Origin of the sequence: Vibrio sp. ZF57 (assembly GCF_001691235.1) — a bacterium.
GTDB lineage: Bacteria > Pseudomonadota > Gammaproteobacteria > Enterobacterales > Vibrionaceae > Vibrio > Vibrio crassostreae_C.
Genome location: NZ_MAKD01000085.1, coordinates 1 through 57,671 on the forward strand (window position 1 = coordinate 1; position 57,671 = coordinate 57,671).

Genomic DNA, 57,671 nt, shown 5'->3' on the forward strand with positions numbered 1-57,671 from the left:
CTGATCAGATCGTAGGTTCTTGATTTAGTTCCATTGAATTACGCAACAAAGCCTATCATCTCCATCATCTTCGTAGATTGAACCTTGAGTATACCAAACTGAATCTAAGACAAGATTACCGCGCTCTCAATTCGAACACTCTCTTTGATAAATAACATAAAACGAATAACAGGCTCTAGGATGACTCTAATTCGCTTGATAGTTACGCCACCAATACCTGTACGCAAACGGTCTCTTAACAGAACACTCAATAAATGAGTTCTTAAGTCAAAAAACAAAAATTCGAATAATATTTGACTTAGCATTCCAAAGAATACGGAATATTATGATGTTCATTTTGAAAGTTAAAATTCAATAAAAGATCAATAAACTGCTGTTATTTAACTGGTTTAATACTAATTCGACTTAGATCATATTTACAACCAATTGTAACCAATTGTTATTTACAAAATACTCACTAAGAAAATAGAATAAAACCACTAATTTTATACTGGTGTTGAAAATGCGTTACCTTTGGGCTTCATTCTGTCATAAAAATCCAATTCCGGGTCGAATTGTTCATATCCTTGTTATGTTGATAGCGCTAGCTTCTATCACCATTCCATTGATTTCAAAAGACGCCACAACCATCTTAACTTCACTGTGTGCTGCTCTAGTCTGTTTCGTCGTTTTTGTCTTCTTTGCGCTCGCCGACAAAATGCGCTCAGGCATGCATTAATCAACCAATCAGTTCTCTATCACCAAGCATTCTCTTTTTAAAAATTCATTATAAAATGCTGGTTACCAAATACGGAAAAGCCCAAAGTTATTAGCTTTGGGCTTTTCTTCTATAGCGAATTCTTACATATTCCAAATAGCCTGTAGTTAGAAATTACAGCTATCAATCAGGCATCACCACAATACCCATGCTTTCAAGCAGTTGTTCTTGTTGCCACGCGACAATTTTGATTCCTGTTGTATCTACTTTGCGAGGATCTAACCCTTCTAATTCAGCATGGCATAAATTCGCCCCTTGCATACTAAATTGCCCCCATACATCTTCCGAGAACACACCTCGGCTAAGATCAGACTCTTTCAGTGACGCGCCGCCAAGGTAAGTGCCTATCCAACGGTTCTCAAACAGCTCGCACTTCTCTAAACAAGCTTGTTCAAAATTGGCGTATGACAGATTACAGCCCGTAATATACGCAGAGCAAAAATACATGCGATTGCTCACCTGATTGGCAAAATTAGCACGAGTAAAGTTCGCCCCTTTCAAGTCGCATTCACGTAGCTCAATCCCATAGCAATTCGCGTTACTAAAGTTCGCCATCGCCAACTGACAATTCTGAAAACTTGCATCTCGTAAGTCGGCAACATCAAAGTGGCATCCCTCAATATCGCCTTGTTCAATAAACTTACAGTTAATAAACGTTGCATCACGTAAGTTCGAACGTCTGAAATCACAACGGATAAACGTACAGGCTGTAAATGTAAGCTCTGATAAGTCTTGCTGAGCAAAACTGTGGTGATGATAAGTGCTGTTATTGGTGTCCATTTAGCCCCCTAAAGAAATTAAGCTAAGACTATCATTGCGATCTCAAGAAAACACCAAATTAAAAACCAACAAAAACAGCAACTTAAAACACCCCGATTTGGCCATTTTAAGGCACCAAACAAGCTCTTTAAGGTTATTATTTTCGTTTTATAGCATGCGCTTATCTTGAAAAAAGTTTTGTCGCTTAGAAGTGCCAATAAGAGAAAAAGTTACTTTGACGAAACGAGTCAATTATTGACCGCGTCCTAACGCGCTAGACTGGACGGTTGGTATGTTGCTCGTTACACTATTCCTCATTCTCAGCATAAAGAGTAAGAACAATGAAAGACATGCGACAAGCTATGCTCGATGCAGGATTTAGCCTTATTAATGAACACGGGTTTGCTGGTGTTGGCCTGATGAAGATCATCAACCAAGCGGAAGGCACGAAGGGTTCTTTTTACCACTACTTTAAATCCAAAGAGCACTTTGGTGAGATCCTTCTTACTAACTACTTTGATGAGCATCTCGCTAAGCTGGATGACTTTTTAAGTGATGAATCGCTTTCTCGTCGTGATCGCGTTAAAGCCTATTTCGAGTTTTGGTGTGCATCGAAACTGACTGAAGACTTCAATATCCAATGTCTTGTCGTAAAACTGGCGGGAGAAGTAGCTGGATCTGAAAACCCGTTGCAATCGACCATGGCTGAAGGCGCGGAAAAGATCATCCTGCGTATGGCGAAGCTGTTTGAAGAAGGCAATGAGGCCGGTGATTTCACTATCGCAGAGCCCGAATCGCTGTCTCGAATGCTTTATGGCCTATGGCTAGGCTCAACGCTCATGGCCGCCATGCAGCGTAACCGTTCGATTCTAAACAATGCCATGGAAGAGACTCTTCTCGCCATGAGCCCAGCCCAAGAATCGGCTGACTAGATATACCCGTTACCAAATACCAGAAACCAGAAACCAGAAACCAGAAACCAGAAACCAGAAACCAAAAGGCTCGCATAATTTAGCGAGCCTTCTATCTTACTGTAAATTTTGATTAAATCGATTCACGCTTACTCCGTTACCCCAGACGAGACGCAATATTATTGGCTTTGAGTAAGCCCTTAATAACCGGGTCGATATGCTTGAAGAAGCTCAGCCATCCTTCACAGAGATAATTTACCCCTGCCTCACCATCGCGGCTTTTGATGATGCGGTTTTTGGGGCACTCGCCATGGCATGCGAATTTAAACTCACAGGCTTGGCATTGTTTCGGCAGAGACTTCTGTTTGGCGAACCCAAAACTCTGCTGCTTTGGCGAAAAGGCTAAAGTTGAAAGTGCTTGTTCCTGAATATTACCTAACTGAAATTCAGGAAATACATAATGGTCACATGAGTACACATCGCCATTGGGCTCAACCGCTAACCCTTTGCCGCAGATCTCACTCAGCGTGCACATGGTGCTTTCTCTGCCCATCCATACACCGACAAAATTTTCAAAGTACGGCACTAACACTCGACCAAAATCGTGTTCAAACCACTCATCAAAAACGGTAGTGAGGAATTGTCCCCATTGCGCAGAGCCGACACTCCACGGTTCAACCTCGCCTGATACGGGAATGATCGCTTGTTGGTTACTCAACCATTTATTGTTGGTGTGAGCTTCGCGCTTATCGACCACAGGAATAAACTGCAACTGCTTCGAACCCACTTCATCGCGTAGAAAGCGATAGACCTCTAACGGATACTTTCCTGTCACATCATTCACGCAGGTTAGGGTCGCGAACTCGACGTTATGTTGCTTCAAGTAGCGAATGCCGCGCATTGTTTGAGAGAAAGTTCCTTTGCCTGCACGGTTGGTTCGGTAGTGATTGTGTAAGTGCTCTGGGCCGTCAATACTCACACCAATGATAAAGTCATTCTTCTTGAAGAACTCACACCACGCATCATTCAGTAACGTGCCGTTGGTTTGAAGGTCATTGCTGATCTTGCTGTAGCTAGGGCAATATTTTTTCTGCAGTGCGACCACCTTTTTAAAATATTCAATCCCCAATAAAGTAGGTTCTCCACCATGCCAAGAAAAGATGATTTCAGGTGTATTCTGCCCTTCTATATATTGCTTGATATAACGCTCTAACAGAGCTTCATCCATCGTATATTGAGAGCCTTTTGGGTATTCAAGCAGCTGTTGTTTTTCTAAGTAATAACAGTAGGTGCAACTGATATTACACACCGCCCCAATGGGTTTTGCTAACGCCTGAAGTTTGCTGTGTGCTTTGCCATTGAACTGCGGAACTGAACTCAAATTTGATAGCGATAATGTCGTCATGAAGAGTGCCTCGATGTAAAAGTTATTATATTAGCCAAAACAATTCGTAATTCCTTTACACGGTGTTCATCGGCCAACCAAGCTTGATGGCATTAGGTTGGCCGAGTGGTTTTTCCTCTATTTCACGTTTTCAAACGGGTTCCACGCTTCGTCAACCGGGACGATATTTTGCGCTTTTTCGTATTCTTGATATTCAGCGACCATTTCAAGGAACAGATCTGGCATTTCATTTCTCAAGTCATGTTGCTCAGCTGGATCTTTCTTGGTGTTGTATAAGTGCCACTCACTGTCACCGCCCATTCCCGTAGAAATTCGGATGATCTTATGATCACCTTTAAGCAGAATTCCGCTACCAAACAATTCAAATGGAATCGCATTGTTGGCACTGTGCACGTCTGCCGTTTCCCCTTTGAAGTAAGGCAACAAGCTCACACCACTCATCGGCGCCACTTCTCGACCTTGATATTCGGTTCCTGGATGATCGACCTCTGCAATCTCAAGAATCGTGGCTGCAATGTCCTTCACTTGGGATAAGTCGTTTGTCTGAGTTCCCGGTTGCAACGCATCTTCACCGCCTAAAAGCGCTTTGGCTGGCTTAACGATAAATGGCACACGGATACCGCCCTCTGCTGTGTAAGCTTTGTACCAAGATAGGCCACCGGTTGAAGCGCTTGCCCACTCAGGACCAAGTGACACACTGGAGTTCGCCTTACCCAAGTTTTCAGTCGAATTATCGAAATGATGAGCAGTCCACGTTCGGATCAAATCACTGATATTTTCACCGGTAATATCCGCCGCTTCTGGGCCGTTATCCGCTAGGTACATGATGTAGGTATTGTCGTATTCGCCGATTTCTTTCAGGTAATCGACTATCTGGCCGACTTGTTGGTCCTGCATCTCCATCATGCCCATCGCCACAGCCATGTTCTTGCCGTACCACTTTTGTTCTTTCTCAGAAAGCGAGTCCCAAGGGCGGCTTAATGAATTACGTCCTGAAATGTCAGCCTCTTTTGGAATCACGCCCATCTCTTTCATGCGTTCGAAACGATCTTCTCGAACCGAGTCCCAACCATGTTCAACGTAGTAATCGACTTTATCTTGATAGGCAGACTCAGGCGCTTGCAGTGGCAGGTGAATACCGGTGAATGGGACGTAAGCGAAGAAAGGCTTACCGTCGTCTTTTTTGCTGTCGATCATCTTGATGATCTCGTTGGTGTAAACTTGGTCTGAGTATTCGCCTTTGTATTTATCCTCAACCACTTCACCGTTGCGGTAAGTTGGCTCAACTTCGACGCCGGGAATATCGCCTTTTTGCAGCGCATCAGCTGTCGCAGCATTTTTGGCAGGGAACATCATATCTCGATTAAAATGATTCGAACCGCCAGCTAAAATGCCATAACTTTCAGAGAAACCCCGGTCATCAGGTAAAAAACCATCTTCATGACCTAAATGCCATTTACCCGATAAATAGGTGTTGTAGCCACTCTCTTTAAGTAACGTAGCTACCGTTACGCCCTTTTTGGTGAGATAACCTTCATAGCCTGGCTTACCAATAGCTCCCGGATAGACGGCATAGTCGAAGGTGCCTAGCCCAACCTCGTGGCTATTTGCTCCGGTTAACATCATAGAGCGCGTTACCGATGAGGTTGGTGACGCGTGAAAGTTAGTAAACTTAACCCCTCTTCAGCCAGCGCCATTAGGTTTGGGGTATCCGCTTCTGAGCCATAAGGCTGAGTATCGGCAAAGCCCACATCATCGCCAACAATAACAACAATATTCGGTTTTTCTGATTCAGCCGCAAGAGCAGCACTGCTTGCCGCGGCCATTGCAGTGAAGACTAACGATTTCTTGAATGTCTGCATAAGACGTTCTCCAATTTCTGCGAATAACTTTTTCTGAGGCTAACCTTTCTGTGATTAACCTGAGTTAGGATTTGAATTAGTGCGCGGCTTGCGACATCCAATGTAATAAGTCGAGCGCGGGGTCATACTCTTGAGTTGCTGCCATAGAACCACTCATAATCGTTGATACACACGTTGTATAAGAAGATGCCAACAAACATCGACTTCTCAAATGCGCTGTAAATCATGGTTGAGGTACGCAGCGATTTGTACTTCGCCGAGAACATCAACAACACACCAATACAGCCAACCACCACACCCCAGTGTTGATAAGTACCGAGCAAATACTCTTTGTTTTCCATCATGGTATCGTTGTACGAGAACAGCGTCTGCATACTCCAATCAGGCGCTAGGAAAGTGGAAAAAGCCGTCGCCGTTAAGAAACCTGTAATCATCAAATACGATTTGATCGTACGTTCAAAAAAACGTTCCAACATAAAAGTAACCTCTTAAAATAATTTCGTGAAAATAACTTTTTGAAAAATAAACAGTGTCATACCAACAGTGATTTACTGGCCAAGCATGCCCATCACTGCGGTTTTTAATTCGTTGTCTTCTTTTGAAAACAGATGCTTAACGCGGTGATCTAAACCTGTTTCCAACACAGTTTTAGCGTGAGAGAAAGTGATAAACCCTTCTTTACCGTGATAATTGCCCTGGCCTGATTCGCCAATGCCACCAAACGGCGCGTCATCAACCGCTAAATGGAAAACACAGTCATTAATACACATGCCACCGGAGTGAACTTGGTGCTTAACCTGAGCCTGTAAACTCAAATCAAAGCTCATCAGGTAGAGTGCTAACGGCCTTGGTTTGCTATTGATGACTTGGAACGCCTCTTCGACATTGCGATACGTAATCAAAGGTAATAATGGGCCGAAAATTTCTTCGTTCATCACCTTGGATGACAGGCTTGGTTCAACGATCAAATGTGTCACCAACCGATGAGTATTTAGGTCCATCGATTCGTCATGGCAAGCAACGATTCGTGTCCCAGCTTCCTGCTCTTCATTCAACAGACCAGCAATACGATCACATTGGCGAGGGTTAATGAGCGAGGTTAAACCCTCAGAGTAGATCCCTTCATCAAACAGCTGTTGGTATTGTTTTTTGTACTCCAGAATGAAGGCTTCGAGCTTATCTTCAGGGAGTAGCACGTAATCTGGAGCGACACATACTTGGCCGTTGTTTAAGCTTTTACCATAAATAATTCGCTCTACCGCAATATCGATCGGCATGTCTTCTGCCACGATAACCGGTGACTTACCGCCTAGCTCTAGCGTGACTGGAGTTAGCGTGTCAGCCGCTGACCTCATCACTTGGCGACCCACTTGGGTTGACCCCGTAAACAGAAGATGATCAAACGGCAACGCCGAAAATGCGGCTGCGATTTCTACCTCACCTTCAACCAAGCACACCTCATCGGCATGGAAAACTTCCGCCAATAGCGCTGTTAATACTTGGTTCGTCGCTGGGGTAAATTCGCTCATCTTGATCATGGCGCGATTTCCCGCAGCCAGCGCCGAAATAAGTGGGCCGACGGATAACATGATCGGGAAATTCCACGGAGCAATAATCCCGACGACGCCTTTGGGTTGATAAACCACTTCAACACGAGAGGTTGAAAGCAATGGGCCGGAATGACGAATCGAAGATGTCGACCAATGAGGTAAACACTCAATGCTGTGATCAATATTTCCGATACAAGGCAATATGTCAGCCATCAAAGTGTCTTGTCGGCTGCGTTGACCATAGTCCTTACTCACGGCTACACACAAACGATCTGTGTAATCGATTAGCGCAGATTTAAGTGCGAGCAGCTGCTCAATTCTCTCCGATATCGCTGGCATCGGTTTCTGTGCAAAAGCTCCCTGCATGCTGTTCAACGTCATGGTCATTTGTGTTGGCGTCAATTCGTGTTTCATACATCACCTCGTGGTTAAGATGAGCACACAACAATACACAACAGACCGGTCGGTCTAGTATTTTATTGTCAGAGAATCGTCAATGGAGTTTTGATGACAATCCAATGAGGCGGCTACAAACGGGGCAAAAAGTCAGGGGAATTTAAAATAAGAAGGCGTAACTAACACGCAGGGCAAATAGAGATTTTAAATGGCAGGATCAAAAATGGCCGCTTAGTGCGACCATTTGACAATTATTTAAGTTGTTGTTCTAAATAAACAATTTATAAATAAGGTTAGCTCTTGGCTACGTTTGCAATGCCTTCAAGTTGAAGTACTGGAGCGGCGTCGATGTCTTCTGCGTTCATCATTGATGATACTCGCTGCATCGAAGAAAGCAGTAAGCTTTGCTCCCACGTCTCTAGGTTTTGGAATTTTTTAACGAAGTTATCTTGCAGCGGCGGTGGCGCATTGTTTAGCAACTCTTGACCTTTTTCAGTCAGGTTCGCGTGTACTTTACGGCGGTCCGATGAACTGCGTACTCGTTGTACATAGCCATTTAACTCAAGACGGTCGATGATCGTCGTCGTCGTTGCTTGGCTTACATTGGTCTGATTAGACAATTCTTTGATCGTCACATTACCCATTTCTTGGATTGCTCTCATTAAGATTAATTGAGGGCCAGTCAAACCATACTCTTTACTCAGCTTCTTCGAGTGTAAATCGATAGCGCGAATAATTTGGCGAATAGCGACCAGGATTTCGTCATGTTTGTCCAAGATGCAGACCTTTGTACTAATATACTGTGAATGGTTTTACAGCGTCGAAGCGATGAAATGTCTCGAGTGATTACGTCACGCGCGCTCGAATTACACTGTAAATTGATAAATTACTTCATTGATTTTTCCGCATTGTACTGATGTTCATACTATTCTCAATCTTTTCTATACCACTAAACTTGCGTGGTACGGCACTTTTGCTTAATGAAGGGGGAATGAAAGCTTCAATGAAGACAAAAATAATGAACCAGAGAATACAAACTCAAAGAATAATATATTTTAATAATCATAGAGGTAGAGAGATTTAATCCTCTCCACCCAATAAAAAACCAGCCTCAATAGCTAAGCTGAAAAACGAAATTTTACGCAGCGGTATTCATCTGAAAGTTACCCGTTAGCGCGTTGTAAAACTCGCTGTTATCCAAAATCCCTACCAATTGATTATTTTCAACCAACAGAATTGGGTGGTTACTGATCTGCTTAAGCTTAATCGCATCACGCATACCAATCTCCGGGCTTGTCACTACCACACTAGACGCGTTAATCGCGGTTAGGTCGTCAGACTCGCTCCACTCAACAAGCGCCAAGGTAGGTTCACCTTTCACCGATAAAGCACCTTCATTCTGTTCAATCCAGAGATCTTTAGAATCGCAGATCTTCCAGCTTTCATTCTCTTGCGTCAGTGAATCAAGAGGCTGCATTAAAGAACGACCTTTAAGCACATTCAATGGATTGGTGTGAGCAACGAAGTCTTTTACGTATTCGGTTTTTGGCGTCAGTACGATCTCTTCAGGCTTACCGTGTTGAATCAGTTTGCCTGACTCCATGATCGCAATGTTATTACCAATCTTCAGCGCTTCGTCTAAATCATGACTCACGAACAAAATCGTTTTGTTAAGCTTGTTTTGCAATAAAATTAGCTCATCTTGCAACTGAGCACGAATCAGTGGATCAAGCGCCGAAAACGGTTCATCCATCAACAGAATGTCGGTGTCCATTGCAAACGCACGCGCCAAACCAACACGTTGCTGCATGCCGCCAGAAAGCTCATGTGGAAATTTGGTTTCCCACTCTGCCAAACCCACCATTTCAAGCTGTTCACGCGCTTTAGCACGACGAACATCTTTCGCTACACCCTGCATTTCAAGACCAAACGCCACGTTATCTAACACGTTTAACCAAGGCATTAGGGCAAATTTTTGGAACACCATAGAAACGCGGTGAGTACGAAGATGACGCAAGGTCGCTTCGTCGCACTGTTCACCTAAATCAACCTGCTTGTCTCCATCTTTGATCGCCAATGAGCCACGGCTGATCTCATTCAGGCCGTTAACTGCGCGAAGCAAAGATGATTTACCAGAACCAGACAACCCCATCAGCACACAAATCTCGCCTTCTTCAACGGTCAGCGACACATTATCTACGCCAACCACTTGGCCAGTCTCATCAATGATCTCTTGGCGAGTTTTACCTTGGTCGAGTAGCTCAAGCGCTTGTTTCGATTTATTACCAAACACAACATCGAGATTCTTAATGGTAATCGCGTCCATTGTCTTTTTTTCCTGAGAGTTAGACATGATTAAGCTTCCTTCTGGTTTGGTGTTTTGCACAAGCGGTCAAGGATGATTGCGACTAATACAATCGCTAATCCAGCTTCAAAACCTTGTGAGATGTTCACTGTGTTCAATGCTCGAACAACAGGTTTACCAAGTCCGTCAGCTCCGACAAGGGCGGCGATAACCACCATCGAAAGCGACAACATAATACATTGAGTTACACCCGCCATAATGCTTGGTAAAGCCGCCGGTAATTCCACTTTCATCAGCAATTTCATGCGGCTTGCACCAAACGCTTTACCCGCTTCAATCAACTCTTCAGGCACTTTGGTGACACCTAAGTAGGTCAAACGAATTGGCGCGGCAATGGCAAATATGATGGTCGAGATTAAGCCAGGAACGATGCCCAAACCGAATAAAACCAAAGTCGGAATCAGATACACAAACGTTGGAACCGTCTGCATTAAATCAAGAATGGGTCTAAGCACCGTATATAACCAAGGGCGATGCGCAGCCATGATGCCAACCGGTACGCCAATTAATACGGAAATCGTTGTCGCCGCAAAGACGAGAACAAAGGTTTCCAGCATTTCTTGCCAATAGCCGAGGTTAAGAATAGTCAGCAGTGCTGCGACCACAAAGATCACCAGCGAAGGTTTACGGTGTAAGTACCATGCAATCGCAGCAGTCATCACGATTGGCAGTGCAGGCGGCATCCACTTAAATACATCGACTAAAAACATAATGACGGTTTCTAGAAAAATCGAAATAGCGTCAAAGAATCCTGCTGCATTGATTGTTAGCCAATCAACACCCGCTTCCATCCATTGTCCGACAGGGATTTTGTTTTCCGTAATAAAATTCACAATATTGCCTTTTATTATGGGTGGGCTACTTCAAACCAATCGATAAATTGGCAAGCCCACCTTTATTATTTATGTAGCTGTTGAGATAGGTAGAACTAAGCTTTAACTTGCTTTAGGTATTCAGTAACGGCTTGAGTCGCTGATTCACCTTTATGCGTTTTTACGTTGTCTAACCAAGCTTCAACTTGTTGAGGGTTCTTGTTCAACCATTGTTGAGCCGCTTTTTCTGGCTTCACTTTTTGGTTAAGAATCTCTTCCATCAACTGGTTTTCCATCTCAAGAGTGAATTCTAGGTTTTGTAGAAGTTGACCGACGTTTGCACACTCAGACAGGTAGTTTGAACGAACGTTGGTGTAAACATTCGCGCCGCCGTAGTTAGGGCCGAAGAAGTCGTCACCGCCAGAAAGGTATTCCATTTCAACATTGCTGTTCATTGGGTGCGGAGCCCAACCAAGGTAAACAATCCACTGGCTACGACGAGCAGCGCGAGATACTTGCGATACCATGCCCGCTTCACTTGATTCCACTAGGCTGAAATCTTTCAAGCCAAACGCGTCAGAATCAATCATTGATTGGATTAAGCGGTTGCCATCGTTACCCGGCTCAATACCGTAGATGCGGTCTTTAAACTTGTCGGCATGTTTTGCTAGGTCTGCGAAGCTTTTTACGCCAGAGTCGTACACATATTTTGGTACAGCTAGTGTGTATTTTGCGCCTTCAAGGTTGGCACGAACGGTTTCAACCGTGCCCGCTTCACGGTACTTAGCAATATCGCCTTCCATAGTTGGCATCCAGTTACCTAGGAATACATCAATATCGCCGTTCGCCATTGAAGAGTAAGTCACCGGTACTGAAAGTAGGTCGGTTTTGGTTTTGTAACCAAGGCCTTTTAATAGTTCAGAAGTAACGGCGGTTGTTGCGGTAATGTCAGTCCAGCCTACATCAGCGAAGCGAACGTTTTCACATTGCTGCGGTTCTACTGAAGCGTTGGCGTAAGCACTGAACGCGAATGAACTGATTGCTAGCGTTGCGAGCGCCTTTTTTGTAGCGGTTTGTTTATGTTGAGTCGTCATAATGATTCCTTTTTATCTTTCCTTTTTCTGCCCTAACTCATACTCATCGGGGCTGTTTTGCTGACTTTTGACTAATTTTGCTATTTTTATCTCAATAACAGAGGCTTACGCATCTCTTGCTGGTTTATTTATTCTTTGCTTCTCTTCCCACTCAGGTGCAATCCACACTGGAACGTCTTGCGCTTTGAGCATTGGTTTACCCAAAATCAAATCGGATGCGCGCTCGGCAACCATAATGGTCGGGGCATTCAAGTTTCCGTTTGGAATGGTTGGGAAAACAGACGAATCAACGACACGCAGATTATCAATACCGCGAACGCGACACTCTTCATCAAGCACTGCCATTGGATCATCATCAGCGCCCATTTTGCAGCCACATGAAGGGTGGTACGCACTTTCCACGTTCTGTTTAACCCATTCGTCGATTGCTTCATCGGAAGTCACACTTAGACCCGGCTGAATCTCTTCACCTCGGTAAGCATCCATTGCTGGTTGAGACAAAATCTCACGCGTTAGACGAATACAATCGCGCCAATCTTGGCGGTCTTGCTCAGTCGAGATGTAGTTGAAAATGATCTCTGGCTTGGCATGCGGATCAGCAGAAGTGATCGCAACCGTACCGCGACTTTCTGGCTTATTAGGCCCAACGTGTACTTGGAAACCGTGACCATCAAAGGCCGCTTGTCCGTCGTAACGCATCGCTGCTGGCAGGAAGTGATATTGAATGTTTGGCCACTTCAATCCTTTACGAGAGCGAATGAACGCACACGATTCAAAGTGGTTAGTAGCACCCAGACCTTTGCGAGTCAGAATCCATTCCGCGCCAATCATGCCTTTGCTCACCAAGCCAAGCTTGCTGTTGAGTGTGATCGGTTCGTTGCAGTGATATTGGAAGTACACTTCTAGGTGATCTTGAAGGTTTTCACCGACACCGCTTAGTTCGTGTTTAACTTCAACGCCGGCCTTTTCAAGCACGGCTTTCGGGCCGATACCAGAAAGCTGCAGCAGTTGAACAGAACCGATAGAACCCGCAGAAGAGATCACTTCTTTGTTCGCCACAGCCACCTGGGTATTTCCTGACTTTTCAAACTCGACACCGACGGCTTTCAAGCCCGATTGACCATTTGAGTCTTGTGCTTCAAGTAAGAAACGACGCGCCACGATACCTTTCTTCAAGGTCAGGTTTGAACGCTTCAATGCTCGACGTAAATAAGCGTTAGAGGTTGAGGCTCTAACACCCTTGTCTACCGTCATATGCATAGTGCCGAAGCCTTCTTGCTGGTAGCCGTTGTAATCGTTGGTTTCTGGGTAACCAGCGTCTTTACCTGCATCGATGAATGCTTGGTAAAGCGGGTTAAGCTCCATATCGTTACCATTACAAGTGCCGACAGGGCCATTGTCACCACGGTATTCATCACCGCCTTTGTTCCATGATTCAGCGCGGCGGAAGTAAGGCAAGCATGCTTGATAGTTCCAACCCGCTGCACCCTCTTCTTCCCATTGGTCAAAATCACACGCGTGGCCACGAACATAAACCATGCCGTTGATCGATGAGCTGCCGCCTAACACTTTGCCACGTGGGCAGTGCAGTTCACGTCCATCAAGGCCCGGTTCTTTCTCTGTTTCAAATTGCCAAGCGTACTTTTCAGTATTCATTGGGTAAGAAAGCGCGGTTGGCATTTGGATAAAAATACTCTTATCCGTGCCACCAGCTTCCAGTAATAAAACGCTATGTTCACCGCTTTCCGTTAGCCTATCCGCTAACACACAGCCGGCCGAACCCGCGCCGACGATAATATAATCGTAGCGTTGTTCCATGTTTTGATTTCCCTGAGATGAGTCAGTAGGGCTAGCTCTGTTAAGCTAACCCATAAAATTGAGTGTTACGCGTTAGGCATAAGGGCTGGCGTAGTCGCCAAGTTCAATAAGAATGCTCTTAGTCTGCGTATAGTGAAGTAGAGTTTCTGGTCCATTTTCACGGCCAATACCCGAAAGCTTGTAACCGCCAACTGGCATTTCTGCTGGTGAGTCACCCCACGTATTAACCCAACAAATACCCGCCTGCATTTGGTGAATAACACGGTGCGCACGAGAAAGGTTTTGCGTGAACACACCAGCCGCAAGGCCGTATTTGGTGTCGTTTGCACGGCGAATCACATCGTCTTCGTCCGAAAACTTCAACACTGACATCACAGGCCCGAAGATCTCTTGTTGAACGTGAGGCATGTTGTCTTCGCAATCCACAAACACGGTTGGGATAACAAAATTACCGTTTTCGAGGCCGTTGTCTGTCACTTGATAGCCGCCCGTCAGCAGGGTTGCGCCCGACTGTTTAGCTAGCTCAATCGCTTCAAGGACTTTTGAAAGGTGTTCTTTAGAAATCAACGCGCCGATCTGAGTCTCCATGTCCATTGGGTTACCAATGATGAGCTTTTCAGTGCGTGTTTTAAGTTGGTCGATGAAATCGTTGTAGATATTTTCATGAACGTAAACGCGAGTACCGTTAGTACACACTTCGCCTTGGGTGTAGAAGTTAGCCACCATCGAAGCTGAAACTGCATCATCCAATTTCGCATCATCAAACACGATCATCGGTGACTTGCCGCCAAGTTCCATGGTGACTGATTTCAGCGTCTTAGCGCTGTCTGCCATTACCGCTTTACCGGTACCGGTTTCGCCCGTGAACGATACTTTCGCGATATCTGGGTGCGCCGTTAGCATCTGACCAACACGGTAATCGCCCTGAACCACGTTGAACACGCCATCAGGAAGACCAGCTTCGGTAAAGATCTCTGCAAGCTTGAGCGCCGTTAGCGGCGTTTCTTCTGAAGGTTTGAAAATCATCGCGTTACCCGCGGCCAATGCCGGAGCCGATTTCCACATCGCGATTTGAATTGGGTAGTTCCACGCGCCAATGCCCGCACAAATGCCTAGCGGCTCGCGGCGAGTGTAGAAAAATTGAGATTCGCTCAGCGGCTGTTGGTCGCCTTGTAGCGTTGGAGCCAAACCAGCAAAGTATTCAATAACATCAGCGCCAGACGCCACATCCACTTCAATCGCTTCTTGCAGAGGCTTGCCCGTATCAACAACCTCAAGATTTGCAAGGTCATTATTTCGAGCTCTAAGTATTTCCACTGCCTTCAAAAGAATGCGGCTGCGTTCCACAGCGGTCATTGCTGACCATACCGCAAATCCGCGTTTCGCAGATTCAATAGCACTGTCGACATCCGCAGAAGATGCTTGGCCTAACGTCGTGATAGGTTCACCGTTTGCAGGGTTAATGCTATCAAAGGTTTCACCAGAGGTTGCTTTAACCGCTGCGCCATCGATGTATAACGAGTTCATTTCCATTTGAGATTCTGACTTAATTATTGTTATTAGACTCTACTGGTCTATATGTGAGTATTAGGTGCGAATAGTGGTCGTTCTAGCTCTTGCTCTTGCTCTAGCTCAACGTCTAGCGCTACCACTGCGATCTATTTGCTGTGACACGAGTAGAACGTAAGTTGTTTATCTAGATAATCATTGATGATGGCACGCGCCTTTTGAGCATCGATACCATCTGGGTTTAATGTGCCTCTCAGCCACAAACCATCAATCAGAGACGCAATCCCGTGAGCAACGAGATCCGCTTGTTCATGATTCAAAATACCTTTCAACTCAAGACGTAAGTGTGAAATCAAACGTTTTTCATTCACACGTTGCAGTCTTTTCAGCTGCTCGTCATGCATTGAATATGACCAAAATGCCAACCACGCCTTCGCGACCTTATTTTCTGCTTGGTAACCTTCGAAGTTACCATCGATGATCGCGTTAATTCTCTGTTGGTGAGCATCAACAGGAAGTGCTTTTAGTGACGTGGTGATGGTATTGGAAAGTTGGCGAAGGATTTCACGCATGGTCTCTTCTAGCAGCCCATGCTTTCCACCAAAATAGTGATTAATAATGCCAGTGGAGACTCCCGCTTCTTTGCTGATCAACGCAATACTCGCGGCATGCAAACCCACTCGATCAATCACCGTCATGGTGGCTTGAACAAGCTGTGGTTTACGTATATCAGGCATCCCAACCTTCGGCATTTCTTAGTCCTTTTATTTTATATTGAACGTTCAGTTAAATATAAAATGACAGAAATTTAGTTAGGGTTCAAATGATTATTTAAGACAAACTCGTAACAATACAGCATTCAAAACAACAAAAATCACTATGGAACAACAGCTTAAATATCATTCAGAGCACTAACGAAAACAATTAAAGATTTGAGGTGTGATAGTTATTGGTCAAATGTTTTTGCTTAGAAAGTTCAAGAATCAATCAGTGAGAGTCCTTGTAGAAACTTTTTGGGGAGGGAGTGGAAAGGAAGTATCAAGGAATTTTCATACTGAAATTTAAGACAAGGAAATCCACAATCAACACAGGTAACGAATCAAAAAATGAACAAAAAAGGTTGGCGACAACAGCGTCATCACCAACCTTCTCAGTCGTTTCTAATGTTATTGCAAGCCTAAACTACTCAATGCGAGTGATGAAGTCGTATTTATCTGACTCAGCCTTAGTCACCCAGTGTTCGCCAGAAGCCGGAGCAGAATCCAACGTGAAGATATAGAAGTCGATTCCTTTGTCTCCCATTACCTTTTTAAAGTAGGTCGCTTGCTTGCGATGGCTTTCGTTCGTGTATGGGAAGTCTTTGGCTGTTTTATCATCCTCAGCCCAACTGTGCACACCAACCTGCTTATTAAGCTCAATGGCTTTAGTGGTATCTGCTCGTTGCAAAACTCGTGGGTTACCCGCAGCGAAAAGATCCGTGCCGCCAGAGAACACCGACCCCGTAGGCGTTACGATCGTCGTCATGTTGTTACTGTGGATCATGCGCCCGGTGTACATATTGATATCATCGTCAGCGCTGCCACCAATATGGTTGGTAAACTTCAACGTCATCTCACTGCCTTGATACAATTTCACGATATCAAAAAGCTGAGAATAGGTTGATGCGCCTAGAGTGGAAGTAATGCGATCAACAGCGCCAGTCTCGTTGAGCACATCACGGTAAAAAGCGTTGAAAGCAAACGAGGTGGTTATCGTTACCTTGTTCCCACTTTTAGTGTTACTCAGAATGGTAGACCCAAGGCTAGTCACGTATTGAACCAGTTCATTGTGATACTCAAGCTCGACGGGCTTATGAGTATTCGTCGTCGTGTTAATTAACGTGGTGTCATTGCCGATTGAGCGTTGAGCCGCACCACAATCAAACACGTCCAAACCCTTGCTCTCTGTGTAGATACCGCAGCTATCAAATCCTGCATCAGGGAGGTACAGATCCACACTTTGACCTAAACTATCCGCAAGCCTAACCACTTTTTGCTTATCACTAATATCTTCCGCAAACAGAACGATTTCATACTGCACACCGTTGTAATCAAGTTTTATGGATTCTTGGACCTCTTGTCGCTCTTTATACAACTCACCCAGTTTCGCTGATGAAAATACGTAATCCGCTTGAGGTTTTGCTTGCACTTTGGTGGCAGCTTTACCTGAGTTAGAGCTTGAATTACAGCCCGCTAACAGAATCAAAGGTAACGCCAGTAATGCATTTCTATAGTCGTTCATACCGTTATTCCCAAAATGTTTGATGAGAAAATTCTATTGTTTAGCGATGAATTTATCTGTCGTGGAAATGTATGAGAATGTCGAGCCTATTTGAACGATGTTTTTTATTTTCCTATAAATGCCAATTCATCATTGAACTAACTTATAAAGTGTTTAATCATTCGCTTTAGGTATTTGGCGAAGCATCTGAACTTATATGCAATAGCGTATAATCGTAATGGTTCATCACGACGAAGACTCGCTCACCTAATCTCAATAAGTTAAACGCACGACAAGGCTGATAATGGAATGACAAAACCTAAAATGATCATCGTGGAAGACGATTTGAAACTTCAGAAAATGTTGCAGGACTACTTCGTCGCGCAAGATTTTGATGTCACGGTGTTGGACGATGGCAGTGATGCCGCACACACCATCCTCACGGAGCAACCTGACATCGTACTGCTGGATTTGATGCTTCCTGTAACTGATGGACTTACAATCTGCCGACAGACGCGTACGCACTATAAAGGTAAAATCTTGATGCTCACTGCTAGCGATGACGACTTTGACCACGTCGCTGGTTTAGAGACAGGGGCTGATGACTATGTCACCAAGCCAATCAAACCAAGAGTTCTGCTGGCCAGAGTTCGTTCGCTATTACGCCGCCAAGACACCAATACCGCTTCAGTCGATGACTCAGACACCCTTCAGTTCGATCAACTCGTTCTGAAAAACACTTATAAGAAGTGTGAACTTTATGGTGCGGTTTTATCACTCACTGACAGCGAGTTTGACCTACTTTGGTTATTGGCAAGCAACCCAGACACGCCGTTATCTCGTGACTACTTGACGCAAACATTGCGCGGGATTGAGTACGACGGAATAGACCGGACGATTGACAACAAGGTTGTACGTCTAAGGAAGATTTTGGGCGACGACCACACACCAGCAGAGAAAATTCAGACCATTCGCGGTAAAGGCTACTTATTTGTTTCGACCGCCTGGCGTTAACCTCGCTCAATACGAGCGTAATAGAGAGAGCGATTATGCGACGTATCTTTTTGGAGTCCCTATTAGGGCTGTTAGTTTGCTTCATGGCCGGCCTTGTCGCCTACGAGATTAGCGTCTATCAGCTCAATACCGACTACGAATATGTACTGGAAGATTACGAAGCGACTGCCCATCAGCAATTGATCGAAAATATCGCTAAAAATCAGGGTCTTGAAGCTGCTCATCAAGCGATAAACCAATTTGTAGAAACCACACGAAATAAACTGGTTACGTTCAGCCCAGACGATGAAATACCCAGCCCCGTTTCAGAGTTCTTCAGCACGAATCCGAATACCTTTGTTTTTCACGATGATGAACGGGACCTATGGTTTCGCTTAGCAAGCAGTGACAATACCTATCACTACCTCCCCAACAGTGAAGCGTTCGTTAGGCAAAAAATAGAGTTGGAGGATGACCTCATTTGGTTGTTCTTTTTAGCGAGCTTTATCTTATATGGGTTATGTCATCTATTTATTATCTTCCGCCGAGTTAAAAAGCTTGAGGCTGCCACTCTGCGTTTTGCGGAGGGCGATCTCTCGACACGAGCCGAGACTTCAAGTGGTATTGCGATTGGTTCACTGAACAAATCCTTCAACCTAATGGCCGACCGAATTCATCGCTTGGTAGAAAGTAATCGCTCACTCACTAATGCTGTCGCTCATGAACTGCGCACGCCAATATTCCGTATTCAGTGGCAAGCTGAAATGTTGAAAGACACCCAGCTAAACGCAGAGCAAGAAAGCACGATTGAGAGTATTGTCGAAGACACGGAAGAGATGGAAAAGATGGTCGATGAACTATTGTATTACGCCAAACTCGATAGCACTGACCTAGAAAACTTAAAAAAGCCATTAGAGATTCGAGACTTTCTCGACCACGCAATGGCGCGTTGGAACAAAGACACTCAGCTCAACATCGACCTATCGCTACCAGAGCAACCTAGCTCAATAATGGCGGATGAAACGCTATTTAACCGAGCACTAGATAACCTAGTGCGTAACGCAATGAAATTCGCACGCTCACAAGTGTCGATTGCAGCGACCGTGCATCAAGATCAGCTACAGATTGCGGTACACGATGACGGTGATGGTGTGGCTCAAGAACATCAAGCTCGCCTGTTCGATCCCTTTTATGTTGGCGACAAAGCACGTAATAAAGCTAAGAGCGGCCATGGGTTAGGGTTATCTATCGTCGAGAAGATCTGTGCTCAACATAACGCAACTGTGGAAGTGGGTCAGAGCCAAGCCTTAAAGGGTGCAGTATTCACCATAACCATTCAGCTATGTAATGATTCAGCTGACAAACCCATACAGTAACGACAAAACACCTCTGGAATAATGTTCAACATCGGTCGGGAGATGCTGTCTCCCATGAACTTATTAAATCTAGATAATCATGCCACTGCCTTTGTGCCTTGCCATCTAGGTTCCAATCATTCTTAAGGTATTTTTATGAAAAAGTTATTAGTTGTTTTAGGCATTGTTTCTCTAGCGGGTTGTTCTGGTATCAGCCACAACGAAGAAGTGTACACAGCGCACGCAGAGAGCTTCAACATTGTCGGTTTCCAAGTGCCAGGTAACACTCAAGACCGCGCAATGGAATTAGTACCTGAAGGTGCAACGGTTGATACGATTCGCTCAACAAACTCTGATACGAGCTCTGTTCTGGGTATCATCAACCGTATTATCGGTATCGACTACGTACAAGTTGGCGGTAAAAAGCAGTAATTCGCTATAGTGACGTTAGCCACGTACCATAATTAAGTGTCGCAGTTGCCTACCTATATTCAGTAGCCTGCACAAACTAAGTTAATCTAAGCCAGTGACCCGTCGCTGGCTTTTTTCATCCAGCAGATTTTGTGCTCTGTGCCAAACAAGTGCCCGATTCCCCTTCCCTCTTTTAACTAACAATTCGAAAAATAAGCCGAAAAGTCTTCGATTTCTTATCAAAATTGCCCCTAAATTCGCTAAATGGCCTTCTGTTTAAAGTGACACTTTCAAATCGTTGATCCTTCTATCAACCCAGAATCCGTTAATTGAGGCACAGATCAATTTACTCGAAAATCTTAATTTCCAAGAGAAATAAACACTTAATAAAAGTGTCATGATTTTATAAATAAACATATAGGTGCGTTCAAAAATAAACAGAAATGATAACTATCTGTAAATACGAGAAATATAAGTTTCATGAATAAAAGAGATCATTACCATGCTACTAATTAATCAGATCGAATGATGTAAATTCGCTGTGATTAATTTGTTACGTTTTCTTGGATTTTACATGGAAAGAGAAAACAACAATGAAAATAAGAAAACGTTTAGTTGCCGTTGCTATAGCCAGTGCTATGTCTTTGTCAGTGCATGCAAGTGAATCCGTTCAAATCGATCAACCGATCAACTTTACTAGCTTCTCTGGGTTAAACGCTCAGTTAGGAGTCAGTAACGCCTCTAGCTTCAAGATGGTGAAAGAAGTAAACCTGAAAAAGCGTGGTATCTATAAAGTTAAGATCCAGCAGAACATCTGGGGAACACCGGTATGGGGACATTACCTAAATGCCACCCAAAGTGTCCAAGGTGGCGCACTTAAGTCCGTTCAAGGTCGCTACCTTAAAACAACGACCTTAGAGCGATCTTTTGTTAAGCCATCAATCAACAGCGCTCAAGCGGTTGAACTCGCAAGTAAAGATCTAAAGACTCAAGGCTTAACCAGCAAATCTCTAGACAACGTTCAACATCAGCTATTTATCTATCAAGGCTCTGTGAAGCAAGGCATCGGACAGCAAAGCGTAGATAAAACACGACTAGTGTACGTTGTCTCTTACCTATTAGAAGGCAGTGAACTGCCGACTCGACCGTTCACCATGCTAGACGCGCACACAGGCGAAGTCATCGACCGCTGGGAAGGTATTGCCCATGCTCAGATCGGCACTGGCCCTGGCGGCAACGAAAAAACCGGCATGTACGAATACGGCACCGACTACCACTACCTTGATGTTCAAGAAGTGGGCACAGAGTGTGTAATGGAGTCTGAAAATGTCGTTACCGTTGACCTTAATGGCGCGACCGACGGCGACACCACTTACAGCTATGAATGTCCTCGTAACGAATATAAAGCCGTGAACGGCGCATTCTCACCACTCAACGATGCCCATTACTTTGGCAACATCGTGTTCGATATGTATAAAAACTGGTTCGACACAGCGCCACTCTCCTTCAAGCTCATGATGCGTGTTCACTACGGTGAAAACTACGAGAATGCATTTTGGGACGGCAGAGCCATGACCTTTGGTGATGGGGAGAGCTTCTTTTACCCGCTTGTTAGCCTAGATGTATCAGCCCATGAAGTGAGCCACGGTTTCACTGAGCAAAACTCAGGTTTGATATACGCAAACCAATCCGGCGGTATGAACGAAGCCTTCTCTGACATGGCCGGTGAAGCCGCAGAATACTATATGAAAGGCACCAACGACTGGATGGTCGGACGCAATATCTTTAAAGGCGAAGGTGCGCTGCGTTACATGGACGATCCATCACGCGATGGCTCTTCAATCAACAACGCATCCGAGTACTACGATGGCTTAAACGTGCACTACAGCTCTGGCGTGTTCAACAAGGCGTTCTACCATCTTGCAACCACACAAGGTTGGGACACCAAAAAAGCGTTCGAACTGTTCGTGCTAGCCAACCAGATCTACTGGTCTGAAAACAGTGACTTTTGGCAGGGCGCCTGTGGCGTGAAAAACTCAGCAACCGACCTTGGCTACAGTGCCGATGATGTTGTTTCTGCGTTTAACTTAGTGGGTGTATCACCGTGTGGCGAACCACCACTTCCACCAGAACCGGAATATCAACGCCTTGAAAACGGTGTTGAAGCCGCAGTTGCTGGTGAAACAGGCTCAAAAACTTACTTCGATATCGAAGTACCAGAAGGCCAAGACAAGCTAACGATTGATCTTGCTGTGTCTACTGGTGATCCGGATATGTATGTTGGTCTAGATTATGCGCCAAGCTCTCAAGAGAATATCTGTAAGAGTGAAAGCGTAACCGATGAAGTATGTGTAATTGAAAACCCAACAGCTGGTCGCTACACGGTGAACATTCTGGGTTACTCAGATTACGCAGGTGCAAATCTGAAAGCATCGTACGGATCAGGCAATGCTAACGTACCGCCAGTTTCTTCTTTCGAACACACGGTCGTAGGCAAAGAAGTAGAGCTGCGTAGCACAAGTTCGGACAGCGATGGCCAGATCGTCTCTTACCAATGGAACCTAGGCGATGGCAACACGCAAACCGGTGAAGTGACTCGTTATACCTACGCTGAAGCTGGCGACTACGTGGTGACTCTAACCGTGACTGACGATGCAGGCGTTGCAACATCAACCAGCAAGTCGATCACGATTGAAGGTGACTCAGCAGAAGGCTTCCCGCTAAAACTGAAGTTTGGTAACAAAAACCCGAACGGCAAGGCGCGCGTTAAGCTGGCATGGGATTACGATACCAACGACTACTTCGTGATTAAGCGTAATGGCAAGAATGTTGGTGCTACAGACTTCAACTCATACGTCGACAAGTTCCGTCACAACGGCACAGTGGATGTGGAGTACCAAGTGTGTACCTCAAGCGATATCTGTTCAGAAACCAAGCATTACCGTTTCATTAAAACACAATAATCGATAGTAAATTCAGGGCTCCGAAAGGGGCCCTTTTCGCGGTTAACTGTTCAGAAAATGAAACATCTACACAAAAACATCCACGTATTACACAAAAATCACCCCCATCAACATAACAATACTCACCATAAAAAGGACGACAAATGGCTATTCAAAAAAGCATGCTAGCTTTGGCTGTACTCGGAGGTTCTTTAGCCTTAATCAACAGTACTTCGGCTTACGCATCCCTAGGCATCACACCACCAGCGAACGAAGAAGTTTGGATCACCACCGATGCTGACGCACAGCATATAATGACTCAGCATGGCGCAACGGTTTATCCAAGCGTGACCGGAAACAAGCATTCCATCGTCGCGAAAATCAACCAGAAAGAGCTGGCGAAACTATCTAGCCACATGCACGAAGAAACCCACCGTTGTGGTGGCTACATGGTGCACGAAGACAAAGCAAGCGCACTCAAAGCGGCAGCTATGCCACTGACCATGAGCAACTTCGAAAAGCCAGTTATCAGCCATCAAGATACGGTGAACGACCTACTCGCTCAGGTCGAGCCGAACAACATGGTCACGACCATCGAAAATCTAACCAACTTCACCAACCGTTTTTATACTACTTCTACTGGTGTCGCTGCTTCAGATTGGCTTTTAGAACGTTGGGAGACGGAAATTAAAGATGTGCCGTATGCGTCTGCACGCCAGATCACGCATGCCGAATACCCACAGAAATCCGTTGAAGTGACACTGCTTGGCGCTAAATATCCTGAAGAGATCGTCGTGGTTGGTGGACACCTTGATTCGACCGTTGGATCTTGGACAAGCGAAGGCACCATCTCACCGGGAGCCGATGATGATGCGTCTGGCATTGCAACGGTAACAGAGTCGCTTCGCCTGATGATCGCCAGTGGTATTCAACCAGACAAAACCATTAAGTTCTATGGTTATGCTGCTGAAGAAGTAGGGCTACGTGGCTCACAAGATGTCGCCAACGCTTTAAGAGATGAGCAAGCCAACGTTGTATCGGTATTGCAATTAGACATGACCAACTACAACGGTTCAGCGCACGATATCACCTTCATCACAGACTACACCGACAGCAACCTCACCGCCTATTTAAGCGAGCTGATCGACACTTACGCGAGCGACATCAGTTACGGTTTCGATGATTGTGGCTATGCCTGTTCTGACCACGCCTCTTGGCACAATGTTGGCTACCCAGCAGCCATGCCATTCGAAAGCATGTTCAATGATTACAACCCAAGTATTCACACTGAGCACGACACGCTTGAGAACTCCGATCCTACGGCGACACACGCGACCAAGTTCGCCAAACTAGCCATTGCTTACCTTGTCGAAACCAGCCTTGATTCACCCGTTGCAGGCCCTAAAGAGCTACAAAATGGCGTGCCTGTTAAAGGACTTACTGCAGGATATGGTGAAGAGCAGTTCTTCACATTTACGACTCAAAGTGCAGGTCAGTTAACGGTAACATTAACCGGCCCTCGAAGTGGCGATGCCGACTTATATGTGAAACACAACGGCACCGTATCGAAAGCGAACTACGACTGCCGCCCATACCAGAACAGCAGCAACGAACAGTGTGTATTGAACAAGCCAGCGGGTGAATTCAGCATCATGGTGCGCGGTTACCGTAACTTTAGTGATGTCACCATCGTCGCTAACTTCGTTCCTGATTGGCTTTAAGGTTGGTTAATTGACTAACAATTAAACCTAGCAAACACGGCTAAAACTAAAAATCCGCAAGCCCACGATCATAAATAGATTGGAGCTTGCGGATTTTTTATTGTCTTCGGAGAGCATCTCAACTTAATAACCTTTAGTTATCATCAAGCCGTCTTTTTCATTACCTTGCCACAGATGTACTCACCAATCGGCATTGCAGAGGTCGCAGCCGGTGATGGCGCGTTACATACATGTAAGCTTCTTGGGCTTTCGGCAAACAGGAAATCATGGACCAAGGTGCCATCCTTCAGTACCGCTTGAGCACGAATCCCAGCAGGATAAGGCTTAAAATCATCAACCGTAATACTCGGGCAGTATTTGTTCACTAGCTTTAGATATCCCGGTTTCCACCACGAGTTCTTAAACTCGACCAAACCTGTTTTCAAGTGATTCGCAGTCACTTTCCAAAAACCCACAAAGCTCAGCATCTGCCAAGTGTCCTTGAAGCTAAAGTTAAGCTTGCCATAACCTTCTCGCTTCCAGCCTTGAACTGCATTTGGCCCTACTGTTACGGAGCCATCAATCATGCGTGTTAAATGCACGCCCAAGAAAGGCAGTTCTGGGTCAGGGATCGGATAGATAAGATGATTCACCACTTGGTTGTGCTTAGCGTCTAACTGATAATACTCACCGCGATAAGGCACGATTTGGAAGTCGGTTTCGATGTCTAACATCTTGGTCATTCTATCGGCCATCAAGCCAGAACACGTGATCAAGAATCGACTGTTCAGTTGAAGAGTCTGACCATCTACTTTGCACGTTAACTGCACTTCATCTTCTTGCTCATCGGCCATGATCACTTCCGTACCAAGGCTAAGCTTACCACCCGCCTCAACAAACTCTTGAGCCATCACTTCGGTGACTTTTTTGTAGTCGACGATACTGGTGGTTTTGACATAAATCGCACCCAAACCCGTGATATTTGGCTCGGCAAGTTTGAGCTGAGCTTGATCCAACAAATCAACATCAATATCGTTATCGTGGCAACGCTGATAGAGCGCATTCATTCGCTCCACTTCTTGCTCATTGGTCGCGACCAACAACTTACCGCAGTTTTCGACGGGGATATCGTGTTGGCTACAAAAGGCGATGGTGCGCTCTACGCCGCGTTTACAAAAATCCGCCTTTAAACTGCCCGGAGCGTAGTAAACACCAGCATGAATCACCCCGCTATTATGGCCAGTTTGGTGCTGCGCGAAACCACGTTCCTTCTCGACTAAAAGGATACTTTTATCAGGGTGAGCTTGCTGTAATTGCCAAGCCGTCGACACGCCAACAATGCCGCCACCAACGATAATATAGTCGTATATTGAGTTCATAATATTCCTACATTCAATCCTTTTAATTATAGGGAAGACGCGACAGTGTTAGACCCGGTTTGAGGTAACTTTTTTTCCTCACTTTCTGATTCCATTTTCACTTGATTAGCATCGTATTTACGACCGCTGTAGATAAAGATGCCAACAAAAATGGCAACACATACCAAACGGATCACGACTGAAACATCAGGCCATACTAGAGCTATACCTACCGCAACCAACGCTACTCGAGTAATAATATTAACTTCGCTCTCTAGATAGCCTTCAATCGCCGCGATAAACGCGTAAGTACCAATAACAGCAAAGCCACCCGTGACTAACACGGAGATCACATCCCAACTTACCAAGTTAGTGTAGGCAATCAACAATGGTACTAAATACAAGCCTTTGGCTATCTTCCATGCCATTAATCCCGTTCTCATCGGGGGTGTTTTAGCAATGGTTGCAGCCGCAAATGCAGTTAAACAAACAGGCGGAGTCACGTTGCTGTCTTGCGATAGCCAGAAAATGATCAAGTGGGCAGAAAGCAGTGCAAGGCTGATCGCTTCTAAGCCAAGGCTCTGTTCAAGCAGAGTTTCCACAAAATCAGCAGGGACTAACGCAATCATCTCTTTGGCTGTTTCAAGTGCCATTGGCGCGTTCAGCAAATCAAGCTTATCTGGCGCAGCCAACATGAAGATAGCTTTCGCCTGTTCCGGTAACTGTCCCGAAACCAACAGGTCGAGCAACTGACTTTCAGCAATCAGTTTATACAAAGCTGGTGCAGACAGAGTACCCAACACGATATAAGCCGCGGTTACTGGTAACCCCATGCCCAGAATCAAAGACGCCAGTGCAATTAAGGCGATCATCACCAACAAATCGCCGTTCGCCCAGCTATTGATCATCAACGAGAAGGTGTTACCAATACCAGTCGTGCTGATCACGTTGATCACCAGACCAATGCCCACTAGCAACACAGCCGTGGTCGCCATGTTTTTTGCGCCTTGAGAAAGCGCTTCGATGATCGCCTTTGGACCCATTTTGTGATTTTTAGAGAACCATGAAGCCACCACGACAGACAGAATCGAGATGCCCGCAGCGTAAGTCGGCGTAAAGCCCTTCACCAACAGAGTCACTAACACCGCTAATGGGATCAGGTTGTGCCAACCCGACAGCAATACTTTCAATAGAGGTTCACAGCCAGAAGTCACCTTTTGCACACCACTGCGTTTTGCTTCGATGCGCACGAAGAATGCCACAGACAAAAAGTAGATAAGCGCAGGAACGAAGGAAACCGCAATAATATCGACATAAGGAATTTGCGTGTAAGAGGCCATGATGAACGCGCCCGCACCCATCACAGGTGGCATCAGCTGCCCGCCAGTAGATGCAGCCGCTTCAACACCTGCCGCGAAGCGCGAAGGGAAACCTGCCTTTTGCATCAAGGGAATACTGATCACGCCCGTCGATACTGTGTTTGCTACGCTCGACCCGGAGACAGAGCCCATCAAGCCGGAGCCAATAACGGCAATGAAACCAGGGCCACCAATCACTTTGCCCGCCGCGGCACGGGATACATCAATAATGTAGTCGCCGACACCAGATCGAACTAAAAATGCGCCAAATAAGATGAACATGAACACGAAGGTCCAACTGATTCTTGAGATCGAACCAAACATCCCTTCTGATGAATAAAAGCTTCGATAAAGTAACGTCTCAAGGCTTAAACCCGGAAAATGAAAAATACCGCTGGTCCATTGTCCCCAAAGCACTACATAACTTAAGCACACTAAGATAAGCACTGGAATGAACCAGCCCATAGTGCGTCTAATCAGCTCAATGACGATGGCAATCGCCAAGATAGAGAAAAACCAATCACTGGCGATAAATTTTACGCCTCGGTCATACAACGCATCTTCGGCAAAGGGAATGTAGATAAGGCAAGCTAAAGCAGCCAAGGCAATCCCAATATCGATAGCTAATGCTATTTTGCTTTTTTTAAGCGAGACATGGGCGGGATACCAAAGTGCGCAAATGATTGCGAAACCAGCGAAATGCGTCGCCGAAATCCAAAGCTCTGGCAAGGTAGATAAGGTATTAAACCAAATATGTAGGAGGGAGAGTATCACTCCCATTGTCGTTATTGCTTTGCCTACCCAAGGGAAATCTGTTCGGGTAGGCAATTCGAATTTTTTCAGTTCCTGCTGCAGCGAATCGCTCATAGAAAACTCCTGCTCTCCACAGCCAAACGCGCAGAGAAAATCCATAAAGTAGGGTGGTGCGTTTTCACTTCAAATAATCGAACGAATCGGAGACGGTCAAATCAAACAAAGCAACCGAAACATATGAAAACGCACCAAGCAATTAATTAACGCGAATATTCAGTTCACGCCAAATAGCGAGTTAAAGATAAATGGCTAATCGAAGACAAAGGGTTAGTCGACGATCAACTCAGAAGGGATTTCTATACCCACTTCTTTATAGTAACGAGCAGCACCTGGGTGAAGCGGAACAGGAAGGCCTGCGATCCCTTTCTCAAGTGCCATTGCTTTGGTTGCTTTGTGGATACCTTGTAGGAAAGGTAGGTTTTCATAGATAGCTTTGGTCAGTTGATACACATCGTCTTCAGAAATGTCTTCGCGAACTGCTAGGAAGTTAGGTTGGGCAATCGTAGTAATTGGTTTGTCGACACCTGGATAAGTGTTTGCTGGGATCTCGTACTTGGTCCAGATATTGTAATCGCCATTCGCTTGTTTGATCTGCGCATCGGTAAACGACAGGATTTGAATATCTTCACCCAAGGCAGCAAAGGCTTGTGTTACCGCACCAACAGGCACACCAGCAGGCGTATTCATGCCATCAATCGTGCCGTTTTGTAGTGCACTAGCACTGCCACCGTAACCCATAAAGGCGAGTTTAAATTATTCTGGGTTAACCGATAGGCCCTGCATGATCTGGCGTCCTGAATTCTCAGTGCCTGAGTTCTTCTTACCGATAGAGAATTTCTTACCGTTTAGGTTCTCTAGATCGCTTACCGTACCTGTTTTTGCTAGATCTGAACGCACAATAAAGTGTTCTACATTTTGCCATAACATGGAAACTGAACGCAGTTGAGTTTGTCTGCCAGATTTCTCATATGGCCCCAAACCCTGCCAAGCCCAAGCACCATACAAACCTTGTAGAATTGCGAACTGAGCTTCGTTCTCGTTCAACAACTTTACGTTCTCACCCGAGCCCGCAGAGCTGATAGCCGCTAAAGAAAAATGCTGCTTAGGCGCAAGCTTAACTTTACTCAATGTCGCTAAGGCCACACCCACTGGATAATAGGTACCACCCGTTGAAGCCGTCGCTAAAATATAGCTGCGATCTTCTTCAGCTGACGCATTACTGATAAGGCCAAGAGAAGCCATTGCTAGCGCTAAAGTTTTAACCAGCTTGTTGTATTTCATTGTTACTCTCCATGTAGGGTTATTCACGTTATATTTTTGTTAACAACAATAGATAGCAAGCGTAATGCCAGTTTTTAACTATTTGTTTTAATTTACTTTTATTTTAAAACCTATTCAAAATAAGCCGTTTTTTGCTTATTCCCCTGTTATTAAGTAAGCCATTTTTGGCTTATCGGCTACCGGAATTAACACCTGTAGATCGGGAAGCAAGTCACACCATGTTGCAGTTGTGTGATCAATGTATGTAAATTGATAAATATGCAATGAGCCATTTATTGCTCATTAAAAATCAACAAGCACTGCGATGAAGCCGCTCTCTAAGGGTCAACATAGTCACTTCGATTTAACCCATAACGCACCATCTTTTGGTTCAATGTTCGACGAGGTAAATCCAAATCTTGCATCACGTCATTGATACGCCCTTTATAACGAACTAAGGCATCATGAATCACTTTCCTTTCAAAGCTCTGTACTTGAACCGCCAAAGGGATGCCCGCCGTTGTGGACTCTGTGACAGAATTGGGACGACACGCAAAAATATCCCCAACGGTCAAGCTTTCATCCAATGCAAAACGAATCGCAACATTACGCAGTTCACGCACATTGCCCGGCCACGCATACGAGAGCAGTGCATAGCGATCAGCCTCACTGGCTATACGTGTTTCGGAATTGGCTTCTTGGGTGAAGTGTTCAAACAAAAGTAAGGCATCTTCTTCACGCTCACTGAGTGGAGGCAAATGCAGCTGGGCAACATTCAAACGATAGAATAGATCTTGGCGAAAGTCGGGGTGATTCAGTAGATCGCTTTTCGAGGCAGAGACCACTCGTAGATCAACATGTTGTTGCTGATTCCCCCCCACGCGTTCGACGACATTATCTTGCAAGGTGCGCAGCACTTTTACCTGCATCGACAGCGGCATACTCTCTATTTCATCAAGGAACACTGTGCCTTTGTCGGCAAATTCCAGCTTACCAATGCGTCGTTTGGCCGCACCAGTAAACGCTCCGGCTTCGTGTCCAAACAGCTCGCTTTCAAAGAGATTTTCTGGGATTGCGCCACAGTTGAGCGGAACAAACGGATGGGTTTTACGTTGGCTGAATTCATGTAAGCAAGAGGCGACCAGCTCTTTACCACAACCCGTTTCACCATAGATGATCACGTTGGTGTCTATGGAAGCGACTTTCTGGATTTGCTCGCGCAGTTCACACATCACTTTACTGCGACCGATCAGCACCTGTTCAATGCCCTTAAGGTTATCCAGATAGTTCTGACGACTGTTTCTGTCTTGGCCACTTTGATGTTTATCTACCGCTTCCGATACCGTTTGAGACAGACGCTCTGGGTCGAATGGCTTCTCAATGAAGTCATAGGCACCTTGCTGTAAGGCTTTCACCGCCATATCGACATCACCATGCCCAGTAATCAAAATAACAGGCACATCTGGCACAAGACCTTTGAAACGCCCTAGCAGATCAACACCATCAATATCAGGTAAACGAACATCGGTGATAATGGTTTGAAAATCACCCTGCTCTACGGCGTTTAACGCATCTTGTCCTACTTCAAATGCGGTGACATCGAAGCCCGCCAGCTGCAACCATTGGCTGGTTGCTTGACGCACAATCGCGTCATCTTCAATTAAAGCAATACGCTGCATAGTTTGGTTCCGCCACTCTACATCTGATTAATATCGTCCACGGTATGTAAAAAAACCTCAGACGAAAAGGAGCTAGCTCCCACTTTGAATAACACTCCTTTAACAGTTTAATAATGTTTGTTAGCTTCGATTTGTCTCACTCTCCATTCGCTTAAAAAGCAAACATAAAACCTTGTCAAACCACTAGCTCAAAGAGGCAAGCCACTAATTTTAAAGGGATTTGATCAGAAATGATGAATAACAATCGATATTGGTTATTCCTGTGTACCTGTTTATTGATTGGTTTGGTGCAGGTTACCACCAAGAATGGCATCAGCCAGTGGAAACTCGAGCAAGCCCAACGCTACGCCGAACAACGCTTCCTTGGTTACATTGCAGAAGCGAGGCGAACCCTTAAGCGTTTCTATTATCTGCCCTACCTGGTAACCAATGATGAAACCACGGTTCGTTTTATCGATGGTGAAGACCGCCTTGAAAAACGCATCAAGAAACAGCTGATTCAATTGGATAAAGCCGCCAATACCAAGGGCTGGTATCTGCTTTCTGGCGAAGGTGACTTGTTGGTATCGAGTGTCGAAAGAAGCAAACTGAGCAATAATAACGCCAGCATGATTGTTTCTAAAATCCACCAACAAGGTGGTGCGATTTCAGTGGTAACAAAAAACAAAGGCGTGACGCCCGATTACTTCATTGCCGCACCCGTATATCGAGCCTCTGATGTGGTTGGCATTGTCGCGGTGCAAATCGATTTGTCATTGTTAACCGATCAATGGTTTGCCGATGGTGAGGCGATACTGTTTCAGAACCCTCGCGATCAGTTCTTTCTCTCCAGTGACAACAGGTTGAGTGCCGATTGGTTCAATGACACCTTCAATTCTCAGCCCACAGCGACAAAACGTGAGCTGTATGACCAAACCCATATTCGCGTGTGGCGATTGCAAGATAAAGATTACCTAATTCAGTCCATCAAGTTAGACGATCTGAATTGGCGTTTAACCTACCTAACGCCATTAACCAGCCTCAACCAGACCACGAACTGGATCAGCTGGAGTGTGGCGGTTGGCTGTCTTTTCATTCTGTTACTGTTGGTTATTCTTTACCAAAGACGCCAGAAAAAGCTCAGCAATCTGAGAATCCAAAAGCTTATCGAAGAGTCTGAGAAACGACTGTCTGGGATGATCAATAAAACCCATGTTGGGTTAATACTGATCGATAAACACGGACGCATTCACGATATCAACCTGATGGCGAAGAACTACTTTTCACTATCTGATTCAATGATCAATAACATCAAGGCGTGGCAGTTATTTGAGGCAGGTAACCCGAATTCAACCACCTTGCAACTGCTCAAAAACTTAGAGCAGCATCAAGAGCTGGCCGAGATAACTAGCGTCGAAACCATGGCAAGACGCAGCGATGGCAGCTACTTCCCTGTTTTATTCTCTATTAGCGCCTTTCCTTGGCATGCGACGACTTACTACCTGTGTACCGTAATCGATATCAGCAAACGTAAGAAAGCCGAAATTGCGGTGCAAAACGCCAATAAAACGCTACAACTGCGGGTCGAAGAGCGAACTCAAGATCTAAAAGATGCGCAGCAAGAACTTGTCGAATCTAGCAAACTGGCTGCACTAGGGCGGATGTCGAGTGCGATTACTCATGAACTCAATCAGCCGCTTACTGGCCTAAAAACGCTACTTTCAAGTAACCAGCTATTGATGGAAAGAGGCGAGACCAAGATGTTGAAAGCGAACATGGACTTAGTCATGAGCCTGATCGACAGAATGGCTAACATGACCAGTCAATTGAAGTCGTTCGCATTTAAAAGACTTGAGAAGCCCTATCCAGTTTCACTGACTGACGCACTGCAAGAAACCCTACGAATTCACCAAGCCGAATTAGACAACGTCGATATTCGCGTGCGTGTCGCCTCTAATATTTCGATGGTAATGGGAGAAGAGGCGCGACTTCGTCAAGTGCTTGGTAACCTGCTTAGAAACGCTGTCGATGCCACGCAGAATCAGAAACCAGCAACCATTGTGATCAGCGCTCATACCGAGCAACAACGCGTGATCATCAAGGTTCAAGATAACGGTTGTGGTGTGTCTGAAGATCAACTCGAAACCATTTTCGAACCATTTCATACCAACAAAAAGATGGGCGAAGGCTTGGGGCTCGGGTTGGCTATCACAGCGAACAACGTGCGCGATATGCAAGGCACATTAATAGCGAAGAACAATTCAGACCAAGGCATGACATTTACGTTAACACTAAACAATAGCGATAGTGAGTAGTTACTTACACAGACCTTGAACTCCACATTCTATTGAAGCGCTAGAACTAAAAAACCGCCCACAGAGGGCGATTTTGATTCACTTATTGGCGTGTGACTTATTCACTAATCCGTTAACGACTTACTCAGCTAACTGCTTCAACAACAGTTCTGTTGGGCGCACAATCGCGATGATCGATTCATCGTAGATTTTCGCTGAATCAGACAGTATCGCTTGGTAGGCATTCACGTCAGCTTCTCTTACCTTCTCGCCAGCTTGCGCTTTAGCAATCAAAGTTAATGCTAAATCTGCAACTTCAACGGTTTTCTCTGCAACCACCACAGTCTCTACCGAAGACACGTTACCAGCGAAGACAGTTTCCGCCGCTAGTGCAGCTGATTTTGCTTGCTGATAATGCTCTGCAAGTTGCTCTAGCGCCTGCTGATTGCCTGTCGCCACTTCATTGACCAAGTCTTGCATCTCATACACCGCGTAGCTTTCTACTGGCAAAGCATCCACGAAGCGATTTAGGCGCTCGTATTGGCTGTACAAGGTGCCCTTAGGTTCAGTGGAGTTCCACTTTTCCCAGTTGCGAGCATAGTATTGAGCCGGCTCGGTGTATTTCGCTAGCACGCGCAGGTCGTGAATATCTTGGCCTTTGGCAATGCGCTTCAACAACATATCAGCATCTGCGTGATGACGTAGCCCTACCGATACTTCCGACCATGTATCCATCGCTTTCATGCGCTTATACATGCTTCGTTCGTCGGTCAGTTCTGCATCCGACCAGAAACGCTCTGCAATTGCATAGCTACGTGGCCATAGGTAGTTTTCAACCGTGAGGCTGTCTTTGTTTTCTAGCCACATGGTGATCTCGCCGCCTAAAATCAGCTCTTTTTCTTTGTCGGTTAACTCTGCAGGGTAGCCACCATTTGGCTCAGGGATCACGCTGCCTTCAACATCACTGCTCGCAATCACTTCACCTGTGGTTGGCCAGCGCACGTTACCAATTAACTGATAGCTGCCTTCCGCAAACCCATTTGGATTTAGGTTCAGGTTGAACTCGGTGTACGACATGAAGTTATCGAAGTGGCCGACAAAGGTTTTGCCCGGCACGTAATCAAGGATGTAGATCTCTTCACGAGACTTACCGTTGTAATCACTGAACGCGCGGAAAGTACCGTCTTGCGCTTCAATGATAGTCAGTGTTCCCTTACGTGGGCTGCCTTTAGAGCGAGGCTTTTGCCATTGGTAAGTCACAAACTTCTCACCACTGTGCAGCTTATCGTCAACCGTGATGCCACTTGGCATTGGATCATTGCGATAGTGGTAACTGGTTGGCTGAGGTTGGTCTAGGTAGTAACCCGTAGACAGAATACCTGGGTAGCCCTCTTTCGCCGCACGACCGATACTGTCGTGTCCTTGCCAGCTTTGAATCACGATAGAAGTTGGCAGATCTTTATGCCAAATCTCATCCCAACCCGTCATCTTCTTGCCACGCTCTTCCAGCATCTTTTCAACTTTTACGTTGAGGTAAGACTGTAAGCCGCGCTCGCCATCGATATTGTTCTCTTCGATGAACTCTTGGTGCTTTTCGCTGTTTTTCCATTGCGCATAGTTCGGCTCATCGCCACCAATGTGGAAGTACTCGTCTGGGAACAGTTCTGTCACTTCATCAAACACGTCGCCCAGCATTTCATAGAGCTCTGGGTTAAGTGGGTCCATCAATGGCTCAAATACACCCCAGCCACGTTCTTGTTCGTAGCTTTGACCTTCACCACCCGACATCAAGCGTGGGTAAGCGTGCGCCACAGCAGAAGAGTGTCCCGGCAGTGAAACTTCTGGAATAACACGAATACCAAGATTACGAGCGTACTCAACTAAGTAACGAACTTGGTCTTTGGTGTAGTAATCACCATCAGTGGTTTCTGACCATAGACGCGGCCAAGATTCCGTTTGAATGCGGATACCTTGATCGTCCCAGAAGTGCCAATGGAACACGTTCATTTTCGCAGAAGCCATCGCATCTAGCTGACGAATCAACACATCAAATTCAATGAAGTGACGCGAGGTATCGTAAGAGACTCCACGCCAACGAAAGCGGGGCTCATCAACAATGGTTACGGCAGGAATATGGTAGCCAGTTGCTGTGGTTTCAACGAGCTGTAAAAGGGTTTCGATGCCGTGAATAGCGCCATATGGGCTTGGTGCGCTCAGCGTGATTTGCTCACCCTGAGTCGTAATTTTGTAAGACTCTACAGAGTCGATGTTCTGTACTTCAGACTTTGGCGCCGCGTCGATATCAATGATCAGGTTCGCTTCGTCTGCGCTATCAACCTGCCAGTTTAGAATCGGCACGCCAGTTTGGCGCTCTAGGCGATCGATAAAGCGTTTCGCGGTGTATTCAACGCGATCAGAGTTAAAGCCTTTGATGTAAACCTTGAAGTTACCGTCGACCTTAACTTGCCCAGCTTGCAGCTCGACTGTTTGTGGATACGGCATTAAATTTAGATCGGTATTCGGAGCCATTGCTAACGCCATTGGGGACACTACTGAACTTGAAATCAATAGAGACAATATAGTTTTTTTCATTATTAGTTTTCCTATATAACGGGCGTTCTGTTTTGTTTATCGGAGGCAATTCACAAAACAGAACCATCAACCACTGCTGTTGTTTATCTTTATTTAAAACACTTATCTTTATTCCAAACGCTTCTCGTTAGTTCACAAGAGCGACCGCTTCTCGGACTAACTCCGCGATCTCGTCCCACTGTTCGTTCTCGATCATCTTCGGAGATACCATCCAAGTACCGCCACAGCACACCACGCGATCCACAGCTAGATAGTCATTAACGTTGTGTTTGCCGATACCACCAGTAGGCATTAGCGACACATCAACGTAAGGTGCGAGTAAAGATTTCACCATGTTGATGCCGCCAGACGCTTCTGCAGGGAAGAACTTCAAGAAGTTAAGACCAAGCTCTAGCGCTTGCTCTACTTGGCTTGGGTTGTTTACGCCCGGAACGATTGGCATGCCGATCTCTTGGCAGCGTTTTACGGTGTTTGGATTCAGGCCCGGTGCTACGATGAATTCGCTGCCCGCCTCTTTCGCAAGGTCGATCTGCGCTGGCGTTAATACTGTACCAGCACCGATACACATCTCTGGGTAGGCATCACGCATCGCACGAATCGAATCCGCTGCCGCTTCGGTACGGAACGTCACTTCTGCGACTGGCAGGCCGTTTTCTACTAACACTTTTGCTAGTGGAATCGCATGTTCCACCTTGTTGATTTGAATAACAGGGATAACTTTGAACTGCTTAAGTGTGTTGATCATTTCTTGAGACATAATAAATTCGCTTTGTTTTTCTATTTTTTAATTAAGTGATTCATAGCGCTTACCGGGATGATCGCGCCTGAGTATTGAATAACGGTAGAAGCCAGTTGGTGACCCAGTTCAGCTGCATCATTGGTGCTCTCACCTGTAAGACGCGCCGCCAGATAACCCGCAGCGAAGGAGTCACCTGCTGCGCAGGTGTCGACCACGTTAGAAACACGAGTCGCGGATACATAACTCTCAACAACATCGCCTTGTTCAACTTGAACAATCTTGCATGGCTCACAGCCACGTTTGATGACGATCTCTTGGCAGCCTAAGCGAAGGCAGCGTTGTTGAACGCTCTCGCCATTGCCCCAAACCAGCAGGTCGTCGTCTTCGGTAATCAGTGCAATGTCGACCAATGGTAGTAACTTGGCGTACCAATGCTGAGCTTGTTCAGTCGTCCAAAGTTGCGGGCGATAGTTGTTATCAAAAATCAGCTTGCCGCCTTGATTTGAGAACACGCTAATAGCTTTGAATAAGCGCTCACGATAGGCGTCATCTAAAATCGCGATACTGATACCGCTGATGTAAACCGCATCGACTTGTTTCTCGGTCAGGGCGATTTCAAGCTTATTCAGATCACTAGCTTGAAAGTAAGATTTGACTGCCGCGTCGTTGCGCCAGTAATGAAAGTGTCGCTCGCCTGTCTCGTCGGTTTCAACCATGTAGAGTCCAGGAAGCTTGTTCGCAATGCGTTCGACGAAATTGGTTTGAATGCCTTCTAGTTGCCAGCTATCAATCATATTTTGAGACAGCTCATCACTGCCAAGCCCTGTCGCATAGTGCACAGAGAGGTTTTGATGTTGAGTTAAGCGAGAAAGGTAAAGTGCGGTATTAAGTGTGTCACCGCCAAACTTTTTGGTTAATGGAGAGCCGCTGATTTCGACCATACATTCGCCGAAGAAAGCAATATTGAACAGAGAAGATGCCGACATAGCCGCTCCTAAAAATAAAGATAATTGACTTTAGAAAAGGCCCTACCGTTAAGCAGGGCCTGAATTAAGCAAACCAGTTGTGGAGACTAGGTTTAGCTTGTTTGATTTGCAGGACGTTGAGGTGCCGCTTCTTCTTCAAGTACGCCAGTCTCAGACATTTCCATCTCCATCAGAGCACGCTCGTCATCAAGAATCGCTTTTGCCATTTCAGGTGTTACTTGGTTAGCCGGAGTCACTAGGCTCACAACCACACCTGCCGTTAGAGCAAACAGACATGATGGGATAACTGGGTTGCCCCAGAAGGCTGTGTAGTCAGCGTTTAACATTACTACGAATGAAGCTACAGAAGCACCCGCTAGTGTTGCAAGCGCACCTTGCCAGTTGTAGCGTTTCCAGAATTTACCCAACATACCGCACACAAACATGCCCGACATAACCGTTGAAATCATCTTAGTGATGTAGCCAATGATGTCGTTTGACGTCAGTGCGAACAGTAGTGCGAAGCCAATCACCACAACCAAAGCTAGACGAGAGTAGTTCAACATTGATTCTTTGTTTGGTACGCGGCCTGTGAACATCACGTACACGTCACGCAGTAGGATAGATACACCGGCAATCGCATCTGAGCTTGCACTCGACATGGTTGCAGATAGACCTGCGATAAGAACAATCATGCCTACGCCAACTGGAAGAACCGTTGCAGCTACGTATGGGAACGAGTAGTTCGGGTTATCCAATGATGGGTCGATTGCGTGCGCAGCCATACCAATGATTGCTGGAATAATAGAGAAGAAAAGGTACAACACACCAGAAGCGACAAATGAGCGACGGATAGTTGAAACATCTTTACCAGAGTAGATACGCTGACGGAATGAAGGTGTTGCAAGTACGCCCACACCGATAACCACAGCCAGAGAAACAGCAGGCAGAATGCCCAGTTTATCGATTGCTAAAAAGCTTGTAGCAGCAGGGTCCATCGCAGCGTAAAGGTTATCCATGCCACCAATGTGATCAACAGACATTACCGCCATTAGGATGAAGCCAGCAAAAAGGATGATTGCTTGAATCGTATCGGTCCATACAACTGCTGTGTAACCACCGATAACAACGTAGATAGTGAAAGCTGCAGCAATAATAATTTTCGCAAGGTTAAGGTCGATGTCTGCAATCCACGCTAGGTACATGCCGCCACCTAGAATGTGCGCACCTAACCAACCGATTGACGCGATAAAGATAAGTAGGCCAACCACGTTTTTTACGATTCGGTTAGCGCCAACGTAATAAGCCAGCTCTTCACTCATGGTCATGAAGTTCAGTTTACGAACCGGAGCAAACCAAAGTGCAAGCAATAGGATGCCGACAGCACCGCCAATTCCGTACAGAGCACCTGCCCAGCCATTTGCGTAGCCGAAGCCAACCGCGCCCATACTTGAACCCGTGCCGACCATAGTCGCAACCGTTGTACCAAGTACTAAGAATAATGGCAGGCCACGGCCGCCTAATAAGAAATCTTCGCCAGATTTTTGATTACGCGAGACAAACCAGCCTAACCAAATTAGAAAACATACGGGCTTTGTTGCGTAATTCAATGGAACTAAATCAAGAACCTACGATCTGATCAGACATACGTACACGCCGAAGCCTGTAAGAAAAAGTGTGCTGTTCATTTGACACCTCTCAGTGAAATATTGAGTTCATTCTTGAACTTTATTTATGATTCATTCATTTTTATATTTCATATAATTACTTTATTGATTTTATCTATTTTAATTAAAGTAATTTTTATAAATGTAGGGTGAGAGTATTAAAGGATAATAACAGTGATGACTAACCCCTAATACTCTCTAAGTAGGTAATTGTGATTAGGTTATTACTAAACGCGATCCGCGCGGTAGCAAGTCACATCTACTTCAACCTTCACGTCTACCACTAGGTCACAGACCATGCAGATACGAGCCGGTGGGTTAGCACCGAAGAACTCTTTGAATACCTTATTAAAAGATTGGAAGTAACGAGAATCCGTTAGCACAACCTTTACGTGCATTACGTCTTCTAGGCCGTAGCCCGCTTCAGTCATGATATCGACACAGTTTTGGATCGCTAGGCGAGACTGGTCAACAATGCCACCCTCTACCACTTCACCATCTGTCATCGGTGTCTGGCCAGAAACGTATAGGAAACCACCCGCTTCAGTTGCGCGTGCAAATGGTAAATGTTGTCCGCCTGTACCTGTACCGCCTTCAACACCGTAACGTTTAATAGTCATTTTTTAACTCCACTTCTTTATAGATAATATTGGTTCTGTTCCAATATATTTAAATTAATTCGTCGTTTTCTTATTACTGTATATCTAATAAAATAATTAAATTCTAATTACGGTAAATAAAAACGCCTGAACGATTATTTTTCACTTTTCCTTTTTGGTAAGTTAACTCACCATTTACAAATACACTTTCGATTCCCTCAGCAACTGAAATAGGGTTTTCAAATGTTGCTGTGTCTTTAATATTCTTTGGATCAAATAAAACTAAATCGGCAAATGCGTCTTGGCGAATCTCACCTCTTCCCGCGAGGTTGTAGCGCTTCGCAGACATTCCGGTCATTTTGTGAATCGCTTCTGGCAGCGCAAACAGTTTTTCATCTCGGCAGTAGTGGCCTAAGACTTTCGGGAAAGTGCCCCACAATCTTGGATGTGGATGCGGGTCATTTGGTAAACCATCAGAACCAACCATGGTCAGCTTGTATTTCAATACGCGCTTTACGTCGTTCTCATCCATGCAGTGGTAAACCGCACCGGCTGGTTGAAGCGCTTTTGCTGCGTCCATCAGTGGTAGGTTCATCTCATCAGCAATCTGCTTAAGCGTTTTGCCTGCATGTTCAGGCTTTGCTTTAGACCAAGTGATGAAGATGTCGAAATCGTCTGTCACCTGTTTCAGATCTAATGTCGAAGAGCTCGCTGAGTATGGATAGCAGTCGCAAGACACATCTTGGTGCTCTGAAACCTTGTCCATCAAATCAAGCACTTCAACAGTTCTGCCCCAGTTGCCTGCACCTGCACATTTAAGGTGAGAGATAACAACGGGTACTTTCGCGTATTGCCCGGTCTCAAACGCTTCTTCCATCGCGCTTAAGATCTCTTCGAATTCAGTACGCATATGCGTGGTATAGATACCGCCATGACTAGACAGCACTTTCGCTAACTGCATCACTTCATTGGCGTTGGCTTGTTTCGCGCTTGCGTAAGCCAAACCTGAACTCAAACCCAGTGCACCCTGCTCCATCGCTAAATCAAGGTTGCTTTGCATTACCGCGATTTCTTCTTCGCTTGCGGTGCGTTGCAGGTCGTCCATCACTTGGTTACGCAGTGTAGTGTGGCCAACTAATGCTGCTACGTTCACCGCTGGTTGCGCTTGCTCTACCGCTTGTGCATACGCCGCAAAAGTTGGGTATTTAAAATCAGCCTGCGCACCTAAAAGATTCATTGGGTCAGGTGGATCGCCAGCCAAAACCGTTGGCGATGCGCTGATGCCACAGTTGCCAACAATCACGGTTGTCACACCTTGGCTGATCTTAGGTAGGCAGTCTGGGTAACGAATTACGTTGGTATCGTCATGTGTATGTACATCGATAAATCCAGGAGCCAATGCTAAGCCTGCTCCCTCAACCAACTGGCCACAATCTTCGTGATCGATTTGACCAATTTCGGCGATTTTTCCATCAAGGATTGCTACATCGGCACAAAACGATTGTTCGCCGGTGCCGTCAAACACCTCTACATTTTTGATTATCGTATCGAACAACATTTTTCACTCTCTCAATCCACTGTGTTGATGGAGCTATATTAGAAATCCAGCCGATTATTTTCAGTGACAAAACACACATAATATTTTAATTTATGTGATAGTTTCTATCACAAAACACATCATAGATATATTTAAACATTAAATAACAACCACTTAAATCATGTTAGGAATCAGCAATGAAACATAACCCTGCACAAAAAGATGTTATAAAGTATCAAAAAGATAGTTTCATCTTGACTGAAAAAGGCCAAAAAGGGAGAGCAGTATCACAATCTGAGAACGGTGTTTATCGACTGGTTGATGAAGACATTTCGCTTCCGGTAGCAATTATCAAACAATCAGCGTTGACCAATAACCTGAATTGGATGCAATCATTCGCCGATCATCATCAGGTTAAATTGTCGCCACATGGCAAAACATCGATGACGCCTGATTTCTTCCGTCAACAGCTAGAAAATGGCGCTTGGGGAATTACCGTTGCGACACCTGCACAAGCAGAAATTGCAGCAATGGCAGGCGCAAAAAGAATCATCATGGCTAACCAATTGGTAGGTAAAACCAACATGGCGATCATCGAACAGCTTATTAGTGAGTTCGACGTTGATTTCTATTGCTGTGTGGATTCATCGGTAAACGTGCAGCAACTCAACCAATACTTCGCCAACAAAAAGCAGACGCTAAAAGCTCTAATCGAGTTTGGTGTTCCGGGTGGCCGTTGTGGTTGTCGTTCACCTCAAGAAGTTTTAGAACTGGCTCAAACCATTCAAGATACGCCTGCACTTTCGCTAGCGGGTATTGAGGTGTATGAGGGCGTGATTCATGGCGACAATGCCGAGCAAGACATTCGTACCTTCTTAAACCAAGCGCTGACCTCGGTCGAAAGCCTCGCATCAGACGGTTTAATTACCGGTCAACCTATCATCACTGGTGCAGGTTCGGCTTGGTATGACGTGGTTGCAGAATGTTTAGCGAACCTAACCGATTACTTGGCGATCATCCGCCCGGGCTGTTACGCGATTCACGACACAGGTATCTACCTAGACGCTCAAAGCAAGGTGTTGCAGCGTGCCCAAGTAAACCAAGGTTACGCGTGCGAATTGGGTGGAGATCTGGAATCGGCACTTGAGGTATGGGCGTATGTAATCTCTCGCCCAGAACCGACCAAACTAGTTGTTGGGCTAGGCAAGCGTGATGTGGCCTTTGATGCGGGGTTACCTATTGCCGAACGCGGCTATCGCAATGGCGAAGCTATCTCTGTGAAAGGGCTGACTGCGACCGCCGTGATGGATCAGCATACCTTTGTTGAAACGGACGGCTCTTCTGAAATTGAAGTGGGCGACATGATTGCATTCTCAACCTCACACCCGTGTTTAACCTTCGATAAGTGGCGCCACATTGCCATCAGCGATGACGACCATCAGGTAACAAACTGGGTGGAAACCTGCTTCTAGTTCGATTTTTCAATAAGCTAGAATCAGCGAAACAATAAGATATACTAACGGGGCTAACGCTTAGTTTTAAACGGCTAAATGGCAAAAAAGCTAAAGAGCTTACTTCTTACGAGCTAGGTTCTTAATAACTAGGTGATAACGATTAGCCCCATCAACAAAGGATCAGGATTCTTGAGTTTAGAAGTAGATATCATTTCACAGATAACGGAGCGTTTTCCCGCTCTTCGTGATGCAGAGAAAAAAGTCGCTAAGCTGATCATGGACGACATTGATTTTGCTGCCAATGCCAGCATCACAGAGCTTGCTGAAAGCGCTCAAGTGAGTGAAGCCACCATTACACGTTTTGCTAAAGCGATCGGTTGCAGCAACGTACGTGATATGAAGATTAAGTTGGCTCAGACGCTAACCGTTGGCCAGCGCTTTATCCTCGAACCGGTTGACCAAACGGGTTATCAAGGTATCTACGAATCGATCAAGCAAAGCCTAGACATCAACCGCACCTTGTTCAAAGAGCAAGACGTTGAAACCGCAGTCAGCTGGCTGCATAACGCCAGACAGATCATTGCTATTGGTATGGGTGGTGGTTCAACCATTGCTTCTCAAGAGCTGCAACATCGACTGTTTCGTTTAGGCTACCCAGTGGTGTCGTACAACGATGGCTTGATGTCACGTATGGTTGCTGCCACGGCAGATGCTAATGACGTAATGGTGATGATCTCTGCGACTGGCTTTACACCAGTGATCACAGAAACGGCAGAGCTGGCTAAGCAGTACGGACTTAAGATCATTGCGATTACCCCACAAGATACACCGCTAGCAAAAATTGCCGATATCTTGTTACCCATCAAGCATATGGAAACCGACTTCATCTACAAGCCGTCGGCTTCTCGCTACGCTATGTTGGCGTTAGTGGATGTGCTTTCTATGGGAATCGCAGTCAATCACAAGAACCGCTCGCGCGACAAACTGCGTCGCTTGAAAGTTGCGCTCGATTCTTACCGAGGCGGTGGCGATAGACAGCCTCTCGGTGATTAACGAATCAAGGATAGAATGAGCTTAAATTCACGCGCGCGGCAGTCTTTCACAAGCTCGTATAAGCTCATTTCTAATCCTGTGATTTGGATACCAGCATCCATTAGTCGACGGATTGCCAGATCTTTGTTGAGTGCCGTTCGTGAGCTAACACAGTCGCCAACTACCTGAACCTTGTACCCAAGTTCCAACAACCCCATTGCGGTTTGATAAACACAAATATGAGCCTCAATACCACACACTAACCAAGTCTCTACATCCTTGGCTTGAACCGCCTCAACAAACTTGGGCTCATCACACGCGTTGAAAGTGAATTTAGGTATCGGCTTTGCATCATTCCGCAAGTCATTAAGTTCGTCGACTGTAGCACCTAGCTTCTCTGGGTTCTGCTCCAAACGAATAATTGACAGCCCCAAAACCTGCGCTCCTTGAGCTAACTTCCCGCAATTAGCAATCAGCGTATCGCTCTCATCAACAAGGCGTGCGAGCTTGCCTTGTACGTCCACAACCACCAAACCTGTGTTTTGTTTCGTTAGCATGTTTATTCCTTGTTTTAAACAGCCTGACTCACTAAGCAACCTGATGTGTATTTTTTCTACTATGTAACGATTCAGCTTACAAAGCCATACAGTAATACATACAAGACTACGGAATAATACTCACCAACGGTCGAAAGGTCGCAAAATAAAAATTATTGATACTGACATGACATTTAAGAGTGAGTAACAAAGATGAACAAGATAACGAAATCAGCATTAGCACTGGGTTTAATCAGCGCAGTTTCTCTTCCAGCTTTAGCAGCAGGTACTGACGGCGGTGCGTACATTGGTGGCGGACTTAGTGTCTACCAAGATTCTGACACAGACGGTCACGGTAGCTTAGATTCAGATGGCATGGGCTACAACCTATACGGCGGCTACCAATTCAACCGTATCGTAGGTGTTGAACTTGGCTACACAGATTACGCAAACTACAAAAATAGCGCTGAAAAGCTGTCTCCGACGTCTGTTTCTTTGTCAGCAAATCTTGGTTACACATTCGACAACACAATCCGCCCATTCGTATTGGCTGGTCTAAGCTCTGTTGACCTAAACGCAAATAAGAGTGCTGGTTACGCTGATGACAGCGGTACGGGTTTCCACTTTGGTGTAGGTGTTGAATACACGCCAATCGAACACCTAACGCTACGCTTAATCTCGCAAGCGGATGCAGTAAGCGTAGACGACACGGTCCAATTTAAGAACTCTCAGATATCAGCTGGTGACCACACGCTTGCCTTCAAAAGCATTAGCTTCGGTGGTTCATACAACTTCTAATGTGATTGAACCACATAGAATAAGCTGAACATACTAATTCACTTTGCTGTTCCACCTTGTCATGAAGGTCACTCAGTAAAGTGAATTTTTTGTTTCTACACACCTTAGCGTCATTTCACTTTAGCCAGTTTATCGCTCAGCGCCTTCTATTTGAGCTTTATGCAATGATATTAGAGCTTTCTTGGTAGCGAGACTAAAATAAAGGGATAAGTGACACAGGAAAACAATACCTATGAATCTACCACGCTTAAACATGTCGATAAACAAACTCCCTTTCGTTTTGGCAGTGTATTACCTGCTTGTCATTAACTTGCCTATCTCACGCGAACTGTTCAATATTCTTAGTGCCTCACAAGCCGAAAGCATTGGGTTTATCATCTCGATCCCATTTTTCTTTCTCGCCGCATTCAACTTTATCTTTCAAGTATTCAACTGGCCGATATTCGCCAAAGCTTTTTTTATCTTGTTACTACTTACTTCCTCTTTAGTCAGCTACAGCATGTTCAACTACGGCATTTTCGTAGACTATGGAATGATAGAAAACGTCTTCGAAACCAACAGCGGAGAAGCCGCTAGCTACCTAAGCAGCTATTCTATTTTATGGTTTGTTCTGATGGGAGGAGTCCCGTCACTGCTGCTTTTATTTACGGATCTTGAAAGAGAATCTTGGAGAGATTTTGCGATTTGGAAGTCGATAGGGCTGCTGTCTTCGTTGATCGTCATTGCCATCATTGCCGGGTTGTTTTACAAAGATTACGCATCGATTGGTCGTAATAACTCTCATCTTAAAAAGATGATCATTCCGACCGAATACGTCGCTTCAACCGCAAAATACATCAACAATACTTACATCAAAGAACCGATTCCTTACCAAGAAATCGGCTTAGATGCGCAGCTAAAACCAGAAGCTAAACAAGCTGAAAAACCAACCTTATTGGTGTTTGTTCTTGGTGAAACGGCACGTGTATATAACTACCAATATTATGGCTATGAGAAAGAAACCAATGCTCATACCAAACCCTATAACCCGATCTTTTTCTCTGATGTTCAGTCATGCGGAACAGCCACTGCGGTTTCTGTGCCGTGTATGTTTTCTAACATGAACCGAAGCAACTACGATCGTGATAAAGCCTACAACCAAGATAACGTAGTCGACATTATGAACCGCGCGGGCATTCACTCTATCTGGCGAGAGCACGATGGTGGAGACAAGGCGGTCGCACATCGAATCAAAGAGATGACTCTCGTCGCCAAAGACAGCGACCCGCTGTGTAATAAAGATGTGTGCTATGACACAGCCATGCTAGAGAACTTCGAACAAGATACTCAAGTTCTTAAACAAGATAGCATCATTTTCTATCATATCTCCGGATCTCACGGCCCAACTTACTTTGAGCGATACCCAGAAGATCATAAGAAGTTTGTGCCAGACTGCCCACGTTCTGATATCGAAAACTGCACCAAAGAGCAAGTGGTCAACACCTACGACAACACCATCTTGTACACAGATTTCTTTCTATCACAGGCTATTCAGAAGCTAGAGAAACTCACCGATAAGTACAATGTTGCGCTGATGTACATTTCCGATCACGGAGAATCATTGGGAGAAAATGGCGTCTACTTACACGGCATGCCTTATTCATTGGCACCGAAAGAGCAAACCCATGTGCCTATGATAATGTGGATGTCTGATGGTTTCGCCGAGCAGAAAGGGATAAACCAGACCTGCTTAAGAAAGGCAGGCAAAGAACAGAGCTTCTCCCAAGATAACCTGTTCGACTCTTTACTCGGCCTAATGGATGTACAAACCAAAGAATACCGAGTGAACCAAGACATTTTTGCTTCTTGTCGCTAGTGCTTTTGCTTATGTAAACCATCGGAAAACTCGAGTTGCCTGAGCAAGCTCTCCGCAACCTCCCCTAAAAAGAAAAGACCTCGGTCTTTTCTTTTTTTTGTCGCTAACATGGAGCCAGAGTGCTAATTTATAACGACGAAACAATGAGCTACATTTAATAGAGACAATAATGGAAGAGTCCGTCGTACTCCAAAGACCAACATGTCTTATTAGACTTCATCTCACTCACATCGCTCATTGAACTTACCACGATTAAGCTCAGTTCAATACCGCGCCTGAATGGCGCCGCAATATCAATGTTTACGTCATATCATTAAGGACAAATGAATGGACGCTTTCATAATTTCAAGCTGGCAATTTTCTGAGGGTGTGGCACATGAACACACCACCAGCCCAACCTCATTCGAGCAATCAACTTGGTATCACTGCCAAAGAGATGCTGACGGTTTGAGAGAATGGCTCCACAGTAATACGGTTCCAAATGCCATCATCGATTCATTACTCACCGATGACACCCGCCCTCGGTTCGAACAATTTGGCCACGACTGTTTTTTGATGATTCTGCGAGGCATTAATCTAAACGAAGGTGCTAACCCTGACGACATGCTTAGCCTACGCATCTTATGGTACAAAGGCACTTTAATATCGACACGTAAAGTTCCTTCAAAAGCGGTCAGTAATCTGATATCTGATCTCAAACAAAACCAAGGCCCTACATCATTACCTGATGTGTTGTTGGGCATGATCCGTGGAATCAACCACAGCATTTCAACCTTCCTAGCACCCGTCGAACTATTAATTGACGAGTTAGAATCTACATCCAATATCGACATAAGATCCATTAACGCTCTACATTCAAGGCTACTCAGACTAAGGCGTTATTTGAAGCCACAGAAATACGTTTTTGAAGATTTAATGAGTGACCTACCTGCGCCATTGAGTAAGCACAACAGTCATATAAAGAACAGCCTTGATACCATCCTGAGAATTAACGAGTCTGTTGAGTTTTACATCGAACAAATTAATGTATTTTTAGCGAGCCTAAGTCAGCAACAAGCTGAAAAAATGAATAGAAATACGTACCTATTTTCTATCATTGCAGGTATTTTCCTCCCTGCTGGGTTTTTCACCGGTTTACTGGGTGTCAATATCGCTGGGATACCCGGAACAGATAACCCGATAGCATTTCCACTATTTTGCGTTGGGCTGCTCGTGGTCATAGCGGCAGAGGTCGTTATTTTGAAAAAATTGAGGTTTATTTAATGGTTGAGTTTTTGCAATCCAATATGTGGCTTAGACAAGTAGTTTTAGGTTTACTTCTTATCACTGTGTATTGGGTGATCAAACGCTTAGGTAAGAACTGGATAGAAACATTAGCGGAAAATAAGCGTGTCGAATTGAAGCGAAAGCAGTTCGTGATTAAGTGTTTCAATATTGTTCTGTTTCTACTCTTCATCGCTGTGTTTACGATTGTTCTTAACTTGGGTTTTGGTGATATTTCTCTGTTCTTGTCTTCGATATTTGCGGTGCTGGGTGTCGCTTTATTCGCGCAATGGTCGATTCTAAGTAACCTCACAGCCAGCGTACTAATATTTTTCGTCTTCCCTTATCGCATTGGCGACAGAGTAAGAGTCGCGGAGAAAGACGAAGACATCAGCGGTGTGATCATCGATATCACCATGTTCCATGTTATTCTTCGACACAGTTCGGGCAACATTATCACCTACCCTAATAACCTGATCCTACAAAAAGGCGTGATAAAGGTATTAGTTGATCCTGAGTTAAAGAGTGAAACTGTCGATACAAAACTCATCAAAGCTGAAGACTCAGATAAGTAATGCGCCCTCTGTTGAACTTCCACATCAATAAGTTCAACAGAGGGTAAGATATCTTGCCCTCTTTCAATTAACATAAGCTCTCCTGTTAATACTTACACGCCTTTCAAAACTGTCGTTTTTATTCAATATCAATCTAGAGTACTCACCTACAATTGCTGCTATTGAAACGTGGCTTGGCTAATCAATTTATCTCATCGTCCGTTGACGCACCTGAGAACAAGATGACAACCACGCACTCTACCGAATCGAAACAACAGGAATTAACGCGATGTTAGACATCAAAAAAATCTCAGTACTTAGCGACTTAAGCGAACTTAAAACGGCTTACTTTGCTGAATCTACAGCTCCACTCGATGGCATGTGGCATTTTGGCTTTGTACCTATGTCTGACCATTACGGCTTTTACGAAGATGACAAACTTGTGGGGTATTGCGTATTGAACGGAGAAGGTTACTTACTTCAATTCTACCTAGCACCAACAGCCAACACCAATATAGAAGACTTGTTTACCTTAATCGTAGAAAACAACAGCTCTGTGATTGGTGAAGTGAAAGGCGCATTCGTAAGCACGGCAGAACCACAATACTTGTCACTATGCATGGATAACACCCATTCATTTAAGGTGAACTCCTTGATGTATTGCCAAGACCAAGAAGCTAACTCTAGTCGTAATTCAGGTCGTATTGAAGACATCGAGATGACTCTCGCGACGCAAGAACAACTCGATCAATTAGTCGAATTTGCTTCATCAACGATTGGTGCGCCAAAAGAGTGGTTAACCGGCTACTACGGCAATTTGATTGCCCGCCAAGAGTTATGGGGCTACTGGGAAAATGGCAGCGTTCTCGCAGCCGGTGAGTGCCGTAAGTTCGATGAGCATCAAACACAGTTTGCCGACCTGGGTATGATTGTCGCTCAACAAGAGCGCGGAAAAGGGTTAGCAACGCGTGTTCTTAACTTTCTAAAGCAGCACGCTAACCAGCAAGATTTGGAAGTTATCTGTTCAACAGAAAATAGCAATATTGGCGCGCAAAAAGCTATCACACGCGCTGGGTTGTCATCAAAGCATCGCATCTTACAGTTTGATTTTCGCTAGTTGAAAACTCAGCTTTACCTCGCACTGAGCATGCGCACTCAGTGTGAAGTGAAGCTAAGATGCCAAGCGCAAGCACTTAGTATGGATAAAACTGTCACAGACAACGATATCCACATATAGTGGTAAAGTACTCATCAGAAATAGAAGTTCGAATGATCAATTGGTTACAGTCGCCAAAATCCCCTGAAATCGCTCAGTTCATTGATTGCTACTGGCTTATCGAGAAAACGCCCGATGCCCAAACTCATCAGTTTCCGATACTCAACCCTGACCCTTCAGCGCATTTAATCCTGTCCCCCTGCGATCAGCCGTATCACTACACAATAGAGCAGCAAGTCGAGCAAGGGGTTGGCAGCCACCTGTTGCTGCCCCATCACAAAGCCATTGAACTTGATCACTCGAAGCCGTTTATTCACTTGGGCATCAAGTTCCACGTTGGTGCTTTGTATTCGTTAGTCACCCCTGATTGCCCGCACCCAAGCCTAGATCGCGTCAATACCATCGACCTTGCAGATTTACTAAACAACTCTGATGTCGATACGATGTCACTGATTAAGCTTGCTCAAACCGACTTTGAAGCTTGTTGCCAGAAGCTGGATGATTTACTACTTCCATGGTTATCGACCGGTAAAACAGATAGACACAGTGAAATCACTCACAAAGTGTTGGGTGTACTTGATTCGACGCCGATTGCAGAGCTTAGCGACAAGCTGTTTTGCTCGCAAAGAACATTAGAGAGAAGCTTCAACAAGGTAACAGGGCTGACATTAAAACAGTGCCAATCGATGAACAAACTCGAAGCTATGTTGGAATACTTGTATAAGAGAAATTTGGATGACATCGACTGGATGGACGTCGCCTTTCAATTTGGGTTTAGTGACCAACCGCACCTAATTCGTTACCTCAAGAAAACCATTGGCCTAACACCCAATACTTATGCCAAACAAGGGGGATTAACTATAGACGTTTATGGCGGGGTCAGGTCAGAATAACGAACTGCCACTACGACACTCTCTGTCTATTGTGTCCCATTCACAGCAAGTTTTGTTGAGTTTAGAATTGCGACTCCATATACTGAAAACACCATCAGTCGGAGGGCAATAATGAATAATAAAAACAAACATATAGTTTTAATTCATGGCCTATATATGCCTGCGTTGATCATGCTATATCTGGATAGAAACTTCAAAAAACGCGGCTTTACAACGCACAAGTTTGCCTACAACTCGCTGCGTTTCCCTTCTGCAGCCAAACGCCTCAATCGCTTCGTAAATGCTCGCTTTAATGAGTACGATGAGGTCTATTTCTTTGGTCACTCACTCGGTGGCTTGCTGATTCGCCACTACTTTAAGTTCTACCAACCCGACTTTGCAGACACCTGCATTATTACCGCAGGTACGCCGCACAATGGGGCAACCATAGCCAAAACGCTTTCGAATCATGGTCTTGGATTTATATTTGGTTCGAGCAAAATGATCTTAAGTGATGGCTTGGGTGACTACGATATTGATGTGCCGATTGGCGTGATTACAGGCACCTACGACGCCGGAGTTGGACGTATTGTACTGGGGAAAAACCCGGGCGATGGCACAGTCACACTCGAAGACGCCAACCTGAGAGGAGCAACGGATACTTACGCCCTCAAACTCAACCACACGGCGCTTGTCTACTCCAAAGAAGTCGTAACACTGTCGGCTCAGTTCATCGAACACAGAGCTTTTAAGGACGCTTCATAGCTTATTTCCATTAGCTTTTGCGCGTTGACTCCTGTATCGAGCTCTGTTCTCTTATATGTGAAAGACAAAAACAAAAATACCACTCTGCGATAAGAGTGGTATTCAAAGATTCATTACTGAAAGTGAGTGCTTGTTACAGACGATTTACTCGCGTTGGTAAAAACACCTCACCCAACATGCATCGCACCGAACCACCGCCAATGTCTTCAATCGTTTTCACGTTAAATGGCAGCAGTTTTCCATGCGTCGAAAGCTGAGCTAACTGGGCTGGAGAAAACGCATCGTAAGCCGATTGAGACATCGCGATCACCTTGTCGCCATTCACGGTTTCAAGCTGCAGGATGTTGCCACAGAAACGGTTCATCTGATCAATTGAGATAGAGATAACCTGCTTATCTTTAGCAAGCGACTTCACCACAAAGCGGCGTTCAAACTCAGGAATCACTTCATCACAGATCACGCAGAAGTTATCGCCAATCGCCATCATCACATTGGTATGGTAAATCGGTTGGCCAGACGGTAATGCCGTTTGGAACGAGACCACGCGAGAATAACCAATGCGCTTCGCATAATCTTCTAACACTTCGCGGTCACAACGCTGAGAAAGCGCAGCGTAGATGGTCTTGTTGATATGGTCGATAACCATCACGCCCGTGCTCTCTAGATAAGAACCTTGCGCGATGTAAGACTCTAGAGACTCGCTATGGTTAACAATGCGACCCGACGCTTCTAACGCTTCAATAAGAGCATTTGGCTTAACTTCATTCTGACGGTTTTCACACGCCATAGGGAACGTGAATAAGCTTCCATCACTACAGGTACTGAACCAGTTGTTTGGGAAAACAGCATCCGGAGTTTCAACGCCCAATTCTGGGTAATCAAACTCTACAACTTGCACACCTTCTTTACGCAACGAAGCGACCATAGCTTTAAATTCGGCCATCGTTTCTACTTTCACCTCAGCTTCGGTCAGATTAACTCTGTGCTGAAATTCGTTATCACGTGCTGTTTCTTCGTTAAATTTAAACTCTTTTGGTGGCACCATAACAACGCAATTGGCGTTTTGAACATTAGTGATATGAAGTGATTTTTTGTGTAGGTTTAACATTTCAACCGTCCCTATCTTTTATTTACTTCAGAATTGTAAACAACTTGTTACGACAAGATTCACTGAAAAGAATATTGATTTGAATATTTATCCCAAACAATTACTGCAGATCTTAGATTAATCGGTAATTTTTACTGCAAGATAACAGCACATCAGAAAGAACCAACTGTATGCATATTCGTTAAGTCACTTTATGGATAAATATTCTGATTCCATTTTCTCGCCCATCACGAGTTTTGATTACAATTCAATCCATTTAACGTTAGGATTATCACCGTTGCATAACAATCAATTACGTTTGAAATAAGCTTAACTTTTCCTGTCTAATTCAATCTAAAATACGCGTCATGAAAGACACTCTTTGGACCTTTCCTGTATCGCTTAGACAAAGTTTTAGTGTTTTAAAGCCAAGTGCCTAAATAGGCGCTAGAACAAAATCCATCGAATGACTTAATGCTGATAAGAACCCATGGGCGCTTATATAATTTCAAACTAAGGCAGTTAAATTTCGAATCAAGACCATAAAAACAAAGCTGCACCAACGATGCAGTCGCTTATAGATGCACTAGTTTATAAAGGGAAATCTATGTACAAGAAATTTGAAGGCTTTACTGAAGCCTTTCCAAAGGGAGAGCCGATACAACCTCCTACTGGCATACTGGCATTCTGCCGCCATTACACTCGAGGTTTCGAAAAACCATTGATTTTGCTCGGGTTGATGAGCATGACCATCGCGATCATCGAAGTCGCGCTGTTCGGTTACATGGGGCAATTGGTCGACTGGCTATCAACAAGCAACCCAGACACTTTCTTAGCAGACAACGAATCGACATTGATGGGGCTCGGTATTCTGCTGTTGGTTGTGATGCCAATCTTGATCAGTGTTTACTCGCTATTGCTTCACCAAACTTTGCTGGGCAACTACCCAATGTCGATTCGTTGGTTAGCACACCGCTACCTTTTGAAGCAAAGCCTGTCCTTCTATCAAGATGACTTCGCCGGACGTGTCGCGACCAAAGTGATGCAAACCTCGCTTGCAGTGCGCGAAACTGTGACCAAGATGGTCGATGTGTTTGTCTACGTGACGGTTTACTTCACGGCGATGCTGTTCATGCTTGCTGAATCAGATTGGCGCTTGATGGCTCCGATGCTGATTTGGCTATTCGTTTACATCGGTATTCAACTGCACTTCGTGCCGAAGCTAAAAGACGTGTCTTCAGAGCAAGCGGATGCTCGTTCACTGATGACAGGTCGTATTGTTGATAGCTACACCAACATCGCGACGGTGAAATTGTTCTCACACAGTAAAAGAGAAACCGAATACGCCGAAGAAGGCATGGAAGGCTTCCTAGATACTGTGCACCGCCAAATGCGCTTGGTAACCGGCTTCAACATCTGCGTGGAATTCGCTAACTATCTATTGGTGTTCAGCATTGCGGGTATCTCTATCTACCTATGGCTAGATAGCGCAATCACCGTGGGTGCAATCGCGATTGCGGTCAGCTTGGCTCTGCGTATTAACGGCATGTCGAAATGGATCATGTGGGAAATTGGTGGTCTGTTTGAGAACCTTGGTACCGTGATTGACGGCATTAAAACTCTGTCTAAGCCTATTGCTATTGAAGACAAGAAAGACGCGAAGCCTCTGGAGGTTCCACAAGGCGGTATCAACTTCGACAATGTAAGCTTTAACTACGGTGAGAATAAGGGGGTGATCAACAACCTAAACCTCAACATCAAACCGGGTGAAAAAGTGGGTTTGGTTGGCCGTTCAGGTGCAGGTAAATCGACCCTAGTTAACTTACTACTGCGTTTCCACGATGTAGAAAGTGGTCGCATCCTGATTGATGACCAAGAGATCTCGAGCGTTACTCAAGATTCTCTGCGTAGCAACATAGGTATGGTGACCCAAGATACCTCACTGCTGCACCGTTCGATCAAAGACAACATTCTTTACGGTCGACCAGAGGCATCAGACGAAGAGGTATACGCGGCGACTAAACAGGCACACGCGCATGAGTTTATCGAAACGCTAACCGACCCGTTTGGCAACGTTGGTTACGATGCTCAAGTGGGTGAACGTGGCGTTAAGCTTTCTGGTGGTCAGCGTCAACGTGTGGCTATCTCACGTGTTCTTCTAAAGAATGCTCCATTACTTGTTCTCGATGAAGCAACTTCTGCACTCGATTCTGAGGTAGAGGCAGCGATTCAAGAGAGCTTGATTGAGCTAATGGAAGGCAAAACGGTTATTGCGATTGCACACCGCCTGTCGACCATCGCAGCGATGGATCGCCTGATCGTGCTTGATGCCGGCAATATCGTAGAAGAAGGCACGCACCAAGAGCTGATTAACCAGAATGGTATTTATGCGCAGCTATGGAATCACCAAACCGGTGGCTTCATTGCCGATGACCTTGAGCAAGCTACAAACGCTTAATTTTTGTGCTATTTTAAAAGTGCGATGTGATTCACAGCAATTTGTTTATTAGCGGTAAATTACACATGGCAGAATGTTATGTCGTAATTATATAATGACATTAACACCAAAGACGCCTCGCTTGCGCGTTCTGGAATAAGGCTAGACTTCGGGGGGAGGCTAGCCTTTTTTATGCCTGCTATTTGGCGCTCTTTGCTACCTGTCCAATAAACTTCATCGATCCTTTTGTTTTTTTCTTGGCGTTTTTTTCTTAAAATGCGCGCAATATTCTTTCTAGAGATCAACCATGAACAAAAGTGTCTTAACTAACGTTATCGCGTTAGCGCTGCTTGCTGGCGGCTATGCGACAGCAAACCAATACTTGCTTTATGCAGGCCTATTCGCCTTTTCTGGTGCCATCACCAACTGGCTTGCGATTCACATGTTGTTCGAGAAAGTACCCGGCCTATACGGTTCTGGAGTGATTCCAGCGCGCTTTGAAGAGTTCAAGGCAGCCATCAAGCAACTGATGATGGAGCAATTCTTTACAGAAAGTAACATCGACCGCTTCCTAAGCAGCGAGATGACAGGAAAGTCGCTCAATCTAGAGCCTGTGATTCAGAAGATCGACTTTAACCCTGCATTCGACTCACTGGTGCATGTTATCGAGAACTCTCAGTTTGGCGGTATGTTGGCAATGTTTGGTGGCACAGAAGCACTAGAGCCAATGAAAGCGCCGTTTGTTGAGAAGATGCAAGAATCTGTGATTGAAATCAGCAAGAGTGATTCTGTAAAAAATGCCATCAAAGACGAGCTAGAATCGCCTGCGATGATGGATGAAATCAAAGAAAACATTGAGGCGATCATCGATCAGCGCTTGAATGAACTAACACCTAAGCTGGTTAAAGAGATGGTTCAGACCATGATCAAGAAGCACCTTGGCTGGCTTGTGGTTTGGGGCGGTGTATTCGGTGGTGTGATTGGCTTAATCTCTGCGGCCATTACGCTTTAAGGCGAACAAGTTTATCGGATTGCTCTTTATCTGACGCTCAACAAAAAATGGAAGCTTATTGCTTCCATTTTTTATATCTAAATCACGTTGGTAAGCGAAATTAGGCCACTATTTTAGAGTTGCCAACAACTCAGGGTTCACGCCGAAGCCCTTTTTATGCTCTTCAATCACCACTTCACTACGTGTCTGAATCACACCAGGCAAGGTGCCCAACTTCGTTGCCATAAACGCTTGGTACGCCTTCATGTCTTTCACTCGAACCTTGATCATGGTGTCAAAGTCACCCGACAGTGAGTAGCACTCTTCCACCTCAGGCATCATTTCCACGGCTTGGGCAAATTTGTCGAAGATCGAAAAGCTAGTCTGATCGAGACGGATATGGATAAAGACTTGAACATCGAGTCCCAGCTTTTCTGAACAAAGCTCAGCATGATAGCCCGTGATGTAGCCCTCTTTCTCCAATCGCTTGAGTCTATCAGAGCAAGGTGACGTCGTAAGGTTGACCTGTTTTGCCAGTTCAACAACAGGTAAACGCCCTTTCATATGCAGAATTCTTAGTATCTCTTTATCGATACGATCGAGCTGATGCTGAGACATAACATTCCTTAAACATTCTAAATTCCGCTCAGTATATTCCATACCAAGTGCAATCGAAGAAAACCTCGCTCACACATTTAAAAACTAAATGCACGGATGATATTCACGCCAGATATAAACACATACAAATAGATAAGAACCCTTATAAATCAAACTCTGGTTATTAACAAATTATTATAGAAATGACCCGATTAACAAATAAGTTGAGCCGGAAACGAAAGAAAGGATATAGGCCAAAGTGAATAATATAATTATCAAAGAGAAAGGATGACTCTATTATGAAAACGCAAGAACTCGCATATAAACCTTACGGTATTGGTTCATGGACACACGTAACGGTATCAAAAGATGTTGCTCAGGCACTAGCAAATGAATACTCAAACTATGGATGGGAAGTGAAGATTGATGGCAATGCCATTGAAGCTGAGCTTGCACTCAAGGCTGCTTAGAAACAC

At 45.1% G+C, this 57,671-nt stretch carries 42 protein-coding genes and 5 pseudogenes; 20 read left to right on the forward strand and 27 right to left on the reverse strand.

All coding sequences use genetic code 11. The annotated features are described in order from the left end of the window. The first annotated feature begins 502 nt into the window (after positions 1-502). The gene (locus tag A6D97_RS21570) at positions 503-718 is read left to right on the forward strand and encodes a hypothetical protein (RefSeq protein WP_029235681.1); all 216 of its coding nucleotides are present in this window, start codon (positions 503-505) and stop codon (positions 716-718) included. A gap of 162 nt (positions 719-880) precedes the next feature. Here the strand turns inward: A6D97_RS21570 and A6D97_RS12005 are convergent, their stop codons facing one another. Continuing rightward, complete coding sequence (locus A6D97_RS12005) at positions 881-1,537, reverse strand: QnrS family quinolone resistance pentapeptide repeat protein (protein ID WP_065584451.1); 657 nt, start codon at positions 1,535-1,537, stop codon at positions 881-883. 320 nt (positions 1,538-1,857) lie between these two features. On the opposite strand from A6D97_RS12005, the gene A6D97_RS12010 reads away from it, so the two are divergent. After that, on the forward strand, positions 1,858-2,448 hold the full coding sequence (locus A6D97_RS12010; RefSeq protein ID WP_065584452.1) for a TetR/AcrR family transcriptional regulator: 591 nt from the start codon (positions 1,858-1,860) through the stop codon (positions 2,446-2,448). A 136-nt stretch (positions 2,449-2,584) separates the two neighbouring features. Here A6D97_RS12010 and A6D97_RS12015 read toward each other — a convergent pair whose 3' ends face one another. The 13 genes and pseudogenes from A6D97_RS12015 to A6D97_RS12070 form a co-directional block, all read right to left on the reverse strand. After that, a complete protein-coding gene (locus A6D97_RS12015; RefSeq protein ID WP_065584453.1) occupies positions 2,585-3,832 on the reverse strand; it encodes an anaerobic sulfatase maturase in 1,248 nt (415 codons plus the stop codon). Positions 3,833-3,949: 117 nt separating this feature from the next. Beyond that, positions 3,950-5,694, reverse strand: a pseudogene (locus A6D97_RS12020) (arylsulfatase). Between the two features lie 76 nt (positions 5,695-5,770). Beyond that, positions 5,771-5,839, reverse strand: a pseudogene (locus tag A6D97_RS21840) (sel1 repeat family protein); the annotation flags it as partial. Further along, positions 5,835-6,170 (reverse strand): annotated as a pseudogene (locus A6D97_RS12025) (hypothetical protein); the annotation flags it as partial. The pseudogenes A6D97_RS12025 and A6D97_RS21840, both read right to left, overlap by 5 nt. A gap of 72 nt (positions 6,171-6,242) precedes the next feature. Continuing rightward, entirely contained in the window at positions 6,243-7,658 is a 1,416-nt protein-coding gene (locus A6D97_RS12030) for a coniferyl aldehyde dehydrogenase (protein WP_065584454.1), read from the reverse strand. Between the two features lie 275 nt (positions 7,659-7,933). Beyond that, positions 7,934-8,416, reverse strand: coding sequence for a MarR family transcriptional regulator (locus tag A6D97_RS12035; protein ID WP_065584455.1), 483 nt, complete (start codon positions 8,414-8,416; stop codon positions 7,934-7,936). Between the two features lie 362 nt (positions 8,417-8,778). Then, a complete protein-coding gene (choV, locus tag A6D97_RS12040) occupies positions 8,779-9,993 on the reverse strand; it encodes a choline ABC transporter ATP-binding protein (RefSeq protein WP_065584456.1) in 1,215 nt (404 codons plus the stop codon). Between the two features lie 2 nt (positions 9,994-9,995). Next, positions 9,996-10,838, reverse strand: coding sequence for a choline ABC transporter permease subunit (choW, locus tag A6D97_RS12045; RefSeq protein ID WP_009845976.1), 843 nt, complete (start codon positions 10,836-10,838; stop codon positions 9,996-9,998). Positions 10,839-10,933: 95 nt separating this feature from the next. After that, positions 10,934-11,911, reverse strand: coding sequence for a choline ABC transporter substrate-binding protein (locus tag A6D97_RS12050; protein ID WP_065584457.1), 978 nt, complete (start codon positions 11,909-11,911; stop codon positions 10,934-10,936). A 105-nt stretch (positions 11,912-12,016) separates the two neighbouring features. Then, positions 12,017-13,729 (reverse strand): choline dehydrogenase, encoded by a 1,713-nt coding sequence (gene betA, locus A6D97_RS12055; protein WP_065584458.1) that lies wholly within the window; start codon positions 13,727-13,729, stop codon positions 12,017-12,019. Positions 13,730-13,801: 72 nt separating this feature from the next. After that, positions 13,802-15,262, reverse strand: a complete 1,461-nt coding sequence (betB, locus tag A6D97_RS12060) for a betaine-aldehyde dehydrogenase (RefSeq protein ID WP_017065181.1) — start codon at positions 15,260-15,262, stop codon at positions 13,802-13,804. 125 nt (positions 15,263-15,387) lie between these two features. Then, positions 15,388-15,990 carry a transcriptional regulator BetI gene (gene betI, locus A6D97_RS12065; protein ID WP_004732441.1) on the reverse strand — a complete coding sequence of 201 codons (603 nt, stop codon included), beginning with the start codon at positions 15,988-15,990 and terminating at the stop codon, positions 15,388-15,390. Positions 15,991-16,420: 430 nt separating this feature from the next. After that, complete coding sequence (locus tag A6D97_RS12070) at positions 16,421-17,518, reverse strand: hypothetical protein (RefSeq protein ID WP_017065180.1); 1,098 nt, start codon at positions 17,516-17,518, stop codon at positions 16,421-16,423. A gap of 288 nt (positions 17,519-17,806) precedes the next feature. On the opposite strand from A6D97_RS12070, the gene A6D97_RS12075 reads away from it, so the two are divergent. From A6D97_RS12075 to A6D97_RS12095, 5 genes are all read left to right on the forward strand, one after another. Continuing rightward, the gene (locus tag A6D97_RS12075) at positions 17,807-18,511 is read left to right on the forward strand and encodes a response regulator (RefSeq protein ID WP_017065179.1); all 705 of its coding nucleotides are present in this window, start codon (positions 17,807-17,809) and stop codon (positions 18,509-18,511) included. Between the two features lie 35 nt (positions 18,512-18,546). After that, positions 18,547-19,866 carry an ATP-binding protein gene (locus A6D97_RS12080; protein WP_029235288.1) on the forward strand — a complete coding sequence of 440 codons (1,320 nt, stop codon included), beginning with the start codon at positions 18,547-18,549 and terminating at the stop codon, positions 19,864-19,866. Positions 19,867-20,001: 135 nt separating this feature from the next. After that, complete coding sequence (locus tag A6D97_RS12085; RefSeq protein WP_017065177.1) at positions 20,002-20,277, forward strand: hypothetical protein; 276 nt, start codon at positions 20,002-20,004, stop codon at positions 20,275-20,277. Between the two features lie 572 nt (positions 20,278-20,849). Next, on the forward strand, positions 20,850-23,219 hold the full coding sequence (locus A6D97_RS12090; RefSeq protein WP_065584459.1) for a M4 family metallopeptidase: 2,370 nt from the start codon (positions 20,850-20,852) through the stop codon (positions 23,217-23,219). Positions 23,220-23,362: 143 nt separating this feature from the next. Continuing rightward, positions 23,363-24,919 carry a M28 family metallopeptidase gene (locus tag A6D97_RS12095; protein ID WP_065584460.1) on the forward strand — a complete coding sequence of 519 codons (1,557 nt, stop codon included), beginning with the start codon at positions 23,363-23,365 and terminating at the stop codon, positions 24,917-24,919. 143 nt (positions 24,920-25,062) lie between these two features. On the opposite strand, the gene lhgO is transcribed toward A6D97_RS12095, so the two are convergent. The 4 genes and pseudogenes from lhgO to A6D97_RS12115 all read right to left on the reverse strand — a co-directional run bounded on the left by lhgO (position 25,063) and on the right by A6D97_RS12115 (position 31,366). After that, positions 25,063-26,277: an L-2-hydroxyglutarate oxidase gene (gene lhgO, locus A6D97_RS12100; RefSeq protein ID WP_065584461.1), complete on the reverse strand. Its 1,215-nt coding sequence runs from the start codon at positions 26,275-26,277 to the stop codon at positions 25,063-25,065. Between the two features lie 26 nt (positions 26,278-26,303). Continuing rightward, a complete protein-coding gene (locus A6D97_RS12105; RefSeq protein ID WP_065584462.1) occupies positions 26,304-28,481 on the reverse strand; it encodes a TRAP transporter permease in 2,178 nt (725 codons plus the stop codon). A 213-nt stretch (positions 28,482-28,694) separates the two neighbouring features. Then, positions 28,695-29,708, reverse strand: a pseudogene (locus A6D97_RS12110) (TAXI family TRAP transporter solute-binding subunit). A gap of 317 nt (positions 29,709-30,025) precedes the next feature. Further along, the gene (locus A6D97_RS12115; protein WP_065584463.1) at positions 30,026-31,366 is read right to left on the reverse strand and encodes a sigma-54 dependent transcriptional regulator; all 1,341 of its coding nucleotides are present in this window, start codon (positions 31,364-31,366) and stop codon (positions 30,026-30,028) included. A gap of 230 nt (positions 31,367-31,596) precedes the next feature. Between A6D97_RS12115 and A6D97_RS12120 the strand changes: the two genes are divergently transcribed. After that, a complete protein-coding gene (locus tag A6D97_RS12120; RefSeq protein ID WP_065584464.1) occupies positions 31,597-33,660 on the forward strand; it encodes an ATP-binding protein in 2,064 nt (687 codons plus the stop codon). A gap of 120 nt (positions 33,661-33,780) precedes the next feature. Here A6D97_RS12120 and A6D97_RS12125 read toward each other — a convergent pair whose 3' ends face one another. From A6D97_RS12125 to A6D97_RS12150, 6 genes and pseudogenes are all read right to left on the reverse strand, one after another. Further along, positions 33,781-36,231: a family 20 glycosylhydrolase gene (locus A6D97_RS12125; protein WP_065584465.1), complete on the reverse strand. Its 2,451-nt coding sequence runs from the start codon at positions 36,229-36,231 to the stop codon at positions 33,781-33,783. A 127-nt stretch (positions 36,232-36,358) separates the two neighbouring features. After that, the gene (locus tag A6D97_RS12130; protein WP_017070148.1) at positions 36,359-36,988 is read right to left on the reverse strand and encodes a bifunctional 4-hydroxy-2-oxoglutarate aldolase/2-dehydro-3-deoxy-phosphogluconate aldolase; all 630 of its coding nucleotides are present in this window, start codon (positions 36,986-36,988) and stop codon (positions 36,359-36,361) included. A 20-nt stretch (positions 36,989-37,008) separates the two neighbouring features. After that, the gene (locus A6D97_RS12135; RefSeq protein ID WP_017065168.1) at positions 37,009-37,956 is read right to left on the reverse strand and encodes a sugar kinase; all 948 of its coding nucleotides are present in this window, start codon (positions 37,954-37,956) and stop codon (positions 37,009-37,011) included. Positions 37,957-38,048: 92 nt separating this feature from the next. Beyond that, positions 38,049-39,623 (reverse strand): annotated as a pseudogene (locus tag A6D97_RS12140) (sodium:solute symporter family protein). 206 nt (positions 39,624-39,829) lie between these two features. Next, the gene (locus A6D97_RS12145; RefSeq protein ID WP_017065166.1) at positions 39,830-40,222 is read right to left on the reverse strand and encodes a RidA family protein; all 393 of its coding nucleotides are present in this window, start codon (positions 40,220-40,222) and stop codon (positions 39,830-39,832) included. Positions 40,223-40,325: 103 nt separating this feature from the next. After that, complete coding sequence (locus tag A6D97_RS12150) at positions 40,326-41,759, reverse strand: D-aminoacylase (RefSeq protein ID WP_065584467.1); 1,434 nt, start codon at positions 41,757-41,759, stop codon at positions 40,326-40,328. A 176-nt stretch (positions 41,760-41,935) separates the two neighbouring features. Here A6D97_RS12150 and A6D97_RS12155 point away from each other — a divergent pair, with 176 nt between their 5' ends. Both A6D97_RS12155 and A6D97_RS12160 read left to right on the forward strand, forming a co-directional pair. Continuing rightward, positions 41,936-43,210 carry an amino acid deaminase gene (locus A6D97_RS12155; protein ID WP_017067117.1) on the forward strand — a complete coding sequence of 425 codons (1,275 nt, stop codon included), beginning with the start codon at positions 41,936-41,938 and terminating at the stop codon, positions 43,208-43,210. A gap of 171 nt (positions 43,211-43,381) precedes the next feature. Next, positions 43,382-44,245: a MurR/RpiR family transcriptional regulator gene (locus A6D97_RS12160; protein WP_017062019.1), complete on the forward strand. Its 864-nt coding sequence runs from the start codon at positions 43,382-43,384 to the stop codon at positions 44,243-44,245. Here A6D97_RS12160 and A6D97_RS12165 read toward each other — a convergent pair. After that, a complete protein-coding gene (locus tag A6D97_RS12165) occupies positions 44,242-44,781 on the reverse strand; it encodes a hydrolase (protein ID WP_065584468.1) in 540 nt (179 codons plus the stop codon). The genes A6D97_RS12160 and A6D97_RS12165 overlap by 4 nt on opposite strands. Positions 44,782-44,973: 192 nt before the next feature. On the opposite strand from A6D97_RS12165, the gene A6D97_RS12170 reads away from it, so the two are divergent. From A6D97_RS12170 to A6D97_RS12200, 7 genes are all read left to right on the forward strand, one after another. After that, a complete protein-coding gene (locus tag A6D97_RS12170) occupies positions 44,974-45,558 on the forward strand; it encodes a porin family protein (protein ID WP_065584469.1) in 585 nt (194 codons plus the stop codon). Positions 45,559-45,790: 232 nt separating this feature from the next. Next, on the forward strand, positions 45,791-47,413 hold the full coding sequence (locus tag A6D97_RS12175) for a phosphoethanolamine--lipid A transferase (RefSeq protein ID WP_065584470.1): 1,623 nt from the start codon (positions 45,791-45,793) through the stop codon (positions 47,411-47,413). 327 nt (positions 47,414-47,740) lie between these two features. After that, positions 47,741-48,676: a CorA family divalent cation transporter gene (locus tag A6D97_RS12180; protein WP_065584471.1), complete on the forward strand. Its 936-nt coding sequence runs from the start codon at positions 47,741-47,743 to the stop codon at positions 48,674-48,676. Continuing rightward, positions 48,676-49,251: a mechanosensitive ion channel family protein gene (locus tag A6D97_RS12185; protein WP_017062014.1), complete on the forward strand. Its 576-nt coding sequence runs from the start codon at positions 48,676-48,678 to the stop codon at positions 49,249-49,251. Before A6D97_RS12180 ends, A6D97_RS12185 begins: the two co-directional genes overlap by 1 nt. A 268-nt stretch (positions 49,252-49,519) precedes the next feature. Then, positions 49,520-50,347, forward strand: coding sequence for a GNAT family N-acetyltransferase (locus tag A6D97_RS12190; protein WP_065584472.1), 828 nt, complete (start codon positions 49,520-49,522; stop codon positions 50,345-50,347). A 152-nt stretch (positions 50,348-50,499) separates the two neighbouring features. Next, positions 50,500-51,339, forward strand: coding sequence for an AraC family transcriptional regulator (locus tag A6D97_RS12195; protein ID WP_017062012.1), 840 nt, complete (start codon positions 50,500-50,502; stop codon positions 51,337-51,339). Positions 51,340-51,450: 111 nt separating this feature from the next. Next, on the forward strand, positions 51,451-52,083 hold the full coding sequence (locus A6D97_RS12200; RefSeq protein ID WP_017061192.1) for an acetyltransferase: 633 nt from the start codon (positions 51,451-51,453) through the stop codon (positions 52,081-52,083). Positions 52,084-52,216: 133 nt separating this feature from the next. Here the strand turns inward: A6D97_RS12200 and A6D97_RS12205 are convergent, their stop codons facing one another. Beyond that, positions 52,217-53,191: an arginine deiminase-related protein gene (locus tag A6D97_RS12205; RefSeq protein WP_017061193.1), complete on the reverse strand. Its 975-nt coding sequence runs from the start codon at positions 53,189-53,191 to the stop codon at positions 52,217-52,219. A gap of 586 nt (positions 53,192-53,777) precedes the next feature. Here A6D97_RS12205 and A6D97_RS12210 point away from each other — a divergent pair. Next, on the forward strand, positions 53,778-55,628 hold the full coding sequence (locus A6D97_RS12210) for an ABC transporter ATP-binding protein (RefSeq protein WP_065584473.1): 1,851 nt from the start codon (positions 53,778-53,780) through the stop codon (positions 55,626-55,628). A 286-nt stretch (positions 55,629-55,914) separates the two neighbouring features. Next, positions 55,915-56,619 carry a hypothetical protein gene (locus A6D97_RS12215; RefSeq protein WP_017065155.1) on the forward strand — a complete coding sequence of 235 codons (705 nt, stop codon included), beginning with the start codon at positions 55,915-55,917 and terminating at the stop codon, positions 56,617-56,619. Between the two features lie 108 nt (positions 56,620-56,727). On the opposite strand, the gene A6D97_RS12220 is transcribed toward A6D97_RS12215, so the two are convergent. Next, positions 56,728-57,216 carry an Lrp/AsnC ligand binding domain-containing protein gene (locus A6D97_RS12220; protein ID WP_004732526.1) on the reverse strand — a complete coding sequence of 163 codons (489 nt, stop codon included), beginning with the start codon at positions 57,214-57,216 and terminating at the stop codon, positions 56,728-56,730. 278 nt (positions 57,217-57,494) lie between these two features. Between A6D97_RS12220 and A6D97_RS22040 the strand changes: the two genes are divergently transcribed. Then, positions 57,495-57,665 carry a hypothetical protein gene (locus A6D97_RS22040; protein ID WP_017070161.1) on the forward strand — a complete coding sequence of 57 codons (171 nt, stop codon included), beginning with the start codon at positions 57,495-57,497 and terminating at the stop codon, positions 57,663-57,665. The last annotated feature ends 6 nt before the right edge of the window (positions 57,666-57,671 follow it).

Coding starts and splice junctions, on each gene's coding strand:
- A6D97_RS12210 (WP_065584473.1), top strand. CDS start 53,778: ATGTACAAGAAATTTGAAGGCTTTACTGAAGCCTTTCCAAAGGGAGAG.
- A6D97_RS12145 (WP_017065166.1), bottom strand. CDS start 40,222: ATGACTATTAAACGTTACGGTGTTGAAGGCGGTACAGGTACAGGCGGA.
- A6D97_RS12175 (WP_065584470.1), top strand. CDS start 45,791: ATGAATCTACCACGCTTAAACATGTCGATAAACAAACTCCCTTTCGTT.
- A6D97_RS12085 (WP_017065177.1), top strand. CDS start 20,002: ATGAAAAAGTTATTAGTTGTTTTAGGCATTGTTTCTCTAGCGGGTTGT.
- A6D97_RS12115 (WP_065584463.1), bottom strand. CDS start 31,366: ATGCAGCGTATTGCTTTAATTGAAGATGACGCGATTGTGCGTCAAGCA.
- A6D97_RS12155 (WP_017067117.1), top strand. CDS start 41,936: ATGAAACATAACCCTGCACAAAAAGATGTTATAAAGTATCAAAAAGAT.
- A6D97_RS12010 (WP_065584452.1), top strand. CDS start 1,858: ATGAAAGACATGCGACAAGCTATGCTCGATGCAGGATTTAGCCTTATT.
- A6D97_RS21570 (WP_029235681.1), top strand. CDS start 503: ATGCGTTACCTTTGGGCTTCATTCTGTCATAAAAATCCAATTCCGGGT.
- A6D97_RS12050 (WP_065584457.1), bottom strand. CDS start 11,911: ATGACGACTCAACATAAACAAACCGCTACAAAAAAGGCGCTCGCAACG.
- A6D97_RS12130 (WP_017070148.1), bottom strand. CDS start 36,988: ATGTCTCAAGAAATGATCAACACACTTAAGCAGTTCAAAGTTATCCCT.
- A6D97_RS12215 (WP_017065155.1), top strand. CDS start 55,915: ATGAACAAAAGTGTCTTAACTAACGTTATCGCGTTAGCGCTGCTTGCT.
- A6D97_RS12090 (WP_065584459.1), top strand. CDS start 20,850: ATGAAAATAAGAAAACGTTTAGTTGCCGTTGCTATAGCCAGTGCTATG.
- A6D97_RS12070 (WP_017065180.1), bottom strand. CDS start 17,518: ATGAACGACTATAGAAATGCATTACTGGCGTTACCTTTGATTCTGTTA.
- lhgO (WP_065584461.1), bottom strand. CDS start 26,277: ATGAACTCAATATACGACTATATTATCGTTGGTGGCGGCATTGTTGGC.
- betB (WP_017065181.1), bottom strand. CDS start 15,262: ATGGAAATGAACTCGTTATACATCGATGGCGCAGCGGTTAAAGCAACC.
- A6D97_RS12095 (WP_065584460.1), top strand. CDS start 23,363: ATGGCTATTCAAAAAAGCATGCTAGCTTTGGCTGTACTCGGAGGTTCT.
- A6D97_RS12195 (WP_017062012.1), top strand. CDS start 50,500: ATGATCAATTGGTTACAGTCGCCAAAATCCCCTGAAATCGCTCAGTTC.
- A6D97_RS12075 (WP_017065179.1), top strand. CDS start 17,807: ATGACAAAACCTAAAATGATCATCGTGGAAGACGATTTGAAACTTCAG.
- betA (WP_065584458.1), bottom strand. CDS start 13,729: ATGGAACAACGCTACGATTATATTATCGTCGGCGCGGGTTCGGCCGGC.
- betI (WP_004732441.1), bottom strand. CDS start 15,990: ATGCCGAAGGTTGGGATGCCTGATATACGTAAACCACAGCTTGTTCAA.
- A6D97_RS12185 (WP_017062014.1), top strand. CDS start 48,676: ATGGTTGAGTTTTTGCAATCCAATATGTGGCTTAGACAAGTAGTTTTA.
- A6D97_RS12220 (WP_004732526.1), bottom strand. CDS start 57,216: ATGTCTCAGCATCAGCTCGATCGTATCGATAAAGAGATACTAAGAATT.
- A6D97_RS22040 (WP_017070161.1), top strand. CDS start 57,495: ATGAAAACGCAAGAACTCGCATATAAACCTTACGGTATTGGTTCATGG.
- A6D97_RS12200 (WP_017061192.1), top strand. CDS start 51,451: ATGAATAATAAAAACAAACATATAGTTTTAATTCATGGCCTATATATG.
- A6D97_RS12180 (WP_065584471.1), top strand. CDS start 47,741: ATGGACGCTTTCATAATTTCAAGCTGGCAATTTTCTGAGGGTGTGGCA.
- A6D97_RS12135 (WP_017065168.1), bottom strand. CDS start 37,956: ATGTCGGCATCTTCTCTGTTCAATATTGCTTTCTTCGGCGAATGTATG.
- A6D97_RS12150 (WP_065584467.1), bottom strand. CDS start 41,759: ATGTTGTTCGATACGATAATCAAAAATGTAGAGGTGTTTGACGGCACC.
- A6D97_RS12190 (WP_065584472.1), top strand. CDS start 49,520: ATGTTAGACATCAAAAAAATCTCAGTACTTAGCGACTTAAGCGAACTT.
- A6D97_RS12205 (WP_017061193.1), bottom strand. CDS start 53,191: ATGTTAAACCTACACAAAAAATCACTTCATATCACTAATGTTCAAAAC.
- A6D97_RS12030 (WP_065584454.1), bottom strand. CDS start 7,658: ATGAAACACGAATTGACGCCAACACAAATGACCATGACGTTGAACAGC.
- A6D97_RS12170 (WP_065584469.1), top strand. CDS start 44,974: ATGAACAAGATAACGAAATCAGCATTAGCACTGGGTTTAATCAGCGCA.
- A6D97_RS12080 (WP_029235288.1), top strand. CDS start 18,547: ATGCGACGTATCTTTTTGGAGTCCCTATTAGGGCTGTTAGTTTGCTTC.
- A6D97_RS12120 (WP_065584464.1), top strand. CDS start 31,597: ATGATGAATAACAATCGATATTGGTTATTCCTGTGTACCTGTTTATTG.
- A6D97_RS12165 (WP_065584468.1), bottom strand. CDS start 44,781: ATGCTAACGAAACAAAACACAGGTTTGGTGGTTGTGGACGTACAAGGC.
- A6D97_RS12125 (WP_065584465.1), bottom strand. CDS start 36,231: ATGAAAAAAACTATATTGTCTCTATTGATTTCAAGTTCAGTAGTGTCC.
- A6D97_RS12015 (WP_065584453.1), bottom strand. CDS start 3,832: ATGACGACATTATCGCTATCAAATTTGAGTTCAGTTCCGCAGTTCAAT.
- A6D97_RS12005 (WP_065584451.1), bottom strand. CDS start 1,537: ATGGACACCAATAACAGCACTTATCATCACCACAGTTTTGCTCAGCAA.
- choV (WP_065584456.1), bottom strand. CDS start 9,993: ATGTCTAACTCTCAGGAAAAAAAGACAATGGACGCGATTACCATTAAG.
- A6D97_RS12105 (WP_065584462.1), bottom strand. CDS start 28,481: ATGAGCGATTCGCTGCAGCAGGAACTGAAAAAATTCGAATTGCCTACC.